Origin of the sequence: Microcystis sp., assembly GCF_048564745.1 — a bacterium.
Lineage (GTDB): Bacteria > Cyanobacteriota > Cyanobacteriia > Cyanobacteriales > Microcystaceae > Microcystis > Microcystis ichthyoblabe_A.
Window position 1 is genome coordinate 1 of sequence record NZ_JBLZRT010000130.1, and the last position, 52,669, is coordinate 52,669.

Below are 52,669 nucleotides of genomic sequence, written 5' to 3' on the forward strand. Positions count from 1 at the left end.
TAGACCTCTTGCATAAATCCGAAAACAAACGATAGAAACAATAATGGGAGGGACTTTCAGTTAATTATTTATTAGTAGTTGATAATCTTCAAAAATGTTGCTGTACAAGGATCGACTTAAGACTTTTGCAAGAGGTCTAATGGTTCCCATGACGCAATTCTTGTTTACGGAGCAGTAGTTTTGCTTTGACCAATTCGAGATGATTGGCAGGTAGTTCCTCACTTAATTCTGCCAGCAATTGTTGAGCCTCGGTTAGCTTTGAATCTTGTATGGCATCTAACAGATCGTTCAATTCAGTATCAATTTTCTCATTACGAATGCTGGTATTCATGACATCTAATAAGACAGTATTAGCATCTTGCCCATATTGAGATGGTAACTGTCGCAATTCGCCATTAGCTAAAGTGTAGATCAAAACATTTTTACAATCACTGATCACTAGAGGTGAATGGGTTGTCAGCACAAACTGACAATTTGGGAAAGTTTCGGTCAGGCGCTCGCAGAGGCGACGTTGCCAAGAGGGATGTAGATGCAAATCGACTTCATCAATCAAAACGATACCATCACCTGCTAAAGGATTTTCTAAGGCAGGGTTCAGCATGGCTAGACGGCGGGCAATATCACCCACAAGAGCCATTAGGGATTTTTCGCCTTGTGAAAGTTGAGCTAGGTTGAGGGTTTCACCATTTTTGTCCACTGCCATGTAGAGACGAGGTTTACGACGGACTCTAAGGTTATCCAGATGGGGCATAAATCGGCTAATGGCGGTGCGAACTGCTGTTAATTGCCGATCTTTAGCTGAGGCATTGCGTTCGTTTAACAATTGCCATAAGTCTTGATTGGTTTCAGCTAGTGGTCTTAGTTGGTTGAGAACGTCTTCAGGAATTCCTGATTCATTTTCGGTATCTTCCCGTTCTCGGAACCATTCAAAAAAGCGACGAAAGTCAACGCCCTGACTTAAGGAGTTATCATAACCGTCCAATTGCAAAAAGGTATGCTTAGTCCTAATTTTTAGTGGAATATCGAGTACGACACGCTCGACAGGATAAAAGGCAATTAGAGGTAGGCTAGTTTTGTCATCATGGGTGAGGGCATCACGATAACGATTGACCAAGCGCGTACAGTCATTAAGGTTGCTATTATATTGGGCTTTACGTCCTTTTCTACTTTTTGCAAGAATCCATCTGAAATAATGGTCAATATCGCTTTGATCAGGATTGTTTAATGAGTTGGAGGAATCCCAGACTTCGATTTCAATGCTGCCAGCATTAGCAGTATTAAATATGGCATCTTCAGAAATAGGGTTACCACTCCCTTTTTCTGTAAGTAAACGAGCAGTAAACCAACTAAGAGAAGTTGCTAATGCTTTTAGTATAGCAGTTTTACCAGCCCCGTTATTACCAACAAAAACGGTAATTTTGCTTGGGTTTTGCTCTGTAGGCGCCAAGGAAATTTCCAGCTTTTCAAATAGCCCGATGTTATTTAAGATGACCCGTTGAATTTCCATATCGGGGAGAGTGGTGAGGGATATGCTGACTGCTGATAGACTAGATATAAAACCGTAAAACAGTTAGGAAATAGTGAAAATATCTGGCTTCCTAATCGCTAAATAAAACTATAAGTTAAACTCGATCGCGATGACGTCGATCAGCGATAAAAGACTCCACCAATTTAACATCTTCGACACTACCGATCACTAAAGGTGTGCGGTAGTGTAATTTATCGGGAACGATATCTAAAAGATTTGTCACCCCATCACTAGCTTTACCTCCTGCCTGTTCAATTAAAAAAGCAAGGGGAGCAGTTTCATAAATTAACCGCAATTTTCCCTGGGGATTTTTAACAGTACCCGGATAGAGAAAAACGCCTCCCTGCATTAAAATTCGATGGATATCTCCCACTAATGCCCCACTGTAACGGGCCGTGTAACCATCATGACGGTGGACATAACGGGTATAGTCGCGAATTGCCTCATCCCACTGCCAAAAATTGCCCTCATTGGTACTATAAATCGGACCGTGATCGGGGATAATAATATTCTCTTGGGCGAGGATAAATTCCCCTAAACTGGGGTCAAGGACAAAGGCATGAACACCGCGACCGATCGAGTAAACTAAAATAGTTGAAGGTCCGTAGAGAATATAACCGGCGGCGATTTGTTGACGACCATTTTGCAGTAAATCCCGCGCCTCTCCGTCTAAATCATTGCCTTCCTGTTGACGGATGGCAAAAATCGAACCCACATTTAGGTTAATATCCACATTGGAAGAACCATCGATCGGGTCGTAGAGTAGGGTATAGCGACCGATGGGACAGTTTTCTGGGATATAATAGGGTTTATCCATTTCCTCGGAAGCAAGACGGCAAACTAAACCACTTTGCTTAAAAACCGAGATAAATACTTCATTGGCAAAAACGTCCATTTTCTTGACCGATTCCCCTTGGACGTTGGTTTCTCCAGTAAAACCTAGCACATCCGCCATTAATCCCGCTTTACTGAGACGACGGGCAATTAATTTTCCCGCTAGGGCAATCCGACTCATAATTGCGCTTAAATCCTGCGCGTCGGGGGAAAAACTTTGTAGTTGTTGCAGGACGTGACGGGACAGGGTGGTACAATCTCGATCGAGGCTATGTTCGGGGATAGAAAAGGGAATATTGCTAACCATAACTGTAATTGCCAGTAATAAAGTAAAAAAGGAAAACCCGTCTAGTCTCAATTGTGACTATGATTTGATCCTAGCCAAGATTTTCCCTATTGTTGGCCAATTTTTAGATCAGTTTTAGAGTTGGCTAATTTTCCCCTCATTGATCATTAAATTTTGGTCAATAAGTAGCTGGTTATAATTAAATTGAAGATGGATCCCCCCTTAATCCCCCCTTGATAAGGGGGGTGCCAATCCCCCCTTGATAAGGGGGGTGCCAATCCCCCCTTGATAAGGGGGGTGTCTGACAGTTTTTAACACCTAACTACTTACTTGCCCTCTCAATTTAAGTCGATGGGGATACACCGGGCAAGCGTTTATATTTCAAGTAATAGGCAAAAACTGTTATTAAAACAATAACTATTGTGCCGATACCTAAATAGTTAGGAACCCAAAAAGCCGCCCCAATGGTGTTAATTTCTCCCGGTTTTAAATGCCAAATTAACTGATCATCAACTTTTTCTACCGGGGGATTTAATCCTGAGTCATCTTCAATATTTTGACCAGCGAAGGGAGTCTTTAAAGCGAAGTCGATATCGACTAAGGAACCGGGGCTAATGATAATATTTCCCTGTTCGGAAAGCACACCTAAAGCCCGCAAATCAACGGTTAATTTTAAGTTTTTCTGGTTCAAAAAGAACCAATCTTGTTCTGTCACTGCCAGTTTTGAATCTAGTTGCAGTAATTTGATATCGTCGTTATTAGGGGAATTTTTGATTTTAAAGGAAGAACTAGGATCAAAAAATTGATTGAATTTTTCCTCTAATTCCTGACTATTACTAAAGGGAATAGTGACAATTATTTCTCGTTCAGAAATATGAGCGGTTTTCCCCTTAAGTAATTTTGCCCTCTGTTCGATACTGTTTAACCATTTAGTGGCTTCGGTTTGACTGAGACTGGTTAAGCGTTGTCCGAGGGTGATATGTTGAATAATTTCCCCGTGGTGTTGGTGGGGAAAATTAATGCCCACATCGTAACGGACACAGCCGGTTAAAAAGAGAAAAATACCGCATAAAAAGGGCAGAATAAAGCGGGTTTTCCCGATTTTTTCGGTGGTTGGTTGATTCATAATTAATCTTCTTCTAAGTCGTCATAACTTGCTGAACTGCCACCGCTAACCGTAACTAGATCGATTTGCTGACGATAATAGTCTACATCTTTTACTTCCACTTCTACCTCATCACCGAGACGATAGGCAACGCGATTTTTCCGTCCTACCAAACAGCTATGACGAGCGCGATATTCGTACCAGTCATCCTTGAGAGAAGAAACATGAACCAATCCTTCCACTAATAAATCGGAAATTTCCACGAAGAAACCATAGGATTGTACACCGGTAATTAAGCCGCGAAAAACTTGACCCATTCTTTCTTTCATTTTCTCGGCTTTTTTCAATCCTTCTAGGTCTTTTTCCGCATCTTCAGCAATTTTTGAGCGATCATTGAGATGGGAAACAATTAGGTGGCTTTCTTCTTCTAACTCCTCCTGAATTTGACTTGGGAGAATATTCCAATTAATCTGCCCATGACAGCTATTACTGCCCAAATTAACCCCAACTTTGACGATTTTGCTGCGGCGATCTTTCCCCTCGGTTAATAGGATTTTTAACACCCGTTGTACCCAAAGATCGGCATATCTTTGTAGGGGTGAGAGACAGTGGGTATAATTGCTAGGATAGGCCAAACCAAAATGGGGTAGAGGATGGCTGCTATATCTAACTAATTTGAGAGTTTCTTGCAGGAGATAATTGAGGACTTTCACCGATGAGGAAGCGGAAAAAGTGCGGGTGAGATTTTGATAGTCATTGGGTTTAATCTCTTCCTCGGCAGTTAAATTTAATTCTGCCCCTAAATTATTGGCTAATTTGAGTAAATCCTCCAATTCATCCCAATCCGGTTCCGATTGTCCGCAGTAGATACAGGGCAATTTTAAGGCCTGTAAATGTTCGGCGACAACTTTGCCAGCTAAAATTGCCACTTCTGTCAGTAAAGAGCGGGCCGGTAAATTATTAGAAGCGAGAACAGTCCCCCCCCGTCCCTCGTCTTTGTAGGGAGAGATTTTGTCTAATTGAATATCAAAACTACCCCGCTGCAGACGTTGGGATTTTAGGGTGGGGCAAACGCTGAAAAATAAATCTTTCAGGGTTTCAACGGTATCGGTGGGGGCAGCTTCACTATCTTCTTCACTGAGCAGATCGCGCACCTGTTGATAGGTAAAATGTTGATCCACTTGGATGAGGCTGCGGGTGATTTCGTACTCCAATAGATCGCCCTTGTCATCGAGGGTGACGAGGATAGAAATAGCGGGGCGCTGTTCTTGCGGTGACAGGGAACAACGACTGGTGACGGCAGCCGGGACTAATGGCAACACTTTTTCGCCTAAATAGACGGCATTTCCCCGTTTTTTAGCAACTTTATCCAATAATCCCCCCCGTTCAATGTAACGGGTGACATCGCTGATATGAATGGCGACTCGCCAGCTATTTTGGTTGATTTTCTCTAAAGAAAAGGCATTTTCAATGATTGGGGGATAATCCAGGGGGGCGTCATCTTCGATGGTAAAGGTGAAGAGTTGGGTTAAATCTCGCAGTTGTTCTTTTTCGCCACTATCGAAGAAATCCGCCAAATTATCGGCAATTTCGAGGGCTTCAGGCGTAAAATTATGGGGTAGATCGTGTTTACAGGAGACGATATCTGTATCGGCAGCGGACTCGGCCGTGGAACCGAGAATCCGAGTAACTTTACCGATGGGAGGCATTTCCCCTAGGGGATAACGAAGGACGGAAACATGAACGAGGTGATCGATGTTTTCTTGGAGGTTTTGACCATTTTCGAGGAGATTAAGGGTAAATTTCAGGCGATCATCGAGGGGAACCGCCACAAACTGCTCATTTTCCTGTTTTACTTGCGCTAGAAGTGAAGGATTAGCCCGTTCGAGAATTAATCTCACCTCTCCCTCCGGGGAACGACGACGGGTTCCCTCGCGGATGATTTTGACCAAAACTCGATCGCCATTCCAAGCGTTACTTAGATGGTTTTTTGAGACGTAGATGTCGTCAGCATCTTCGATATCTTGGATAGCAAAGCAAAATTCTTTACTGGAACAGCGCAGCTTTGCTTCTACGACATTTTCCTCGATCACACGACGATAGCGCCCGCGTTCTTTGACAACCATTCCCAGACGTTCTAAAGCATCGAGAATCACTTGCAATTTTTCGCAGCTTTCGGGATCGTCTTCGCAGCCTAGTTTTTTTTCGAGAAGTTTACCCGTAGCTAATTTGTCATCACTAAGATGAGAGAGGAGTGTGGCGATCGAGAAGTCCATCTAACAATAATCCTTACTTACAAGACACTGACGGAATGGTGGACAATTAAGTTTAAATACTTATATAATGAGAAGATTGATTTAAACCATTAACTCCAGAGATTATCTCTATCGGGGTAATTGCGATCGCTGGTGGTGACAGTGAAGGTAAACTGAGCAAGCATCGAACACCCGAACCTACCTTGAGAATTATCGAATCCTTCCTTAGGATAAGCCAATAGCGAACACTGACAAACTCTTCGGCGATCGCTAGTCTTTCTGGCAGAAGTTCCAGCCTAGTAGAATCTTGTTACTGTGGGCAAGGCTAATCCTAGGACTGAAAATTTTATCTAACCTTTAATCTTAGCAAGAACTTGCTACATTTTTCCATAATTACGATAGAGTATTCTAGTATAAGTACAAAAGAACTCGAAAAAGTCACCATGTTGCAAAAGTTACGCCAACGTTACCCCCAAGTTGCCCTGATTAGCGAGTTAGTTCAAATCGATCACGGCAAGTATATTGTGAAAGCGATCGTCGAAATTGAGGGAAAAACGGTCGTTACAGGTTTAGCTGCGGCAGATACGGTGGAAATCGCCGAAGATAGAGCCAGAGAACGAGCTTTACTGCTTTTAGAGGCTGAAAACACCCCCGATCTCCAGCTTGTGGAAAAAGTCAGCCCCAATAATATTTCTCTACCGGAAGATTTACCTAAACCCGTCGCTAGTGCCAAAAAATCGACCAAAACGGCTAAATTCACTGAAATACCTCGTCCTGAAGCTAAAATTGAACCGGAATTAACCCAAGTTAAGGATATTCCCCCAGCTAAAATTGAACCGGAATTACCCCAAGTTAAGGATATTCCTTTACCAGAACCAGAGCCTTTATTATTAGAAATGGAAACCGATAATTACTCCTTATTAACAGAATTGCCAAAAGAAGCGAGTTTAACTGAAGAAGAACCACCAGCATCAGAACCAGTTGTTGTTATTCCCGAAGAAATCGATTATTCAGTGCTTAAAACTAAAATTGATGTGGAGATGAAACGATTAGCTTGGACCACAGAAAAAGGTCGGGAATACCTGATTTCTACCTATGGCAAAAAGTCCCGTTTACTCCTAACTAATGAGGAGTTATTAGAATTCTATAACTACTTATCTAGTATCAGTGCCTAATCACTAAATCTGCTGCATAAATCAAAAATCTTTAGTTAAGTGAGGAGTCTCCGAGCCAGTATCATCCGAGTCAGGAGAAGAAGAAAGAAATAGATTATTTCCTGGCAGTAGAAAAGCGATCTTTTTCTGAAAAAATCCTTAAATTAAGGACTTTAAGAGCAAGTCTGCGATTAAAAAAACACTTTTGCGGGAGATATAATAAAAAAGGAAGCTATTAACTGCCAGTCTTTTTTTCCCTATCTCACTGATAACTGATAACTGATAACTGATAACTGAATTAGTTTCTCACCGCTTCTGTTTCCGCTTCTTTGGGAACAACCACTGGCACTCCGCTGACCGTTTCAATTTGATAAATAACGCGACTTAATTGGGAAGGACAACAGAGAGGATCCGTATCTTTATAGCGATTAAAAACCACAATAATTCGATCGCTATTTTGTAAAACAATTCTCTGAGATGCCCCATCAGCGCGAGAATCCATCGGTCGCGGGGAAAGAGTACCAGCGAATTTACCATCGACAAAAACAAAGTCTTGATAACCCATCGGTCGGCACATTCCATCCACTCCACTCATGGCCGAAATAACGCTAGTTTTCCCATAGGTTTGCACGGCCCCGTACAGTAACCATCCTGCTTTATTAAGCGCTTGATCATTGGCAGTAATTGCCGGACGCACCTGTTCACGACACTGGTTATCGATCACGGTTTTAACGGGAGATTTTGGTATAGGTGACTTGGCTTTATTCCAATTAGTTAACGGTCGATCGAACCAAGCTCGCGGAGTCTCTTTTTCTGGGGTTTGGCTAATAACTTCTAATAGTTTCCATGTTTCGGAACTTTGATTATTAGCTGGATTAGAGACGGTTTCAATGCTAACTTTAATTTGATATAAAAACCCCGGTTTATAATCAAATCCCTCGATAGTATTAGGGAACAATATCCAGTTTTCCTCTGGTTTTTCTCGCATCTGTAAACAGTCTTTGCTTTGGCCTTGAGTACAGGGTTGTTTCCTAGAATTGATATAAATTGTCCTTTCCGTGCGCGTGGTGGTTGGTGCGGGGGTAAAAGTGAGTATTCCTAAACCTTCGGGAGTACGATAAAATAATTGTAAATCGCCTTTAGCCGTCACTTGGAATTGTTCCACTCCTTGCAAGGCAGCAAGATATTGATTTTCCTGTTTCATCTGCGGTTCCGGACAAGCTTTTTTCGTAGTAGCGATCGCTTGATTGATCTGAAGCGTGTCATTATTGACTTGATAGCCAGTATTATACTGGTTGCATCCGGCCGAACCACTGAGGATATTTTTCTGGAAAGCGGCAGTAATTTCCGTTTCTTTCACCAAACTTCCGGCTGTCCACCCCCTTAGTTTCCATCGAGTCCCCTCCAAAGGGGAAGTATTAGCGATCGCCGCTTTCCCTGCTAAAGCACAACTTAGGGCAATTGTCAAGAAAATTCCCGTTTTTTTGGCGTTCAAAATTGCTATTCTCCTCGTCAAAGCAACAATTCTATTATGGCTTGGGGCGGTTGCCCGGCGGCCCAGGATAAAGGGTAGAAAAAGACTTTTCCCCATTTCTCGACTCCTTCCCTTGCCTTGATTCTATCAGAGGCAAAAGCCGATAGTTGCCCCCCGATTGCAGAGGTTTTATCGTCCTCCAATGGCCACAAGTTGACCCCAGTTCACCTTAAGCAGTACAATAAAAACCTTGAGTGACCCCTTAAACAAAAAAAAACATCATGGCACAAGGACAAGGATTCGGATTCGGTCTCGGTAAGATTAAAGAACTACAAGACGCTTTCCAAAAAGCGCAACAGGTGCAACAAGGGGCGAAAGTTCTGCAAGAAGAACTGGAAACTATGGAAATTCCTGGCCAGAGTGAAAATGGCTTGGTGACAGTCTATCTCAGTGGCAACCAAGAACCCCGGGGGATTGAAATCGACCCTTCTCTCCTCTCCCAAGATCTGGAGATTGTGGCTGGGTCTATTCTAGAAGCCATGAAAGCCGCCTATGATGCCTCCACGGAAACCATGCGCAGCAAAATGGAAGAACTGACCATGGGTTTAAATATCTCCAGTATGTAATCGCTTTTGACCGCAATGGTAAGATGGAAAGTTGGACTAACAAACAAGGAGGTTCAACTTTGCTGACTTTGGGTGTCAATATCGACCATGTGGCCACAATTCGCCAAGCGCGTCGAACCGTGGAACCGGATCCCGTGGCGGCGGCAGTTTTGGCTGAAATCGGCGGTGCTGATGGCATTACCGTCCACTTGCGCGAGGATCGTCGTCATATCCAAGATCGCGATGTGCGGATTCTCCGGCAAACGGTGCGGACTCATCTGAATCTGGAAATGGCCCCGACGGAGGAAATGATCGCCATTGCTCTCGATCTTAAACCCGATTATGTCACCCTTGTCCCCGAAAAGCGCGAGGAAGTGACCACGGAAGGGGGGATCGATATGCTGGGCAATTTTGACCGTTTTTGTCGGGTTGTAGAGCGCCTACAAGCGGCTAATATCCCCGTTAGTTGGTTTATTGATGCCGATTTTGCCCAAATTCAAGCGGCCGCTAACACGGGGGCGAAATTTATCGAACTCCACACCGGTCAATACGCCGACGCACAACAGGAGAGCGATCGTCAAGCGGAGTTAACAATTCTTAAAGAAGGTTGTGAATACGCTTCCTCTCTCGGTTTGCGGGTGAATGCCGGCCACGGTTTGACCTATTGGAATGTTTATGATGTCGCCTGTTTGCCCAATATGGAAGAATTGAACATTGGTCACACAATTATCAGTCGTGCGGTTTTAGTCGGGTTGGAACGGGCTGTTAGGGAAATGAAATTGGCTATGCGTGGGCAATTGTAAAGGCTATCAGCTATCAGCTAATCTCCCGACTCAGGAACAATTACACTAAAAAATTAAAGGAAAGATGATGACAACTTATTATTATTTGGTAGCCAGTCAAAAGTTTTTAGAAGAAGAAGCGATCGAAAAGGAAGTTTTGAAGGAAAGAATCAGGAATTATCAAGAAAAAGGTCAAGAAATTGATTTTTGGTTAATTGCCAATCCAGCTTTTTTAGATACCCCCGCTTTTGCCGATATCAAAAAGAAAACTCCCCAACCAGCAGCGGCAATTGTTTCTCTCAACCAACAGTTTATTACTTGGCTGAAATTGCGTCTAGAATACGTTATTACCGGACAGTTTGAAGCTCCTTCCGATAGTATTCCCGAACCGTTAAAATAACTCTTTTGGACTGTGGTAAATAAGTGGTTCTAATTAAATAGAAGATAGATTTTGGGCTCGATCCCCCCTGCCCCCCTTGATAAGGGGGGTGCCGATAGGCGGGGGGATCCCCCTTAATAAGGGGGGTATCTAACGATTTTTAACACCTACCTACTTAGCTTGCTGTAACAAGGGAAAATTGCTAGTTTTTGTCTGTGGCAAAAAATACAGACGAGGCAATCATCACCAGCTAACTTTGCCTTGCAGCTTGTTAATTTTTCTCTTACCGATTCCCGATACTCGATCCAAATCTTCTAGGGAAGTAAAGGGTTTTTGTTGCCGGGCTGCGATAATTTTTTCGGCTAATTTGCCACTGATACCGGGTAAACTATCTAATTCTTCTTTGGTGGCGGTGTTTAAATTAATTAAGCGATCGCTTTTAATTGTTACAGATTGGGGGCAGTTTTTCCTATCCCGTTCGATCCGATTTTTAATAGTTTCCGGCAGTCCTAATTTAGCGGTACGGTAAAGATATTGAAATTCTCGATCGAAATGAGCGGCAACGGTGGGATTATTGATAATAACTAAAGCTTCATCGTTTTGGTGGTTAGCAGCTGCTGACCAATTATGAGAACCAGTGATCACAATTTTATCATCGATTAAACCGAATTTATGGTGTAACTTATCTCCCCGGGCTAGATCGGGAACTCCTACGGTATTAATTGGGTTTTGCCAAGGCTGATTATCTGGTTCATAACGACATTTATTACTGAGAGCAACTCCTAATAAATCTAATCCTTCGCTATAGTATCGGAAGGCAAAACTAGGATCAATTAAAGCTTTAATTTCTATCCCTTTTTGATGTCGTCTGGCGAGAATATTAGCTAGAGGCTGTTCCGTAAAGACAAACAGGGCTAAATCCACGGATTTTTCAGCTTTATTTAAAGTTTCACCGATCAGACCATTGCTAGTAATTGCCCAGGGATAAGCGGTAGAATCGGGGGAAAATTTGACCGTTAGACTACTATTATCGATAGTAATTGTTTGCGGTTTTCTGTGGGGTTTATCTAAGCCAAATCTAGGTTGATCTTTCCTTCCCCACATCAGATTAAATTCTTTTTGAAAAACTCTAGCTAGTGGGGGATTAGTAATGACTAATAGGTGATTGGCATTCCCAACAGTTTTGGGATTAGAAAAGTCTCCATGAATATCACTTAAGGTATAGTTAGCTGAACTGATTAAAGTAGTGTGATTATCAATAACCATGAATTTATGGTGCATTAAACCGCTACCTTTTGAGCGATCTGCCCTATCATCAATTACGGGAATACCCGCTTTTTTGAGGATAGTAATTGCATCTCTTTGGGCGATTTCCTCTGTACTTAATTTACCATCTCGATTTATATCAACTAAATCAACAAGGTTTTGATAACGTTCCTGTTCTCGTTCGCTTGATTGTTCTTGGTTTTTGGCTAAAGTATGAATAGGTTTATTGTAAATATTTTCGAGGATAACCCTAACTTTAATTCCCTGCTGCTGACGAGCAACTAAAGCTTGAGCGATGGCGGGTAAACGTAACTCTTGCACAGCTAGATCGATCGAACTTTTGGCCGAGTTGATATTATCAATAATAACCTGTTCTAAATTATCCCCCGGGCGATTAATTTGGCGATAGGGATCGGTATAATTTGACCCCTGGGCCTGATTATAATTAAAATAGACTTGAATATATTGATCTTGGGGCAAGGGTTGCGGACGATTTTGGATAGCATTCAAAGAATGACAGCCACCCAAAAGAAAAACTGTCCCTAACAAAAATCCTAACTGTCCCATAGTCCGAATTTTTTTTAATCTCCATTTATCTATTGCCATTTTTGCCCACATAATTATCATTCCCCTAGGATTCAGGAGTGAGGAGGTAATTTTTACCTAAGCAGGTTCTCGGAAATCGGTATGTACTAAATTGATTATAATCAATCATGATTCTAGATTCAAGACTAGGGCCTTGTCCTTGATTGCTTAAATTACTGAGCAAAGATGTGACATCTAGTTAGGGAATTTTGTTATCATGTGGGGAATAATAGCACTGTTCTTCTAGATCTGGGTTTTACCATGACTGAACTTTTACCCCAATGCAGTAATCTGGCTGGTAATGTTAACAGTATAATTGAACTATTGAAAGGCGAATCGTCTCTCCGCAATCAACAGGATACCAGCAAGATAGAAATTGCCCTACAAAAAGCCATTTCTCCCAAATTTGAAATCGTTTTCGCCGGTGCTTTTAGTGCCGGGAAATCAATGTTAATCAATGCACTTTTAGAGCGAGAATTGCTGTATAGTGCCGAAGGACACGCAACGGGTACAGAATGTTATATTGAGTACGCAGAAGCTGATGAGGAAAGAGTGGTTTTAACCTTTCTCAGCGAAGTAGAAATTCGTACTTTAGTCGATAGCGTCTGTCAAAATCTGCAATTAACTAATCCCAGTAACATTAATTCCCCCGAATACTGTAGTCAGTTAAACCAATACTGTCAAAAAATTATCGAACAGGAAGGGGGAGAAGGCAAATCCGAGCGAGCTAAACAAGCTCAGGGTTTAAAATTATTAATTGAAGGATTTACTCAAAATCGTGAGCGGATCCATACCCTGCATAATGCCACCTATTCCATGGAACAATTTCACTTTTCTAATTTAGCAGAAGCGGCAAGTTTTGCCCGTCGTGGTAGCAATAGCGCGGTCTTAAAACGTCTAGAATATTACTGTCATCATCCTCTCCTTAAAGATGGTAACGTTTTGGTAGATTTGCCCGGTATTGATGCCCCAGTCAAAAAAGATGCCGAATTAGCCTATCGTAAAATAGAGCATCCTGATACTTCAGCAGTGGTTTGTGTTTTAAAGGCTGCTTCTGCGGGAGAATTAGCCACAGAAGAAACGGAATTACTCGAAAAAGTTCGCTCTAATGCTGGTATTCGTGATCGAGTTTTTTATATTTTTAACCGCATTGATGAAACCTGGTACTCAGCCCAACTAAAACAGCGTTTAGAGAACCTAATTCAAACGCAATTTCGTGATACTTCCCGCATTTACAAAACCAGCGGACTTTTAGGGTTTTATGGGTATCAGGTGAAAAATCAAACCAATATTAATCAGCGTTATGGTTTAGATTCTATCTTTACCGAAAGTGTTAAAAATTTAGGAGGAGAAGAAGAAACACCGCAATTTGTCAGCGAGTTTAATAACTATTGTGCCAACTCCGGTAAATTACTGGCAACTCCCTTTAAAGTTTCCATCCACGGTTATGAAACTCCTAATAAAAATTACTTCCGAGTTTTAAGTGAGTGGGGAACTCCTTTACTAGAGCAGTTAATTGCTGATAGCGGTATCGAAGAATTTCGCACGGCAATTACTCGTTATCTCACGGAGGAAAAGCGTCCGCAATTGTTTGCTAATTTAGCCGATGATTTACAATCTCTCTGCATTACTCTCAAAAATCATTATCAAGGGATTTATAGTGATTTAGAGAGTCAACCACGAGAAATTGAGGCGATGAAAGCTCTGGAGTTAAATCACCTCAATCAAGAGTTAAAGGAAGTGGGAGAGAAATTAACTAAACATATCGATGGTTATGTCAATGCTATCGTGGTTAATAGCGATGAAAACTTTGAGGAAGACTTTAAGAAACTGAAAGCGAGAATGGTATCAAGATTGGATGAGTTATTAAATACTTTTTCTGTTAAAAATGCTTACTCGCAAGCGACTTTAACTCATCCTCGCAATGCTACAGCACCTTTATTAGCAGTATTGGTAGAAGCTTTTTATTATCTGTCTAACCAGCTAGAAGATGTGTTAATTGAGGAGTCAACCAGTTTAATTAGTCGCTTTTGTCAGCGTCTTTTAGATGCGGTAAGACAAGGTGATTATTATCGGCAAATCTATCGTTTATTAGGCAATGATGGCCACCTAGAAAGTCAGCTAAAACAGCTAGAATGGCAGTTAATTCATGCCTTAGTTTCCCAGGCGAGAACAGAGTGCGATCGCTATGTAAGAGAAAATCACAATTTTTACAACGAAGGCACTTTTTCGATCTTTCAATTTCGGGAAACTGTGCAACAAACTGCTCAAGGTTATGACTGTGAAAGTATTCTTGCTGCCGAACCTGCTATCCGTCAATTACTTAAGTTAGATTTTGAGCCAAAAGTATCAGCAACAATTCATAAAAACTTCCGCCAAACTGTTAATAATACTCTGAAAAATCAATTGATACCAATGGCAAAAAAACAAGCGGATACTATTCTACAACAGTTCAATCAAGCTCGTTCTTATCTAGAACAAACTTTAGAACAGGAAGCGGCGGAAAAAATTGCTAATAATGCCCGCAAACAGGAAGAAATTCACCAAAAAATTGAGGATTATAACCAAGCGATAAATTCTCTCAATACTTGTTTAACTGCTATGGGTTTACAGAAAAATCATTTACCTGTAATTGGTGAACAAGAATTAGAGATTGTCCCAGAAGTTGTTAATTACTCCAGCGATTAATATGGGGAGTGGGAAGGTGAGAAGTGAGGGGAAACAATCCATCTGTTAAAAACCGATTTGCTGTCAAAGCAAAAAATTAATTAAAATTAAAACTCATCGGGGGATAAGCGATCGAAGTCTTGTTATTCTTAAACTGGTAGGTTTTGGGATTTTTCTAGGCCCGCAGCTTAACCCGATCAACCGATAACCGATAGAGGGGTGCAGAATGGGAGAATGGTTAGATTTTACCGATGAAGTGGTCACTGTTAATGGCAAAGGTGAGGAAATTAAACGGGAAAAAGTCACTAATCGAGGTTATAAATATTTTTTAAGCAAAAAAACCTTTTTAGAAATGATTTCTATCCCTAGCGGTCAATACCTCATCGGTGCGCCCAAAAGCGAGTTAGGCTGGAAATTGAGTCAAAGTCCCCAATCTCTGGTTAATATTCAGGCTTTTTGCCTGAGTCGCTACCCAATTACCCAACGACAATGGCGCGAGGTGGCAAAATTAGAACCGGTAAATATTGAACTTAATCCCTATCCGGCCCATTTTGAAGGTTATGATCGCCCCGTAGAACAAATTAACTGGTGGGAAGCGGTGGAATTTTGCGATCGCCTATCCCGTCTCACCGGACTCAATTATCGTTTACCCGCAGAAAAAGAATGGGAATACGCTTGTCGGGGGGGTACATCAACCCCCTTCCACTTTGGCCCGACAATTTCCACTGATTTAGCCAACTATTCCGGGGTGGACTGGGATTATGGCGGCAAAGTGTGCAGTTCTGGTCGTTATGGGGAAGGTCGCCTAGGATGCGATCGCAGGGAAACCACACCAGTGGGAATGTTTGCCGTCGCTAACCCTTTCGGACTCTACGATTTGCACGGAAATGTCAGAGAATGGTGTGCAGATTACTGGCGCGATAACTACGAAGCAGCCACAATAGAAGATAGGGACAGACGAGTTTTACGCGGGGGTTCCTGGAATGACGGTCCCAACAAATGTCGCTCGGCCTACCGGGTCAAATTTCTGGCTACTGCTGGACTCTATGATATCGGTTTTCGTGTCGTTAGCGATAATTCTCCTTAAATCTGAAAACCGATCACTGATTACCGGTGACAGGGAGGTGAAAAAATTGAAAATAGAACTACCCCAGCAAATAATCAGCGAATTTTGTCAGAAATGGCAGATATCTGAAATGTGTTTATTCGGATCGGTTTTGCGGGAAGATTTTCGTCCAGATAGCGATATTGATATACTGGTCAGTTTTCAAGATAGTGTTTCTTGGGGACTTCTGGAGTTTTCGAGGATGAAACGGGAATTAGAGAATTTATTGGGACGGAAAGTTGATTTGCTAACGAAAAAATCGATCGAGTGACTGGGGTGATAACAGAAATCTGTTAAAAAATTAGATCAGTTTTTTTCTGTTTACTATTTACTTTTTACTTGATTAATGCTTGTCATCCTCTCCGCTATTGTTCCAGTGGGTTTTATCATCCTCATCGGTGTGATAGCAGGAAAAATTCTCACTGTGGAAGTGCATTCCCTTTCCCAAATCACGGTGTATATTCTTGCCCCCGCTTTGGTGATTGATGGACTCTATCACACCACTTTATCCGGCAGCAATATCGGTTTAATTCTCCTAGGCTTTGCCCTTATTTCACTGGTAATGGTGATTGTCGTCGAAATTATCGCCTCTTGTCTCAGTCTCGATGCCGATACCCGCAAAAGCCTCATGGCTGCCGCCGTGATGCCCAATAACGGTAATATGGGTTTACCGGTGGCTAGTTTCGCCCTGGGTGCGGCTGGACTGGAAAGAGCGATAATCTATATGATTGGCTCTAGTATTCTGTTATTTGGTATTAGTCCCGCTTATTTGCGAGGAAAAAGCTTTCTTTCAGGATTTCGCTTAGTTTTTCGCTTGCCCTTAATCTGGTCAATTTTTATCGGCATTGGCTTTCAAACTTTCCCTTTTCATCTTCCCCTGCAATTAGATAAAAGTATTAGCTATCTGGGACAAGCGGCAATTCCCTTGGCTTTAATTATCCTAGGTATTCAATTATCTCAGCAAAAATTAGCGATCGGTAAATTAGAATTATTAGGGTCCTGTTTGCGTCTTTTAGTCGCTCCTCTTTTGGCATTTGCGATCGGCAGTAGTTTAGGATTAACCGGTATGGATCTAAAAATTCTCATCCTACAAAGTGCCATGCCCACCGCCGTTAATACCGTCATTTTAGTCACAGAATTCGGTGGTTCAGCCGCTTTAATGGCCCGCACAGTTGTGGTCACTACCCTTGCCAGTTTTCTGACTATTCCTTTCTTTCTTTGGTTATTAAAAGTCTATTTATAGCAGTTATCTTAAGGGTGAGGTGCGAAGTTTTCGTTTTGGGGAGCCAGTATTCAGTTATCAGTATTCAGGGGGTGCATCTCATTTTGGTAAATCTACTAATTTGGGATTTTTAAGGGGAAACTTTCTCCTAAAATTGGGCATTACTTTCGGTTTTATCACTCAATCCAAGCTTTTGGGGGGTTCTACCCCCCAAACCCCCCGTTGGGGGCGTGGCGCGGCCACTGAGCCTGTCGAAGTGCCGCCCCCAAACCCCCCGCGCATTAGGTTAACTGTGGGATGCTTACACGCGATTGTTCATATTTTTGTACTAATTTAAGAGTCACTGATAATTGCTGATTGTTGGTATTTCTGCAAGTGTGGGATGCACCCTTATTCAGGAGATTATTTTATTTATTCTCCCCACACCCCACACCCCACACCCCACTTCCCCACTTCCCCACTTCCCCACTTCCCCACTTCCCCAATTCCCACACCCCACACCCCACACCCTACACCCCACTTCCCCAATTCATAATTCATAATTTAACCTTTGACTCACCCCGGCAATAGCAGCCAAGAGAAACCAAACAATAGTATTAATCTTGACATCGGAGAGGGTTACATCGACGAGATTAAATAAAACGCAAGCACCAAAGGCTACCAGATAGGTAAAGATAATTAACTCACCCCCAGCTTTTTGTTGCCGTAAAAAGATAAATAAACGCAACCCTTGGGCATAAATCCAACCCACCCAAACAGACAATAAAATTAAGCCGATAATTCCCGTTTCTGCCATTAACATCAAATATAAATTATGGGGATGACCTAACCATAATCCCTGACTGTTTTCGTAGAGAGGTGTAAAACTGCGTAATCCCCAACCGAATAGGGGTCTTTCTTGGGTCATTTCTAGAGTAAAACGCCATTGAGTTGCTCTGAGCGTAGCTAGAGGACGATTGGGGAACATTTCATCGGATAATCGCGCCCAAATCGCCCTAGGAACCAAGAAACGGAAACTATCCCTGAAAGGATTGGGTCCCCAAGAAGCAAGAGAAATCACCCCTCCCAAGAGGACAAAACCGGCGACTAAGGCATTCCAACCCAGATAAAGGGCGAAAATTAGGCAACCTAAAAAGGCTAAGGCCCAAGCATTGCGAGAATTGCTTAAAAATAGCCCTACACTATCGATAAATATGGTTAAAGTTAAAAACCCGATTTTGAGATTTAAATTCCGATTTCTTTGTCTGTGCCACTGCCGCCAAGTTAGAATTAATAAACCGAGGGCTAAAATCAGAGTTATCAGTAAATAAGCCCCCAAAAGATTAGCATACATAAAAACCGAAGACATTCGCCCCAAAGGTTCACCCCCCACCCCGTAGGGCCAGGTAAAAATCCCTTTTAATGCTTCCGGTTTTTGCCAACCGAGAAAAATCTGTCCCCATCCCATCACCACTACCCAAACTGAGGGGATAACCATCACCCAAGCTAGTTGACGCAATTGAGAGGGTTTTTTAATTAATTGCCGAATATTGCTAAAAAAGAAGAAAAAGGGCAGGAAATTTCCTAAACCAATCCAAGCATCCCCCGGAGTTGGGGAAAGACTGGCACTAATCATCAACCAAAGAGTGACGATACCGAGACCTTGATTGAGACGTGACTGGATAATTGCCCGAAAATTGCCAGTAAAAACCCTAATTAAGACGATAATAATGCCGATACCCGCTAACTCCGGCAGGATCAGGGCGATAAAAACTGAAAAAAGTATTAAATTCCACTCCCACCCTTGACAAAAAATCTTTTTCATGCTAGGCAGGTTGCCAACAATCCTCACGAGTCAGACGAATTTGGGCAAGGGCAAAAATAGTCGGGATAATCCGGCCGTAATCGGTGGCGATCGCTTTCCAACCGAGGTCAGCAATAAACCAACCCCATAAAGCCGGTCCCACCAAACTTAACACGGTTCTGACCGCTCCGTACCGGGCCGCCGCCCTAGTCATGCCCTGTTTAGCCGTTTGTAGGGCGATTTGATTAACAATTGCCCCACCCTGGACTAGGGCAGTTTTTGCCCCTTGATAGCGGGCAAAATGGAGAGCGAACTGCCCGGCGATATGTTTAAGCAGAATCGGTTTCAGGATAGAATTAACGGCGATGACGCTGCCGCCTTTGAGGACTATATCGAGGGGATTGTGTTGTAGGTGAACGGGTAAGGGTTGGGGAGTGTGGGAATCCGCGAGCGCCTTTTGAATTTGAATCGAGAGGGATTTTTGTTCCGATGGGGGGAGACGTTTCCAAGCTTTGTTAACGAGGTGAAGATAGATTTCCGCTTCAATTTCCGTTGTCGGCATTTTTTGGGAGTAGGGAACCTTGAGGAAATGACAGACACGGACGAGAATTTGACGATAACTAACTTTTTCGGTTTGACCTTTTAATACTGTCACACCATCGGCAGCTAAATAACGAAAACGATCCTCGACGCTATCTAACCAACTATCCCAATCTTGACTTTGAACGGCGATTGCGTCCGGCGCTCGTAGATAATCGAGAGGGTTAAAACGACGGCAAAAGAGGATGTTAGTGATTTGCTGTAGTTCCTCCTCGGTGGCTAACTCCAAAGCTGTGCGTAGTTCGTCCAATGTGGTTTGTCCTCCTCAGCCCCAATAATCAACTTAGTTTCGCTAGTGCTGATTACTACTAATATTAACTCAAGGGTTCACAGGATTAGGAAGGCTAGTGACAAATTTTTCGATTAAGGTTGGGATCATTGGTGCGGGTTTAGCCGGGTTAACCTGCGCTCGTCAGTTGTGCGATCGAGGTTATACTGTTAAGCTATTTGATAAGTCTAGAGGCATTGGTGGTCGTTTAGCCACGCGACGGGTTAATCGAGCTAATCAAGTGATTGCCGTAGATCATGGCTTGCCTTTTTTGACTATTCAGGGCGAAAAAACGGCGGCTTTAATTGATAATCTGCTGAGAGAGAATATAGTTACTTCTTGGTTTGATTCTAGCTATGTTGCTCCTTCTGGCATCAACAGCGTGGCGAAATTTTTAGCTCAAGGTTTAGAAATTGAACGAGATTTTCTGGTTACTCGTCTGGAAAATCATCAAGAAAAATGGTTTTTAAACAATAACGGTCAAATTCGGGGGGAGTTTTCGGTGATTGTCCTGGCTATTCCCGCCCCGCAAGCGGCGTTATTATTAGAAAACTCTCTCATAACTACTATGCCAGAATTGCGATCAATCGTTTACGATCCCTGTTTAACGGTAATGGCGGGTTATGGCGCTTCTTTACCCGCAGTTGCTCCCTCTACCGCCATCGCTTGGTTAGGACTTGATAGCAGTAAACGGCAATCATCCCCTGATTATGTCTTTGTTGTGCATAGTACTGCCGATTTTGCGGTTAAATATCTCGATAGCGAGGATTTAGAAGCAGTTAAGCTAGATTTACTCGCTCGCGCTTCTTTGCCTCTCCCGGATTGGTCTCAGCTGCACCGTTGGCGTTATGCTTTAGTCCGTCAGGGTTTAGCCGTACCCTGTTTAAGTGTTAATAGTCCTTTACCTCTAGTTGCCTGTGGTGATTGGTGTCAAGGAGGAGATTTATCGAGAAATTCTTCCCTAGAAACGGCCTTAACTTCCGGGATAGCGGCGGCTAATCAAGTTGAGCAGCTACTCTCTTAAGAATCTAGAGACAGGTTTAAATTCTTAGGTTAAGCTTGGGTTAACAAAAGGTTAAATATATAATAATGTAGATATCCTATACTGGGGGGTTGGTCACAATGGAAAAATTCAATTCTAAAGATAACTTTCTCTACCCTAAAACCAGCTACAGGGGTTTATTCACGCCACAAAATTTAGTTTTTAACGCTAACTTGCAGGAATTCGCCCTGAGAGTCTCTTTTATCGCTGGTTTACACACTGGGGGAAAGCTTACCTCCACGGAAGCTTACGAGAAAATTAACCAGCTTTGGCAAGAGTTGAATACCAGTCGAAAATTCCTGTTAGCTAATCATTTTGAGGATGACGGAGATTGAGAGATGGGGGTTTTTCAGTGATCAGTAAACAGTAAACAGTATCTAAAGTGCCACAGTAACAAAAGTGGGTCAAGTAGTTCTTAGTTATCTCAGAGCTTTCTCGCCATAGTTGGCAGTATTCTGAGAGACTGGGACTGGGTAAGTGGCGACTAATTCCGGTTTAGTGGTCAGAATCGAATATTCACAAGACTGCGGATTGTCCATCCGCTCCTGAGCATTTCGGCAGATGACTTAAGGTGATTTTGAGAGCATCAACGACCGGATCATCGGTCACTTTCGTCTTCGAGATAAAAATGTTACCAAAAGACAATAAGAGGTAATTCTGCCGCTAAAATATGATAGCGAGTTGTCAAGAGAACAGTAAAAGAACTGCCAATTGGATCTAGATGCCCCAATATACTACTAAACAAGCAACGGAAAACCCTGTTGTGTCCGACCAGTCCGCCAAGAATCCCTTTTCACTATTTGGTCAATTTTGGGAAAGCCTAAAAATTGTGGCTCAACCCTATTGGTATCCAACGGAGTTAAATGGACGTGCCTTTGGAGATGTGATCATTTCTTGGGGAATGTCAGCTTTGATTCTTTTAAGTATCTTGGCAACGGTGGGGGTAGAAGCTTTTAGTAGCTACTGGAATCGTTATGTACTCGATATTATTATTGAAGATAGAGATCTTTCTAAATATCTAAATACGCTGTGGTTATCCAGTTTGTTGATTATAGGAACAACGGGATTATTTGCTTTTTCTCAATTTATTCGTCGCAAAGTGGCATTAGATTGGTATAAGTGGTTAACGAAACAAACCGTCAAAAAATATCTCAATTATCGCGCTTATTATAACATTGATTTTACCTCGAACTTAAAAAATCCCGATCAAAGATTATCTCAAGAAATTGAACCAATTACGACCATGACCCTAAGGTTGTTAATTACCTTCGTGGAAAAAGGGTTACAAATGATTACTTTTGCGATTATTCTTTGGACAATTTCTCGGCAAATTGCGGTTTATCTAATAATTTATACGCTCGCAGGAAATTTAATAGCAATTTATCTAACTCAAGAATTAAACAAAATTAATCAATCTGAACTTAATAACAAAGCTGATTATAATTATGCTTTAACCCATGTGCGTAACCACGCCGAATCCATTGCTTTTTTTCAGGGAGAAGAGCAGGAAGAAAAAATCATTGAAGGCCGTTTTGAACGGGTTATTCAAAGCTCGGAAAAACTGATCAATTGGGAACGGTTTAATAATCTTTTTAATCGAGGTTATCAGTCAGCGATTAGTGTATTTTCAATGTTTATTTTGACCCCGATGTTTATTAAAAACGAAATCGATTATGGAGAAATTAGTCAAGCGAGTTTATGCTGTTTCCTTTTTTCTAATGCCTTGGGACAATTAATTACTGAATGGGGAACATCGGGTAAAGTTTCCAGTTATATTGAACGGTTAGCTACCTTGACAGATGCCTTAAAAGTTGCCAGTGAAGAGCCGAAAAACTTAAGTCGTATTATCACCCTGGAAGATAATCGTCTAGCTTTTGAAAATTTTACCCTACAAACTCCCGATTATGAAAAGGTAATTGTGGAGAATTTATCGGTTTCTGTCCCTTTGGGAGAAAGCCTACTGATTATTGGCCCCAGTGGTCGAGGAAAAAGTTCCTTGTTACGAGCAATCGCCGGTTTATGGAAAGCAGGTAGTGGTCGTTTAGTGCGTCCTCCTTTAGCTAAAATGTTATTTTTACCCCAACGTCCTTATATTATCCTTGGCACTTTACGCCAGCAATTACTTTATCCCCATACCAATGATCAGGTGAGCGATGAAGAATTAGAAAACATCTTAAAAAAAGTCAACCTGCAACATTTATTAACTGACAAAAATAGCTTAGATAAAGAAGTAAACTGGGAACAAATTTTATCTCTGGGAGAACAGCAAAGACTAGCTTTTGCTCGACTATTAATCACTAAACCCACTTTTACTATCTTAGATGAAGCAACCAGCGCTTTAGATTTGGCCAATGAAGCCAGCTTATATCAGCAATTACAGGAAAGTGAAACCACTTTTATTAGTGTTGGTCATCGGGAAAGTTTATTTAATTATCATCGATGGGTCTTAGAGTTAACAGAAAATTCCCATTGGCAGCTGTCAACTGTAGAAGATTATCAGCGCAAAAAAGTGAATAACCTAGTGATGATGTCAAAAAAATCAGAAAATTTTTCGGCGGTAAAAATAGAGACTTTGTCTGAGGTTAAAACTGAGCATGATGCGGAAATTGCCGGAGTTTCTGAAATAGCCGAAGGTTTGTCCCATCAACAAATGCAGTCCCTAACTGATTATTCTTTAAGTAGCGTTCGTAATCGAGCCAGTTTAGGTAAAATTATTACTGCCAAAGATGGTTTTAATTATCGTTACGATAAAGACCCAAAAACCTTAAAATGGGTGAGAATATAGCTAATGGGGTGACAAACAGATTGAAAGTGAGACAGGGTATGAGGTGTGGTGGGTAGGGTGTAGGGGGTAGGGAAAATTTTTCAGACTTCCCCCTCTCAGGAGAACTAGAGAATGAGGTTTTTGCTGGGTAATACCAATTCTCCAAAGTCTGACTACAGAAGTTTAATCCCCCTAAATCCCCCTTAAAAAGGGTGACTTAAATTCGATGTGTAGTTTTCATTTAGAGAAATGGTATAAGTTGATTAACAAGCTACTAACTGATAACTGATAACTGATAACTGATATAGTAGTTTTATCAAATGAAAGCACTGGAAAAACTGGTGACGGAACGATTATATTTAGTCCCCTTCAAGCTTGAACTTCTCAAGGCCGCAATTATAGGTATCGATGAATTAGCAACAATTTTGTGGGTAAAAGTTGCAGCTGACTGGGCCGAACAAGAGTTGATTCAAGCTTTACCTGATATTGCGAATATTTTGCTGCAATTCCCCTTACAAAATGAGTGGGGGTGGGGGAGTTTAATTATTCATCAAACAGAAAATACTCTTATTGGTCATGTGATGATCAAAATTATTCCTGATGCCACAGGTTTACCCACAGATGCTGTAGAAATTGGCTATCAAGTAGCGCCGTTATATCGACGACAAGGCTACGCATCCGAGGCGACAAAAGCAATGATGGACTGGACACTTTTTCAACCTGGTATGCAAACAGTGACCGCTGGCTGCGCTCCCGATAATATAGCTTCAAAGCGAGTTTTAGAAAAAATCGGCATGGATCTGATAGAAGCACGAGAGAAAGTCTTGGTCTGGAAATTAAGTAGGGTTTGCTGAAAAAGTTTGTTGGTGGGGTTAGGAGTCAGTTATCAGTTATCAGTTATCAGTTCACTGAGAAAACTCCCCACTTCCCCACTTCCCACACCCTACACCCCACACCCTACACCCCACACCCCACACCCCACACCCTACACCCTCTTTCAAGTCAGTAGTCGGGGGGGAAATCGGGAGTCAGAGCCTCGTCGATGCGATAAAATACTCTGGCTCTGTAGTTGTTGGTTTATGAGTTAACTAGGATTTCAGCGATCGCCTGGGAGATAGGAAAATAAGGAGGATAAAGTTCTAGCCAAAAAAACTCGCCAACGGGATTAATTTCTAAAAAGATATAACGTTCATCTGGTGTGACAATCATATCAATTGCACCATAATTAAGACCGAAATATTTCACTAATTCTAGTAGTTGTTTTTCAATAGTTTTCGGTAAATCGTAGGGTTGCCATTGTTGATGGAGCGCTCTTCCCTCTTTTCGCCAATCGTAGATAGCACCGTCTAATTGTTGGGAATTAATCGCCGCCGTAAATATTTGTTCACCGACGATAGTGATGCGTAATTCCAAAGCTTTAGGAATGTTTTCCTGAAAAGTCATGGGACAAAATTGCAAACCTTCCAAATTATCTAGGTCTTCCTTAGTAACAGGACTGGTAAAAACAACCATTTCCTCTTGCTTGTCTCCATAAATAGCAAATTGAGAAAGCATTTTAGTCACAATTCCTGTCGCTTCAAACTCCTGAGCAAATTGCTTGACAGCTTCAGGATTATTAGAAGTTAAAGTCCCCGGAATTAATAAACCTAATTGTTGCGCCACTTGTAACTGCAATTGTTTATGATTGGCATGATCTACCTTAGCAATTGGATCAAGATGAAAACCAGATAAACTAGCAATCATTCCTCGAATACTTAACCGACATTCCTTAAGAGAAGCTTCGCGAAATTGACTATCCATCCCATTGGGTAATTTTAGTCCGTATCTCATGCGTCGATACCAAACAGAAGAAACTTCTTTTAGCTCTAATTTTTGTTCTCCATCGGTAATAATTCCGCCTTTTTGACCGCCTGAGTAAAGATCAACTTTCACCTCTGTAGGGAAGCGATCAGTATCAAAACGGAAGGCTTTTTTCCCCATCGTTTCTATGGCTTTGATTACCAGAGGAATACTTTCATTATCGTGGCTAAAAGTAACAATTAAAACGGTCATAAATCTCCTTGATGATTTGGGATTGAGAATCCTGATTAGATTTTGGATTGAGAATCTTGATAATCCTAAAATCCTCAAAATCCTGATTAGGTTTTGGTTTGATTTTTAGCATACTAAAAAATCAGCGATCGCATGAGAAATAGGTAAATCTAAATCCCGTTCTAACATTCCCCACTCACCACCCGGATTAACTTCTAAAAAAACGTATTCTCCCCCAGGAGTTAAGATAAAATCAAACGCCCCAAAATTCAACCCTAAATTAGCCATAAAAATCTGAAGTTGCTGCAATAGTGAATCGGGTAAAGTATGATGTTGCCAAGCACCCGGATCAATACCCGGTCTTCGCCAATCTACGGCAGAATTATTATACTGAGAAGATTCTAAAGCACCCACAAATGTCTGTCCATTAACCACGACAACTCTCAATTCTAATTGTTTGGGAATTTCCGCTTGAAAAACCATGGGACAATAGCGTAAAGATTCCGCTTCCTCAAGGTCTTCTGCTTTCACCCTACTGGTATAAAGAAAAAATTCCGGCGACTCCATACTGCGGGCGATCGCAGTTAACAATTTACTCACCATTCTTCCCTGAACCTGGGAAAAAAACTCCCGGGCAGCATCAGGATTATTGGTAACTAAGGTAGGGGGAATAATTAAGCCAACTTCTGAGGCCAAACGAAGTTGTAATAACTTATTTTTAGCCCTCTCAATTTGCGCTAAATTATCTAACCAACGCGCCGACCTTAAACTATCCCAAAAACTAGCCAAAGTCGTCTGGGATTCTCGCACACAAGCCTCCCGAAACTGAGGATCTAAATCCCCTGTTAGTTCAGGTTGCCAAATACGTCTTGTCCAAACAGATTGCACCTGTTCACTATCAATAGATTGATGTTTATAGGTTAATTGATAAAAACTTTTTTTACCATTAAATTGGGCTGTTAGTTGAACCTCTAAGGGAAATTTATCGGTATCTAAGCGAAAAGGTGTGGCTCCTTTTTTTTCTATCGCCTCAGCCACGCGGTCAATCGTGAAAAAATCGCCGCTATGGGTCAACAATAAAACAACTTTAGGCGATTCTTTCATATCAGTGGGAAATTCCTATATTTAAATTTCTTTTTGTCTCTCTTAACTGGCGACAAATTCTGGTTTAGTTGTCAGAATCGAATATTCGCAAGACTGGGGATTGTCCATCCGCTCCTGAGCATTGAGGATTTCTAACCCCACCACGTTCCCCCACTGGTCATAGTCGAGAATCACCCCCGGACTCTGCTCGTCGCTTTCTGTAATTGGCACATTACTTAAGGTGATTTTGAGAGCATCAACGACCGGATCATAGGTCACTTTCATGGCGTTCTCCTTAGTACAAACGCTTACGGGGGCGATAATTAGCCACGGATTCCACTAAACCCAAGGCGATAAAATTGGTTAATAAAGATGAACGTCCATAACTTAACCAAGGTAGAGGAATCCCTGTAATCGGGGCTAATCCCACGGTCATGCTAATATTAAGAATTGCCTGAAAAGCGATCATCGAGAGAACACCGATCGCTATTAAAGAACCGAAGTTTTCTTTAGCAGTATTAGCAATGACTAACAAACGCCAACAAACTAACCAGAAAGCTATTAAAACTAGAATACTGCCGACAAAACCGAATTCTTCCCCGACTACAGAGAAGATAAAATCGGTGTGTTGTTCGGGAATAAAATTTAATTGGGTTTGGGTGCCTTGGTGTAATCCCCGTCCCAATAATTCTCCCGATCCGATGGCAATGCGGGATTGAATTAATTGATAACCTCCCCCCAAAGGATTCTTTTCTGGGTGAAGAAATAGGGTTAAACGATCTTTTTGATATTCTTTTAATAAACCCCAAAAAACCTCGCCTAATTTACCCACTGCCAGATTAGTTGCCACCACGATGAAAGTAGATAAAAAACGGTAGGGAAGGGTAAACCAAGCAAGCACAGCGATGATAATTGCTAAAACAATCCAAGCAGGAAAAAGTAAATTAAACAGAAAAACCGATGCGAGGGGAGATAAGAGGATAATCATCCAAGGCAGTTTCGCATTAGCCCAGTAAATCATGCCTAGGGTAATTGCCCCAAAGACTAATCCCGTCCCCAAGTCCGGCTGCGCCATAATTAACACCCAGGGGATGGCAGTGACGACAAAGACACGAGCGATCGCAAAAAGATTATCGGCGGGACGATGATGTAGGAGGGCTGCTAGGGTGATAATTAAACCTACCTTGGCAAATTCCGACGGTTGCACGTTAAAACTGCCGATATTAATCCAACTTTGCGCCCCATTCGCCGTCACCCCTAGGACAATTACCGCAATTAGGGAGAGATTGGTGAGAAGATAGGTTAACCAGTGCCATTTCAGCAGACTTTCGTAACGACAACGGGCCAGAAATAAAGCGATCGCCACTCCCACGCATCCGAATAACCAGTGTTGCCACCAATCGAGAGCAGTGGTATGTCTTTCGGCACTACGAATCATTAAACCACCGAAAACGGTTAAACCCGTCACCAAAACGAACAAAAGCCAATCAATTTGGGCTATATCACGGAAAATGAAGCTAAACTGCTCACCAAAACCGCTTAGTTTCCTACTAACAAGGGACTGTCTTCTCACCATTTCTCTCCCCAAATTTACTAACTAACTAGGGTTTGCTCAATAAATCTAAAAACATTGTTCGATAAGACTTTTAGACCTTTTTGAAATCCAAAAGTACCGGACATTGGAGTGATTGGGGGGAAAATTTAGGGACTTTTTCCCTGAAAATGGGTAAAACCCTACACCCTACACCCTACACCCCACACCCTGCCCCCACCGAAAAACTTTTTGCCGCAAACCCTAACTATAGGCTGCCACGGATACTTTCGCCGCCACCTGACGAGCGATCGCTATTAGGGCTTTAGCTGAGGCCGATTCTGGTTGCCCCAAGACTACCGGTACACCAGTATCACCACCTTCTCGTAGGGCTATCTCCAGAGGTACACATCCCAGTAAAGGAATGCCCAATTCTTGCGAGGTTTTTTCCCCACCACCGGACCCAAATAGATCATAGGAGCGATCGGGCTGATCGGGGGGAATAAAATAACTCATATTTTCCACGATACCCAAAACCCGCGCCCCTAGCTGTTGGAACATTTTTAAACCCCGACGCGCATCAATTAAAGAAACCGTCTGGGGAGTGGTGACAATCACCGCACCCGCTAGGGGAACCGATTGAATTAAAGTTAATTGTGCATCCCCGGTACCGGGAGGCATATCGACGATTAAATAGTCTAAATCGCCCCAATTGACTTGATAGAGAAACTGACGGATAATGCCGTTTAACATCGGACCGCGCCAGATTACCGGTTGATCGGGGTTGATCAAAAAGCCCATGGAAACCATTTTGATGCCATGGTTGAAAGCGGGTTCCAATATCTCGCCATTTGCGCCCTGTACGGTCACTTGTGCGTCATTTAAGCCCAACATTGTCGGGGCGTTGGGGCCGTAGATGTCCGCGTCTAATAGCCCCACTTTTGCCCCTAAATGAGCCAAGGCGACGGCGATATTGACAGCCACGGTACTTTTTCCCACACCGCCCTTACCACTGGAAACGGCGATAATATTTTTAACCCCCTCCACGCCTTGGCGATCGGGTAAGGCTTTTTGTTGCGGGGTTTCGGCAGTTACCTCCACAGCGACACTTTCCACCCCGGGCAGCTGTTTAACGGCTTTTTGGCAGTCTTCCACGATAAATTCGCGCAAAGGACAGGCAGGAGTGGTCAAAACTAGGGTAAAGCTAACTTTTCCGCCATCGATCGCCACATTGCGGATCATGTTCAATTCCACTAGGCTTTTTTGCAGTTCCGGATCTTGAACGGGACGTAATACTTCTAAAATCGATGCGGTATCAAGGGGCATGGTTTCAGTGTCTCTAATCAAGTATTGTTCTTATGGTTATTTATCTTAACCTTGATGCCCGCACAGTTATCAGTGGGGAGTGGGGAGTTTTTTGCTGTGAACAGTGAACAGTAAGTAGTCGTGCAAAATTAATTTCCTAGTGAAGATAGGCAAGAGGCAAAAGGCAATAGGCAAGAGCGGGGTTAGATATGTGTAATTAATTTTGCTTAGGTACTTAATCAGTGAACTGAAAACTCACATCTGATAACTGATAACTGATAACTGATAACTGATAACTGATAACTGATAACCCCTATCCCCCTATATCTCTAGATCTCTAGATTACGGTAATAGGATCGCCGACTTTAATTGTACCTGTCTTTTCGGGGATGACATTTTCTCCGAACATGATGCCCCCGGGGAAACGGCGAAAAGTGCTTAAGGTTTTTAAAGGTTCTTGCTGGGGATTTCTCCTACCTGTTTCTTGATCGGTGGTGGTGATAATACAGCGACTACAGGGTTTAACTAGAGCATAATTTATCTCTCCAATTGTGATCTTTTGCCAACTACTTTCGCTAAAAGCTCGATCGCTACTAATAACAATATTAGGACGAAAACGATTCATCGGCACTGGTGCGACTAAACGCCGATTTAAGTCCTCTAAAGAAGCAGTATTAGTTAATAAAATTGGATAACCATCGGCAAAGCTGACGGGAGTATGATCATTCCCTGCATAGCGAGGATTCGCGGAACGTGGATAATCGGGAGATTGTCGCACTAAACGACAGGGAATGTCGAGAATTTTCTGGAACCATTCGGCGATTTCATCCCCTTGATCCATGGCTAGGGTTTGGGATTCCCAGATTTGAACCGCTCTTTTTTCTCCTGTGAAATTAGGCTGGAAAGTCAGGGAATCTTGAGATGTTTTCAGAGAAAAGTTATCTCCTGTAATCGTGACAGAAACCCTGGCTAATTGCGGATATTCCCTTTGAGTGATAAATTTACCCTCGGCATCCACTAACATCATTTCTCGATCCCAGAGTAAACCTTTAGGAGTCACTTCATCTTGGGATAATTGAATACCTCGACAGGATTTAATCGGGTAGATATAGAGATCAGTAACCTGCATTTTCTTTGATTAGTTCTACATATTTTTTCGCCACATCTTCCCAAGTCCAGAGATTAATTTTATTGGGGATATCTTCGGGTAACAAGCGAGGAATTGGATTAAGGATAAATTGTTCTAAACAGTTGGCTAAACTGTCCGCATCTCCCCTAGGATAGAATTGCACTCTTTCGGGACAATTATATAATTCTACCTGTTCTTGAAACACTTCTAAATCGGCAGCGATAACGGGAATACCTTGTAAAATGGCTTCCGCTATTGCTAATCCAAAACCTTCGTATTTTGAGGGAAATACCACACAGGAACAGGTTTGATAATAAAATTGCAAGGTTTCATAGTCTTGATAACCTAATCCCTTGATGTGACTCTCGAAAATTTCTTTATTTTCCCGATAAAGTCGGGTACATTCTTTGAGATAATCTTGATATTCTTGGGTTTTGGACTGTTGAGACAATTGCAGATTTCCATTAACTAGATTATCGGTTTCTTTGCCAATAAAAACTATTTGAAATTTTAAACCTTTTTTAGCTAGTTTAATGGCTGCTTTGAGCAAAGTTGTATGATCCTTGTAGATACCAAAAGAGGAGGGAAAATAAAAAGTAACTAGATCACTTTTGACTAAATTACTCTTGAGATTAGATTCATCGATAAATCCAGCTAAGGGTACAGATTTTAATTTACTAGCATAGGTAGCATTGGGAAAAACTTTTAAAACATCGTCTTTAGTTTTTTGGGAAATTGTGAACAGTAGATCAGCCCGATCTAACCATTCTTTTAACGCTTCATTGTAGGGTTCTTGATAGGATTCTGAGTAAGTTAAGGGAGCAAATTGCCAAAAGACATCATAAATAATGCCACTTAAAGTAACCTTGACATTGGGGGGAGAAATCCGATTAGTCATCCCATACAAACAATGATCAGCTTGGTAACGCTTGATAATCTGATTAATTCTTGCTTCGCTGCGTAAAAGTTCAATTCTACGAGAGAAAAGACGATGAATAGAAGTTAGTCCTAGTATTTTATAAAAATTCGCTAGAAGACCATAAAAATAGATTAATTTTGTTTCAAAACTCTGGGGATAAAAATCAAAATTCTCGTAGATGAGTTTATCGGAATCGGGCATTAAAGATCTAAAATATTCAATTTCCTTACGAGGGAGGACGATAATAATTTGTTCGACGTATTCTAATAAGCTAGGTATTAAAGAGATAATGACTCTTTCCACTCCTCCTTTGCTATAAAATAGGATCGGGATGACAATTTTCATAGATTTCCTTGCAGATAGATGGCAATAAAAAGATTGATTCTCGATTTGAACCTGTTATATTATAGGCTCGAATTGTTCTAATGAGTCGAGAAATCGAGTTAAATTCAAGGAAATAAGACTCTATCAACCATTGAAAAGGAGTCTCCGAGCCAGTAGTCAGCATTCAGGAAAAGAAAAAACGAATAGATTGTTTACTTAGACTAGAAAAATGACCTTTTTGCCTATATGTCCTTAAATTAGGGATTTTAGGATTAAGTGCGCCCTTGAGATCTCACTTATGCGGGATATCTATGAGCATTTCTTCTAAAACCCTGGCTACCCTTAGGATTAAGTCTTCGCGATCGGGGGCGGCGATGATTTGTAAACCTAAAGGTAGCTGGGATGGACGTTTAATCGGCAAAGAAAGGGCAGGTAAACCGATAAAAGAAAAAGGTTGGGTGAATCTGCCTAAATTGGGTCTAATTAATAGCTCTTGCCCGTCAATAATCATTTTTTCTACTCCTAATGGTGGCGCAATACAGGGAATCGTCGGGGTGAGGATAATATCGACTTCGCTGAAAATCTCTCGCAGACGATCACGATACCAACGGCGAAAACGTTGAGCCTGTAAATACCAGCTAGAGGGAATTAATGCCCCTGCCAAGAAGCGATCCCGGGTTGCGGGGTCAAAATCCTCTAATCTGGTCTGTAAACGCGGTAAATGCCAATTTGCGCCCTCGGAAGCGGTAATTATATAGGCGGCTGCCCTGGCGCGGGCGGTTTCGGGAATGGTGATTTTTTTGGTAACTCCTAAACGTTCGGCGATCGCTGTCACCGCCTCGATTACTTCCGGTTCGGCTCCCTGCTGAAAATAATCGTCGGCAAGGGCTATTTTTACCACCTCTAAGCCATTTAAGGGAGCTTTAAGGTTATTTTTGGCAAAAAGACTCCAAATAGCCGCCATATCCGCCACATTGCCGCTAAAAAATCCCAGATGATCCAAACTACTGACGAACAAAAATAGGCCCTGACGGGATACGCGCCCAAAGGTGGGTTTTAGCCCCACCACGCCACAGCAAGCGGCGGGAACCCTCACCGAACCATTAGTATCGGAACCGAGGGCGAGAGGCACTAAATTAGCGGCAACGGCAGCAGCGGAACCGCCGGAGGATCCCCCCGAGACGCGACTAGGATCGAGGGGGTTGGCAGTGGCTCCATAATGGGCATTTTCGGTGACAAAACCGTAGGCGTACTCATCCATATTGGTCGCCCCCACCAAAACTGCGCCAGCCGCTTCTAGGATTTGAATAGCGATCGCATCTTGTCCGGCGGCAGGGTGATCTCGATTGATTTTGGAACCAGCAAGGGTGACAATACCCTCGATATCAAAGAGATTTTTGACGGCGAAGGGGACTCCTGCTAAGACACCGACGGATTCCCCATTGGCGATCGCTTGATCGATTTTTTGGGCTTGAGCGAGCGCCCTAGGCTGTAAAATGTCGGTAAAGCAATTTAAATGGGGATTTTTCGCCTCTATCACTGCCAAAGTCTGGCTAATAACTTCTAAGGCGCTAGTTTGACGATTTTGGATCGATCGAGCTAAATTGATCGCACAAATAGTCATGGTTCAAAGCTGAGGGCGCTTTCCCCGTCATCCTCTAAGGGAAATTCTGTCACTAAACTGGCGATTTCTTGCAAGCGTTGCCAGTTTTCAACCACAGAATTTAAATAGCGATCAGGAATGGTTAAATCTAGGATTTTCGCCATGATTATAACGTATTCTTCGGAATTATTCATAGATTTCGTTCTGGCTGGGGTGAAGGGGATCAATCGACACCTAGTTAAGCTGTGAAAATTGCTAGGATATAAGAGAAAATCTCCTGTAAATACAATAGCTATCCCTAGGGAGGAAGTATAACTTGAATTTGTTCTTGACCACCGACTCCCCAGCATCATAACCTGAGATATGATCATATAACTGTATATTGAGATATTTGCCCCTCCTTCACCTCCAGATTAAATTAAACTTATATATGACCAAAAACAAGAGGTAATAAGTCTCCCCTTTCAAGAGAATGAAAATTAAAAGCTACTGAAGACTACTGGTAGTCACTGATAACTGATAACTGATAACTGATAACTGAAATGACCATCTTACAAGACGAAAAACTCCTCTTTACTCCCGCAATCCCCCACAGTGATGCCCTTAGAACTATTTTTGCCTTTCCTAATCAGTATTCCGTGGGTATAACCAGTTTAGGTTATCAAATTGTTTGGGCAACTTTAGCTCTGCGATCGGATATACAAGTTAGTCGTTTATTTACGGATTTTCAAGAATCTTTACCCCGTTATCCCGAATTAGTTGGCTTTTCCTTTTCCTGGGAATTAGACTATGTTAATATCCTCTCGCTGTTAGAATCTTTAGAAATTCCTTGTCACAGTCATCAACGCCAAGATCGGCAAGCGATAATTTTCGGAGGTGGGCCAGTTTTAACCGCTAATCCCGAACCTTTTGCTGCTTATTTTGATGTAATTTTATTGGGAGATGGTGAAAATTTAATTGCTGATTTTATTAATGCCTATCAAGAGGTGAGAAACGCTGATCGCCCGACAAAACTCCGTCATTTGGCCCAGGTTCCGGGGGTATATGTTCCTAGTTTATATACCATTAATTATGATAGTCCCGAAGGTGAAATTACGGCAATTCTACCCATAGATAATAATGTTCCTACCTTTGTTAGTAAACAAACCTATCGCAGTAGTACCCTTTCAGCTTCTACGGTGGTGACAAAACAAGCGGCATGGGAGAATATTTATATGGTAGAGGTGGTGCGAAGTTGTCCAGAAATGTGCCGTTTTTGTTTAGCTAGTTATCTAACTTTACCCTTTCGTACCGCTAGTTTAGAATCTCTAATTCCCGCCATTGAAAAAGGTTTAAAAGTGACCGATCGCCTGGGTTTATTAGGTGCTTCTGTCAGCCAACATCCTGAATTTGAAACCTTACTTGATTATCTTTTTCAACCAAAATTTGAGGGAGTCAGACTCTCGATCGCTTCAGTTAGAACTAATACCGTCACGGAAAAATTAGCCAGAATTTTATCCCAAAGAGACAGCAAATCAATTACTATTGCCGTAGAAAGTGGTTCGGATCGCTTGCGGGAAATTATCAACAAAAAGTTAGCCAATGATGAAATTATCCAGGCTGCCATTAATGCTAAAGCGGGCGGTTTAAAAGGGATAAAACTCTATGGTATGGTGGGAATACCGGGAGAAGAAGCCGAAGATATTGGGGCAACTGTGGAAATGTTAATAGCCTTAAAAAAAGCCGCTTCTGGACTGCGAATTTCTTTTGGTTGCAGCACATTTGTGCCTAAATCTCATACTCCTTTTCAGTGGTTTGGAGTTAATAAAATGGCCGAAAAAAGATTAAAATATCTAGATAAACAATTAGGTAAACAGGGCATAGAATTTCGCCCAGAGAGTTATAATTGGTCAGTGATTCAAGCCCTATTGTCTAGAGGCGATCGCCGCTTAACTTCCCTGTTAGAATTAACCCGTGGCTACGGTGATTCTTTAGGCAGTTATAAACGGGCTTTTAAGGAACTAAAAGGACAAATTCCCCCTCTAGATTATTACGTCCATCAACAATGGCGTTTAGAACAGGTTTTACCCTGGAGTCATTTACACGGTCCTTTATCCTCCAATGTTTTGGTAAAACATTTAGAAGATTCCCAAACAAAAAGGTAAAGTATCCCTAATAAGCTAAGACGCATTTAAACAATGTCTTGACTATCAAACCCCAAATGAGGTATTCTATCAAGGTAGATCGGATAGTGGTGCCATTCAGACTTGAATTAGCCCTATTAAAAACAAAAAAGAGCCACTTTTATTAACTATAAATCTCGATTAAACCATTAATTTAATCTTAGTTGATCAGCCCATGAGCCAGAAAAATGAGACCGTTACCCTGCTTTTAGCCCTGCTGATTACCCTAATATTTTTTGGGGCTGGTGGTTGGTGGTTATCCAATCGTTTTCAAGGAAAAAATAACCCAAACAATCTTTCTGAAATCGAGAAAATATCACCAGAGCAAAAATCGGTATCGGCACAAGCAAAATTTAGTCAAGGGGAAAACTTATTAATAGTTGAAGGGGCTTCTTCGGACAAACAAGATGCCATACAGGCAATCGGGAAAGGAGACTTTCAGCAAGCAGTTTACCTCCTAGAAAAATCCCTGCGAGCTAATCAAAATGATCCGGAAGCTCTCATCTACTTAAATAACGCCCGTATTGGTGAAGCTAAGTCCTATACTATCGCCGTTTCCGTGCCAATTGGGGGCAGTGTCAACACCTCCCTAGAAGTTTTACGAGGAGTTGCCCAATCTCAAAATCAAATCAATCAAGCTGGGGGAATTAATGGCACTCCTTTAAAAGTTCTCATTGCTGATGATGCTTATAATCCCGAAATTGCCGTTCAAATTGCCCAAAAATTAGCGGCTGACAACAGTATTTTAGGAGTAGTAGGACACACTAGCAGTGACACCTCTTTAGCGGCGGCTGCTATCTATCAAAAAGCAGGATTAGTAATGATTTCCCCCGTCAGTACCTCAGTTAAACTCTCCAATTTTGGTGACTATATTTTTCGTTCTGTTCCCAGTGATTTTGTGGCGGCACGGGCATTAGCCGAATCTAGCTTGCAAAAAAATCCTAACGTCAAGGCAGTGGTATTTTTTAACTCCCAAAGTAATTATAGTCAATCCCTAAAATCTGAATTTATCACCGCTTTAGGATTAGGAGGAGGTCAAGTGGTGAGTGAATTTGATCTATCTTCCCTGACTTTTTCCCCGTCTAAAAGCCTCCAACAAGCTCAACAGGAGGGAGTAAATCTAATCGCCCTTCTTGGGGATAGTGGTACCCTAGATAAGGCTTTGCAGGTGGTTCACATCAATGGTCAAAAATTACCGATTGTGGCGGGTGATGTCGTTTATAGCCCCAAAACTCTGGATGTAGGCGGAAAAAATGCCCTGGACATGGTTGTGGCTGTCGCTTGGCATTTGGCGGCTAATCCGAACAGTCCTTTTGTGAATAATTCCCGCCAATTGTGGCAAGGAGACGTAAATTGGCGCACTGCCACCGCCTATGACGCTACCCAGGCTTTAATCGCTGGCATTAAGGCAGAATCTAGCCGAGAGGGAGTTCAACAGGCGTTAAGAAGCAGTGATTTTTCTGTCCCTGGGGCGACTAATCCAGTGCGATTTTTACCATCTGGCGATCGCAATCAATCTGTGCAATTAGTGGTAGTTAAACGCGGTTCTCGTTCTAGTTTTGGGGTGGATTTTGTGCCAATTTCTCGATCAAATGACAACTAAATCAAGATGAATTATAAGTAAGTATTTATAATTAAATTGAAGATAAATCCCCCCTTAATCGCCCCTGCCCCCCTTAATCCCCCCTTGATAAGGGGGGTGTCTGACAACTTTTAACACCTACCTACTTATGTTAGAAACTCCCCCCAAATATTCTGTTCTTGGTTTACCAGTTCATCTCCTCGATAACTACAGTCGTTGGTTAATCGATCGCCTCTATCAAGGTTTTGGTTCCCACGTTGTCACTCTTAATGCAGAAATGGCAATGTTAGGAGAAAATGATGCTAAAGTAGCCCAAGTTATTCGGGAAGCAGATTTAGTTATTCCCGACGGCGCTGGGATTGTTATTTACTTAAAATTAAGGGGCAGAAAACAAACCCGCTGCCCCGGTATTGAATTATCAGAATCCTTAATTACTGAGTTAGGAATGCAGGGTGAGAGTTCTCCTATTGCTTTTTTTGGTGGTAAACCGGGGATTACAGAACAAGCGGCAAGTAATTGGCAAAAAAAGATACCTAATATCCGTATTCTGTCTAACCACGGTTATCTATCCTCCCAGGAAATGTCCGATTGGATTGAGGTGTTAAAAGATCAACAACCGCGGTTAATTTTAGTTGGTTTGGGAGTACCCCGACAAGAATATTGGATTAGGGAACATCGCAATCTCTGTCCCCAAGCTATCTGGGTAGGTGTGGGGGGTAGTTTTGATATCTGGTCCGGGACAAAAATCCGCGCCCCTCGCTTTTTCTGTGACAATAATTTAGAGTGGTTGTATCGACTCTATCAGGAACCTTGGCGCTGGAAAAGAATGTTAGCTTTACCTAAATTTTTCTGGCGCTCTCTTTTTTATTCCTAGTAATAGTTAGTATAAATTCTTTTCGATAAAGGCAATCACTCGCTCTAATCCTTCCCGTGTTTTCAAGTTGGTGAAGATAAAGGGTTTATCCCCGCGCATCTTTTTGGCATCTCTATCCATCACCCCTAAATCTGCCCCCACCATCGGGGCTAAATCTATTTTATTAATTACCAATAGATCCGATTTGGTGATACCAGGTCCACCTTTGCGAGGGATTTTATCTCCGGCTGCCACGTCAATCACATAGATGGTTAAATCTACTAATTCGGGGCTAAAGGTTGCCGCTAAATTGTCACCACCACTTTCCAGAAAAATTAACTTTAAGTTAGCAAATTTTCTCTCTAACTGTTCAATGGCAACTAAGTTAATTGAGGCATCCTCGCGAATAGCTGTATGGGGACATCCTCCCGTTTCTACTCCTAAAATTCTTTCCGGGTCTAAAGCTTGCGATCGCACTAAAAATTGGGCATCTTCTTGAGTATAAATGTCATTGGTGACTACGGCGATCGGATATTGATCCCGCAAATTTTTACACAGGGCATCGAGCAGGGCTGTTTTTCCTGAACCCACCGGACCGGCAATTCCCACGCGCAAGCAAGACATAGTTTTTTCGGGAAAAAGTAAAAAGGAAAGGGTTAAAAATTTTGGGGCTATCGGATAGAAAAAAGAGGGGTTCGCAGGGCGACACGGATTCCCATTATCATAAAAGGTTAACACAAATCTGAGAATTTGTCAAGCCCTTTTGCCAATAAATTTGGGGAAATTATCGGCAAAAAGATCACCAAAAGTCAGTGATTTGGTAGCCAAAATCCGTTAACATCTGCCTAAATAGGGGTAAACTTAAACCGATAACATTACTGTGGCATCCTTCTAATCTTTCCACGAATAGACCCCCCTTTCCTTCTAGGGCAAAACAGCCCGCACATTTGAGGGGTTCTTCGGTGTTAACGTAGGCAATAATTGTTTGATCGCTGATATTGGCAAAGTGAACTTTAGTAATCCCACAACGAGTCAAGGTTTGATGATTAACTCGATCGATTAAAGCATGACCTGTATAGAGTGTACCCACCTGACCGCGCATTTTTTGCCAACGCTCGATCGCTTCTGATTTATCCTTGGGTTTGCCATAGACTTCCCCCGCTACTTCTAAGACGGAATCGCAACCAAGAATTAATCCTAAATCAAATTGGGGGGCGATCGTTTGTGCTTTACATTGGGCTAAAGTTTGGACAAGATGGAGAGTATCATCAGCATTAATTGTCGATTCATCAAAGTTACTCACTCGCACAATTGGATCGATTCCTACCATTTGTAATAGTTTTTTGCGTGCAGGAGAAGCGGAAGCAAGAATCAAGGGAATGGACATAGTTTTTTCAGTAAAAAGAGATAGGAGATAGAAGACAGTTAGGTAGGGTGGGTTAGGCAATGACAAATTATTAGACTTAATTATCAATTTATCTATTTGCCGTAACCCACCATCAGTTATCAGTTTTTTAGCTATTTCTGCTAGGAATTGGCAGGATTTTCGGGGGGTAAATAACGATCTAAAATCTCAACCATGCGTGATTTTCTTTCTTCAATTTTGTCAAATCGATTGTAAAAATCTGACTGAACCTCATAAAAATCCGACATCGATCAAGTTAATTGTCCTAGCAGTTGATAAAGTCCCCGTCTGTCTTTTTCCCATTCTTTTTTAGACTGAGCAAGACTATTAGTTAACGCTTCGATCGATTTGGCGTTAGAATTAGCGATCGCTGTAGTTTCTTTTAATCCCTGATTGGTTTCCTGTAGTCCTAATTTAATCTCCTGTAATCCTAATCTAATCTCCTGTAATCCTGATTTAATCTCCCGTAGTTCTGTTAGGGTATTTTCAGCAAGAGATTCGAGTCTATCTAGTCTATTTTCTTCCGAGTTACTCATATTCAGTTATCAGTTATCAGTTATCAGTTATTAGATTTGAGTTTTAAGTGACAGTATTAAATAGAAGTTTCCTACTGTCTTTTCACTGTTTACTGATTAAGTAAGTATGTTATCTTTAATTGTAACTGGCTACCTAGTTGATCATAAGTGGTGCGTTACGACTAACGCACCCTACATTTTACTATTGCCTATTGCCTATTTCCCTAACTAACCGAGAAAGAATCAACGATAGTTTCAAAGAGTTCTTGAATTTGCGTCCAACGTTTTTGGGAAGTGGAAATATTAAAAGAATAGAGTTTATGATTATTAACCGTGACGCTGGCCAGATTATGACGTTCTTGGCCGTTGGCTAATTTAACTTGATATTCGAGGATATAATAATCTTGGCCGTCGATTTGATGGGATTCTGAGCGAATTAATTCTACTTCCTTATCGAGATTGGGGTTAAGACTGTTATTTTTCAGGAGACGATAGCCCACTTCCGAGGGTGTCCCTAAATCTGTTAAGGTTTTATTGTCGGGGATGGGATTGATAATAACGCTTAAATTTTCGCTCGTTTCGATCAGGTCATGAAAAACCACATCTACTCCTGCAACTTTTTTCACATCCACCTGCGTCCAACCCTTAGGATATAAAAATTGATAGCCTTGGCTGCCACTGGTGTATCCTTGCAGTCCAGCGATGGGAGTTGCACAACCGGTTAAGAGGAGGGTGGTAATTAGGAGGAAAGTCGCCAAAAGAGATTTAATCATGATATTTTGACCTGTAAGTAGGGCTGTTTAATTTTACCTTGAATTGTTTAGGTGAACGGATTATGAAAATTAAGAAAAAATTGACAATTATTATGGCTATAGCGACTTTTTTACTGACTATCTCTCCCCTAAGCGCTCAAACTACCCCTAACCCCGTGAAGGCTGTAGAATTTTATAATCGGGGGGTGGATCGTTTAACCGCAGGGGATTACTCAGGGGCGATCGCAGATTTTACTCAAGCTCTACAATTAGAGCCGAAGGATGCCGATGCTTATTATAATCGCGGCTATGCGGAATTAGTTCTCGGCCAGTACGAGCGAGCGATCGCAGATTATACCCAGGCCTTGACAATCAACCCCAATTATGTTAATGCTCTCGGTAATCGTTGTTATGTGCATTATCTGACGAAAAAATACGAGGCAGCGGTGGAAGATTGCACAAAAGCGATCGCTTTAAACGGAAATTTTGCTGATTTCTTTATTTATCGCGGTAATGCTAAGGATGACTTGGGAAGACACGCAGAAGCGATCGAGGATTACACAAAAGCTTTGAGTTTACAGGGAACTAGAGGACAGGATCGCATTTTCTATAATCGCGCCCTGTCCTATAACCGAGCCGGACAGCAGGAAATGGCTTTAAGGGACTATAACGAGAGTCTGAAAATTAATGCTAATTTTGCCGAAGCGTACCACAATCGGGGTTTAACCTATTATAAATTGGGAAACAGGGAAAAAGCGATCGCTGATTTAGAGGAAGCGGCTCGTCTGGCGTTATCTCAGGGTAAACAGGGGACTGCGGCTAAGTCTCAGTCAGCAGTGGCATTAATTCAGGGTCAAAAGCCTTAAAATAGGGAGTAGTTGTGATATTAGCGGTAAAGAGGAGTGAAAGGGGCTAAATCGCAACTACGAGGGACTAAATTTTAGCCAGCTTGAGATGCGTAAAAAGCGACGGCTAACAGTCCACCCACAAGTGTGATCGCAGCAACGCCCCAGACAAGATAATTACGTTGTTGCGATTTAGTGGGGGGATCCGCTTGATAAACTTTCGGTTCGGCGGCGAAATTATTTAAGCGTCCACCTTCTTCATTTGTATAAGGCATAATCAAAACCTCAAATATGACAATTTTTCAGGAAAAAAATCCTCTTATTACAATAGTACAACATATTAGTAACCTAGTCGGGGATGTGGGAAATTCCCACGGGGATAACAATTCTTAGTCTTGGGGTAACTGCCGGACTCTGCTACTTTTATTGGCGATCGCATTTCCAATGATTGAAACTACGAAAACAAGTTAAAAAAGGCTAATCATACTAAATCCGTTTTTAATACTATGATTAACTCCCAAGTTATGGATTGTTTTTCCCTGCTCCCTGATCCAGCGTTCCCCACTCTCCTATACCTTTTAAACAGAATTTAGTATTAGGTGTTGGGATAGGGGGAGGTGGTTGCGTTAATATTAGTTACTGTATCTAATAACGCCGGAAAAAAACTATAGATGAATTCTCCCTATGCAGATGTCTCTCCTAGTAATTGGTTATCTATCACCCAACGACTTGTGGAAAGACATCCCCTATCTACCGATGCAATTGTTGATGTTGTTTTAACATCTTGGCAATCAATTTTTAATTCTCAGTTAGGTACAAAAGGTTTTAGAATTGGTAGGGATATCTTCCCTAAACCTCAAATTATGGGTTTTCTACTTCATGAATTAATTCCTTTAGAACTAAAAGCAAAATATCCCAATTTCTGGAGAGGAGATATCAGTATATCTGATAAAGATATTGTCTATATACCTGATGACTTTTTTTCAATTGAAGTCAAAACCTCCTCTGATCCTAGACATATATATGGCAATAGAAGCTATGCTCAAAATTCTAATAACAGCAAAAAAGGTAAGTCTGGATACTATTTAGCAGTTAACTTTGAGAAGTTTTCTAATACTACTAATCCTCAGATTAAACTAATTCGTTTCGGTTGGATTGATTCTGGGGATTGGATTGGGCAAAAGGCAGCTACAGGTCAACAATCGCGTCTTTCCTCTGACGTAGAAAATTATAAATTGCTCCAATTGTATCGAAAAATCTAGAATAACGAGCCTTGAATATAAGTATTGCTTCTTTCTTTTTTAAATCTTTTAAATCTCTCTGCAGCTATCTCGCAATAGTCTGGTCGAATTTCAAAACCCACAAAAATTCTTCCTAATCCCAAGGCCGCTATTCCCGTGGAACAAGAACCAGCAAAGGGATCAAGAATTATTTCTACCGGATTAGATGAAGCTTGTATAATTCTCTCGACAATTGCTAAAGGAAATTGTGCGGGATGTCCGGTTCTTTCCTTAGAACTGCGCTTTTCTCCTGTAGTGACTTTAGGAACTTCCCACACATCAGAAGGATTTTTACCGAGGGGATTACAACGATATTTACCATTTTTCTTTTGATTGGGATACTTAACGTTAGGGTCACGAATATTATCTAAGTTAAAAGTATATTCTTGGCAATTTTTGAGATAAAAAAGCCATTTTTCATTGCGAGGACTAAGACGATTTTTTGTAGAAACACCTGCCCCATATTTCCAGACAATTTCTTGTAAAAGATAAAAGGGCGACTTATCCCAAAGAAGATAGGGAATCGGAACACATAATCCCTTTTCTGGTACTTCTAAATAACCAACATTTAGCCACAAAGCACCGTTATCTTGAGTAATCTGATAAATTTGCCGCAGCCAATTAGCACACCAATCAACATAGTCATTGATTGAAAGAACTCGTTCATATTCTTTGCCAATATTATAAGGTGGTGATGTAACAGTGAGGTCAATTTTTATGTCACTATGAGATAGTTTAGACAAAAAGTTTGTGGCATCTCCTTGATAAAGAATAAAGCCGTTGTCCGAGTAAAAAGGTTGACCAAGATGACTAACCAGAATTTCTTTAAGAAAATTAAATTTGTTGGCTCTATCTTTTTCTAACTCTGGAGAAAATGGCTGTAGTAAGGAGGAAGGAGCAATCTGAGTTGATTGATGATCAACAATTCCCTCTGCTAGATAAGAGTTTTGTTCCTTGCTGGCAATTGGACGAGACTCATCTTCCCTAGACGATAGTTTTTTTTGTTTCCGCTGGGACTCTACAACCATAATCTCAAAGGACAGGTAAGTATTTTGATAGTTTTAATTATGCCCTTATTTTACCAAAATATCACTGGAGTTGTGCTTAATTTAATAACTTTTGTAATCATTCTCCTTCCCTTACCCTGGATGGGGGGGGGTAAAACCCCACCAAGAGCTAAAGATTGAGTGATAAAGTAGCGAGTTTTCCTTGAAAAATCTCAACTGAGTAGATTGATAATTAGGAGATGCACCCGAAAATTATCCCTAAAATGGTGGTAAATAACCCATGGCATTTTTGACTCGATCGAGAGTTTGATTGGCCACCGCTTCTGCTTTGAGACGACCTTGCCGCAAAACTGTGGCTAAATAATCTTTATCCTCTCTAATTTGAGCGTATTTTTCCTGAATAGGTTTCAGAGATTCTATGGTAACTTCTGTTAACATCGGTTTAAATTGTCCCCAACCTAAATCGGCACATTCTCCCGCGACTACCTCTTTACTTTTTCCTGATAAAATGCTATAGAGAGTTAATAAATTATGGCATTCGGGCCGTTCCGGATCATCGAAAGTTAAACCCTTAACTAGATCGGTTTTACAGCGTTTAATTTTCTTGGCAATGACATCGGGACTATCGAGAATATTAATCCGACTCATCTCGGAAGGATCGGATTTAGACATTTTATTCCGGCCATCGGTTAAACTCATCACCCGCGCTCCTTCTTTGCGGATCATCGGATCGGGAAGTTTTAAAATTGGTTGTTTCGGTTGCCCAAAAAGATGATTAATTCTAACGGCTATATCGCGGGTTAATTCTAAATGTTGTTTTTGATCTTCTCCCACGGGTACTTTATCGGCATCGTAGAGTAGGATATCGGCAGCCATTAGTACGGGATAATCGAGTAACCCCGTGCCAACATTTTCCCCCTGTTTAATCGCTTTTTCTTTAAATTGAATCATATCAGTTAACCAATTTAAAGGGGTGATACAATTCAATAACCAAGTTAATTCTGTATGAGCTTTAACGTGGGATTGGACAAAGATCGTCGCGTATTCTAAATCAATTCCGCAGGCTAAATATAGAGCGGCAATTGCTAAAGTATCCTCCGCAAGAGTGGCGGGATTATGGGGAACGGTGATCGCGTGTAAATCGACCACACAAAAGAAATTATCGTAGTCTTTTTGTCCCTCCACCCAATTGCGGATCGCACCGAGATAATTGCCTAAATGTAAATTGCCAGTTGGTTGCACACCAGATAAGATTCTTTGTTTACCCATAACTCATGCGATCGATTTTTTCATGATTTTATTGTATCAGTTTTTGCCGCTAATTTCATCCTAAATCCAATTGGGAAAAATCATTCTCAGATAATAATCCCCCACTGACAGGGGAATGCCTAAATAAATTGGTAGCCAATGGATAAAAGCAAAAATTATCAAAATTATGAGTGAGCGCGAGCCATTTTTATAAATAGGACTGGAACTTTCTAAACCATCGGCTAAGAGCCAAGCTAGAGCAATCCAAGTGAAGCTATAGGCAGCCATATAATGATAGAGAAAGGTACAGCGACTAATTTTTAACCAGGGCAGCAGATTGGCAATATAGTTACAGATAAGATAGGCGGAAATTACTCGCTCTTTTCGGTTAAATAATCGACTAAAAACCACTAGAATCGCTCCCGTAGAAAACCACCATAAAAACGGATTTCCCATAGCGTGAACATCATAAATTTTATCACCTACTCTCTCAAAATAATAAGCCACTGGTCGCCCCATTACTAACCAACTATACCAGGGAGAACAATAGGGATGCACATCAGATTGATTACCCTTGATTCTCTGATGAAATGACCAAATTTCTTGATGTACTTGCCAAAAATTATATTGATGGTTGACGAGAAGATGCGGTATCCACAGCAAACTATAGGTAACAAGAGGAAAGACAATTAAGGCGATAAAAATGTCCTCTAATCTCAGGTTAGTTGCCTTTGTCCAAAGATGATCTTTTGACTGCTCTTGATTAAATAATTTTATTAACCAAGCAATACCGATAAAAATAAATATTCCCAGTAAAAATCCTAAGCCATTCCATTTAATATTTGCCGCTAAACCGAAAGAAACTCCCGATAATAATAACCAATTGAGTTTTTGATTTTTCTGGAGTGCTAATAAAAAAAATAATTGTCCAGACAAACCGAATAAAATCAAGTAAATATTATTGAGAGCATAGCGGGATTCCACCAGAAATAATCCGTCTAAACTAGCGAGTAAAGTTGTGATTAAAAATACAGTTTTTCTTCGAGTTAATTGATAAGCAATTGCGCCAATAATTAGGGGAATAAAAGAACCAGTCAAAGCATTTAACCAGCGATAACTAAAAGTTGAGCGCAGGGAACCTGTTAAATTATTAATGGTTTCAGGATCCGCAGGAAAATGGGAACCAATCCAGATACTAATAGCAATTAAATATTGACTTAACGGTGGATGAGACTGGAAAAATTCTTTACCGATTAGATATTCATTGCCGTATTTAGCATAATAAACTTCATCGAAAACAAGTGTATTAAATTGACTGAGATTCCAGAATCTTATTCCTAGAGAAAATAAAAATATCGCTAGGATAGATAGGTTAAATTTTACTTGAGAATTCATGGAAAAATAATAGTTATTATAACTGGGAATTTTCTGTTAAACGCGAGCGAAATTCTTTGACGGCAAGACGGGGATTAGGATGGTTAACATATTCGGCTAATAATTCTAAATTTAAATCTGGTAATAAAGCACTTTTAGGGATTAAAATATATTCGCCATTCTCTTGCAAAGAATAGATTTTTAACTGATTATCTTGCCAAAACCAAACCTCTTGAGTTCCCAATCTTTTATAAACTTCTAAAACTTTCAAGCTGCCACTGGTTAAGATTATTTCTATCGCCAAATCAGGAAACTCTTTTTCTGTAAATAAACAAAAACATTTGTCAGGTTCTTTCCCAGCTTCTTTTTCCTGTTTTCGCAAAGTGGTGGAACCTAATCCCCAGAAATCAATTTCAGCATATTCTAAATAAGCTTCTACTAATCTACCAATATCTTCTTTGCTAACTTCGTGACGACGACTAGGAGCCATAATTTCTACCATTCCATCTAAGTAAGTAATGCGATAACTGGAACTATCTTCTAAATGTTTTAAGAGGGTTTCGTACTGTTGCCAATTAACCCCAGAAATAAACATTCTTTGTTCAGGATCATTCGCTTTTAACTCGAAATCTTCTAATCCTTGTAATCGAATCGTAGTCATCATAAAATTAATTACCTCATCTATTTTACTTAATTACTCAGGAAGACTTATTTTGATTTCTTCTGGCGTTAATTTTAGCGCGTAAAATCCTCACTTTATAGGGATCAGCATCTTTTCGCCACAGGATCTGATGGCCTTTGATTGTAGCACAATGATCCTCTAAACATTTTTGCCAACCCTGTAAACGTTCGATCGCTTTTCTATCCTCTAACAATCCCCAATCCTTTTCTAATTTAGTTAAGCGAAGCAATTTATCATAGTTAGGATAATCCGGCGTTACTAAAAGCTCTTTTTCGTGTAGAATTGGCGGATTAGGACTATCCCGATAATCGCGAAAACTAAAATCAGCCGAACCTAAATATACATCCATGCTAGTAGCTAAAATCGGATGGATTTCTGTATCAAAATTGGGATAATAGAGATAGGAAATTTTGGGTTGACGAAAGGATAAACGAATAACATTAGCATTTTCTAACCGTCCGATAGTTTGACTAGCACAACCTTCATATAAGCGTAATAACATCGGTAATTTTTCCAGAATGTTAATATGAATAGTTAGGGAATAACGGGAAAGTTTGCCTAAAGAACTATTTTCACAAGTACGAGCGATCGCTGGCAAATTTCCCGCACTTATTAACACTTCTTCTGCTAAAGCGCAAGCATTGCGATAACTGCCAAATAAAGCTTTAAAATCGGCACGGGTAGCGGGGGATAATTCCCGTACTTTCGGACAGTGGCTAAATTGACTTAAAGCTAAATAAAGTAAAAGATCGGCGCGTCTTTTATCGGCAATTATCTCCCATTCTTCCCCTTCTGTTACTTGTAGAATTACTTGAAAAGCGCGTCTAAAAGTGCCAAATTCTGCCTTAATTTCTTCCTCTTGTAATAATTCTCCCGCAACGGGTAAACGTCCCTGCTGGGTGTAAAATTCCATCAGGGGAGTTAATAAATCTTCGTAATCTTCAAAGCGTTTGAGATGGGTTTTAATTTTAGGGGTAGTAGCGCGGGAACGACATCTGGATAAACGAAAAGTTTCCGCTTTTTCTTCCTCTCGAAAAACTAGATAAATTCCCAAAGTTATCGGAATAGAATCAACCCCTAAACTGCTATCAATATACTGTTTTAGTTCTTCCTGTTGATAGTATTTTTGAAAAGTATTACGACGGGTTATAATTCCATCTTCATAAGCCATTAAACCCCGTTCACTATCATCAATTAAAATCTGTGCTGAAATAATTAAAACTTGACGGGTTAATTGCCAAGCTTTTAATAGAGCGTCTTGTCGTTCTTCGGCGGATTCAATAACATTAATTACATAGCCTAAATTAACAATATCAGATTCAATTAAAGGACTATCGGGACGATAATAAGGATCCCAACCTTCACTTTGATAACCCTGTTCAGCTATGCGTTCTATATCACCCCCATAACCACAACCGTAATCAAAAAAAGTGGTTTCAGGAAGGAATAATCCCGCCGCTAATGCTAATCTTGTCGGACGAGAAAGGGTTTTGCGAACAAGAGCGGCTTTGTGGCGATCAATTATTATCGATTTTTCCCTTTGTCCCTCTAGATTACAAACTAAATAATCTCCTGCAAAATCAAGGTTATGCTTTCTTAAAAGCCGTTGCCATTCCTGTTTAGTACCGATGGGATAAGAACTATTTAAAAGTCCTAAAGCACTCTCGATTTTTGTGAGATGCTCGAATTCTTCATAAAGGGGATAGTCCCTAGTCACAAAAGTTTCTTTTCGGTGTAAAATGGGCGGATTATCGGCATTTTGATAATTCCATTCACTTAAGATTAATGTCCCCATATCTACCACTAAACTTTTAGTTAAAGCTGGGTGAGGTTCCCGATCAAAATCGGGATAAAAAAGATAGGATATTTTCGGTTTATCGGTGCTAAATTTAATTATTGTTGCCTCAGATAAATGCTGATTAATTCTTGCTTGTTGTTCGTAATTCTGGAGGATAGTATCCAGTTGATGTAATGCTTCTCGATGAACATAAAGCGCCCCCGGTAATAGTTTACCGATGGGACTAACTTGACACAGTTGCACGATTACGGCGAAATTCTCAGCCATGACAATTAATCTGTCTAATGACAAATTCTAGAGACAGAAAAAACTAAATAAATCTGGTTAAATGAACCCGATAGCGCTCTTTTTTTGTCACAGTAACCTCACCCACTTCTAGACGACCTTTTCCCCGAAAAGAAATCAAATCACCGGTTTTAACGTTATAACTAGATTGACTTATATCTTTCCAGTTAACTCGCACATCCCCGGCACTAATTGCCTCGGCCATTTTACTGCGAGAAATGCCAAAACCCGCCGAGGCAATCGCATCCAAACGTAAGGAAGCTTCCACGGTATTAATTTCTTTTTTTTGCGGTGGTCTAACTTTTAATTCCGTCAAAGGAATCAGGCTAGTTTTCACTGGAACCGAACGCACTTGTCGCAAATTAGCAGATAAAAAATCTGCCAATTCAGGCACTACAATCGCCTGCGCTCCTCGCTCACCTAAAACGATTATATCGCCGACTTTTTCCCGGACGATACCCGTCCCCAACATCGCCCCTAAAAAATCCCGGTGGTTAGCGGTATCAAAAAGAAAATTACCGGCAATATCAAGGGCAGATAGGGGAATATCTGTTACTGTCAAAGGTAGATCAACTCTAGCAATACCGAGGCGCTGTCTTTCTGCTTGGGGATAACCGCCCCATTTTTGCATTGACACATCAGTTAAACGCTGAAAAACTCGTTCCACTTCCGCTAAAACCGCAGGAGAAAGAAAGTCTGTAGTCGTCACTTCCCAAGTCTTAATCGCTTGTTCGGCTTTATCAATAACTTTCGCTATCTCCTCGCGGTTTTCGACACCCTTTAGTAATTCTTCTCTTGGTAACATTGTTTTGTGGTAATTAATCAAAAATTCTTAGGAAAAAATCAGATGACCGATAACTTATTCCCGATAACCGTTCACCTTTCTAGGGCGTATCCTTGCAGATTTTCGGGGTTAAATTGACGCAGGATAAGAGTCGCTTGATTTTTCAGGTTTTCCGAACCCTGCACGATAATAATATATTTTCCCGCACCGAGACGATTGCGATAAGGAAGTGCATCGCCACTGCCGGACGATAAACCCACGCCACCACCGACAAAAATACTGCCCATCGCCCCCCCCATCGCCCCGGCAATGCCGCCGACGATATGATTGCCCGGTTCTCCGGCCCAATCAAAGGTATGCAATCCCGTAATCAGGTTAAAAAGGTAGCCGCCGGCAAAACCGAAGGGAATTAACCAAAAAGCCATGAGAGTAGCCCGTTTTTTGGCCTGTTGGAAGGGATCGATCAAACCGAACTCATCAGCACTTTTATAGCCGCGACCGAGAATGGTCACTTGAGATTGGGGAATTCCCGCCTTTTCCAGGGCAACGGCAGCTTCTTCTGCTTGTATGCGATCAGCTAACACGGCAATGAGATAATTCATATTCTCCAACTTTTTAGGCTATCTTCATCTCCTATTGTAAGGATTTTGGGGACTGAAAAGCCGCTCGATCAAGAAAATATTCAAGGGGATGCGTTAGTCAATCTTGGATAGGATTGATTAATGTGGAATTATTAGCAATTCAAGAAATTGCTCTATCTTGGTTATTTTTGGCACTAATTTACTATAAAGAAAGATAGTTTAATTATTATTAACAGGAAGTTTTTTAGGACTATTACCATTGGGATTAGACTGTAAAGTTTGACTCACTCCTGTCATTATTTGAATGTTTTCATCGGCTACATCTGAGGTAAAAACTAAAAGAGAGATTAGATTTTTGGTAATAATATCTAGTCTTAAGTAATTCACTTGTACGCCAATTGAATTTATGAAAAAAAGAGAAATAAATAGCGCAGATCCAGCCTTCTCTTATAGATATAGACCAATTTAGATGCGCGGCAGCTTATTAGTTAAAACCGACTTGACTGCTGAAATAGGGAATTGATTCCCTGACCGAAGATTGACTTCTCTCTTGCGTTTAATTGTGGCGCTGGGATTCCTAACCGTTGTATGATGGAAAAATGCGAAGACTCACAATCACTCGACCCGACGACTGGCACCTTCATCTCCGGGATGGTGCGGCACTGAAAGCGGTTCTACCCCATACGGTGCGCCAGTTTGCCCGTGCTATTATCATGCCGAATTTAAAGCCCCCAGTGCGCTCGGTGGCCGATGCCGCCGCCTACCGCGATCGCATTCTGGCAGCAGTTCCAGAGGGTCAACAGTTCGAGCCATTGATGACCCTCTATCTCACCGATAATACCAGTCCCGAAGAAATTATGGCGGCGAAAGCCTCCCAGTTTGTCAAAGCGGTGAAATACTACCCGGCCGGTGCGACAACTAATTCCGACTTGGGGGTGACGGACCTTCGTAGGTGCGATGGCGTTTTGGCAGCGATGGAGCAGGTAGATATGCCGCTACTACTGCACGGAGAAGTTACCGATGGTGATATTGATGTGTTCGATCGAGAGAAAGTGTTCATTGAGAAGCACTTGCTCCCACTGATAACAAGATTTCCGAAACTGCGTGTCGTGTTTGAACACATTACCACTGCCGATGCGGTCAAGTTTGTTCTATCTGCTAACAACAACGTCGCCGCCACAATTACGCCCCAACATTTATTGTTTAGCCGAAACATTCTCTTTACCGGTGGCATTCGTCCCCATTTTTATTGCCTGCCGATTTTGAAACGAGAGGATCATCGTTTGGCACTTTTGCAAGCGGCCACATCGGGCAATCCCAAGTTTTTCCTAGGGACCGATAGTGCGCCCCATTCTCGCTACAGCAAAGAAAGTTCCTGTGGCTGCGCGGGTTGTTATTCGGCTCTGCACGCCCTAGAGTTGTACGCAGAAGCCTTTGAGAGCGTCGATGCGCTTGAGCAACTGGAAGGGTTCGCCAGCTTCCACGGGCCAGATTTTTATCAACTCCCCCGGAATACCGAACAAATCACCTTAACCAAAACCCCTTGGCGCATTCCCGATGAATTGCCATTTCCCGAATCTGGACTGGTGCCGTTACGAGCGGGTGAAGAGATAACCTGGCAATTAGGGGAATAGAAAACCGCCAGTCTTGATAAGATCTCTTGCATAAGTCTAGACAAAATAGGATAAAATAGTCCAAGAGTTAAGATTGAAAGATGACTTACGAACAAGTAAAAACTTTAAAGCCAACAGAGTTCAAACGCTTGTGTGGCGTGTATCCAGATACATTTAAGGATATGGTAACAGTCCTAAAGGCAGAAAAAGTTTGGCAAAAAAAGACAGGAAGACCTAGCAAATTGAGTACGGAAGACCAACTACTAATAACACT

Annotated in this window: 47 protein-coding genes and 1 pseudogene; 19 read left to right on the forward strand and 29 right to left on the reverse strand. The window is 41.5% G+C overall.

What is annotated here, in order from left to right; translation table 11 throughout:
- Nucleotides 1–136: 136 nt before the first annotated feature.
- The 4 genes from ACOCD9_RS14690 to ACOCD9_RS14705 form a co-directional block, all read right to left on the reverse strand.
- Entirely contained in the window at nt 137–1,507 is a 1,371-nt protein-coding gene (locus ACOCD9_RS14690) for an AAA family ATPase (RefSeq protein ID WP_287700537.1), read from the reverse strand.
- Between the two features lie 115 nt (nt 1,508–1,622).
- Complete coding sequence (gene fbp / locus ACOCD9_RS14695) at nt 1,623–2,669, reverse strand: class 1 fructose-bisphosphatase (RefSeq protein ID WP_002801107.1); 1,047 nt, start codon at nt 2,667–2,669, stop codon at nt 1,623–1,625.
- 322 nt (nt 2,670–2,991) lie between these two features.
- Nucleotides 2,992–3,774: a DUF3153 domain-containing protein gene (locus ACOCD9_RS14700; RefSeq protein ID WP_287700539.1), complete on the reverse strand. Its 783-nt coding sequence runs from the start codon at nt 3,772–3,774 to the stop codon at nt 2,992–2,994.
- Between the two features lie 2 nt (nt 3,775–3,776).
- Nucleotides 3,777–6,029, reverse strand: a complete 2,253-nt coding sequence (locus ACOCD9_RS14705) for a ribonuclease R family protein (RefSeq protein WP_287700541.1) — start codon at nt 6,027–6,029, stop codon at nt 3,777–3,779.
- A gap of 422 nt (nt 6,030–6,451) precedes the next feature.
- Between ACOCD9_RS14705 and ACOCD9_RS14710 the strand changes: the two genes are divergently transcribed.
- Nucleotides 6,452–7,183, forward strand: coding sequence for a hypothetical protein (locus ACOCD9_RS14710; RefSeq protein WP_419547858.1), 732 nt, complete (start codon nt 6,452–6,454; stop codon nt 7,181–7,183).
- Between the two features lie 277 nt (nt 7,184–7,460).
- Here the strand turns inward: ACOCD9_RS14710 and ACOCD9_RS14715 are convergent, their stop codons facing one another.
- Entirely contained in the window at nt 7,461–8,753 is a 1,293-nt protein-coding gene (locus ACOCD9_RS14715) for a DUF4377 domain-containing protein (protein WP_353737344.1), read from the reverse strand.
- 164 nt (nt 8,754–8,917) lie between these two features.
- On the opposite strand from ACOCD9_RS14715, the gene ACOCD9_RS14720 reads away from it, so the two are divergent.
- The 3 genes from ACOCD9_RS14720 to ACOCD9_RS14730 all read left to right on the forward strand — a co-directional run bounded on the left by ACOCD9_RS14720 (nt 8,918) and on the right by ACOCD9_RS14730 (nt 10,423).
- Entirely contained in the window at nt 8,918–9,262 is a 345-nt protein-coding gene (locus ACOCD9_RS14720; protein ID WP_002733791.1) for a YbaB/EbfC family nucleoid-associated protein, read from the forward strand.
- 59 nt (nt 9,263–9,321) lie between these two features.
- Entirely contained in the window at nt 9,322–10,044 is a 723-nt protein-coding gene (locus ACOCD9_RS14725; RefSeq protein ID WP_419547859.1) for a pyridoxine 5'-phosphate synthase, read from the forward strand.
- A gap of 67 nt (nt 10,045–10,111) precedes the next feature.
- The gene (locus ACOCD9_RS14730) at nt 10,112–10,423 is read left to right on the forward strand and encodes an MgPME-cyclase complex family protein (RefSeq protein WP_002797828.1); all 312 of its coding nucleotides are present in this window, start codon (nt 10,112–10,114) and stop codon (nt 10,421–10,423) included.
- 222 nt (nt 10,424–10,645) lie between these two features.
- On the opposite strand, the gene ACOCD9_RS14735 is transcribed toward ACOCD9_RS14730, so the two are convergent.
- Nucleotides 10,646–12,286, reverse strand: a complete 1,641-nt coding sequence (locus ACOCD9_RS14735) for a phospholipase D-like domain-containing protein (RefSeq protein WP_419547860.1) — start codon at nt 12,284–12,286, stop codon at nt 10,646–10,648.
- A gap of 228 nt (nt 12,287–12,514) precedes the next feature.
- Here ACOCD9_RS14735 and ACOCD9_RS14740 point away from each other — a divergent pair, with 228 nt between their 5' ends.
- The 5 genes from ACOCD9_RS14740 to ACOCD9_RS14760 all read left to right on the forward strand — a co-directional run bounded on the left by ACOCD9_RS14740 (nt 12,515) and on the right by ACOCD9_RS14760 (nt 17,584).
- The gene (locus tag ACOCD9_RS14740; protein ID WP_287700551.1) at nt 12,515–14,941 is read left to right on the forward strand and encodes a dynamin-like GTPase family protein; all 2,427 of its coding nucleotides are present in this window, start codon (nt 12,515–12,517) and stop codon (nt 14,939–14,941) included.
- Nucleotides 14,942–15,146: 205 nt separating this feature from the next.
- Nucleotides 15,147–16,007: a formylglycine-generating enzyme family protein gene (locus ACOCD9_RS14745; protein WP_287700553.1), complete on the forward strand. Its 861-nt coding sequence runs from the start codon at nt 15,147–15,149 to the stop codon at nt 16,005–16,007.
- 46 nt (nt 16,008–16,053) lie between these two features.
- Nucleotides 16,054–16,296: a nucleotidyltransferase family protein gene (locus ACOCD9_RS14750; protein WP_287700555.1), complete on the forward strand. Its 243-nt coding sequence runs from the start codon at nt 16,054–16,056 to the stop codon at nt 16,294–16,296.
- A gap of 75 nt (nt 16,297–16,371) precedes the next feature.
- Complete coding sequence (locus ACOCD9_RS14755) at nt 16,372–17,268, forward strand: AEC family transporter (RefSeq protein ID WP_419547861.1); 897 nt, start codon at nt 16,372–16,374, stop codon at nt 17,266–17,268.
- Between the two features lie 100 nt (nt 17,269–17,368).
- Nucleotides 17,369–17,584, forward strand: a complete 216-nt coding sequence (locus ACOCD9_RS14760) for a hypothetical protein (protein ID WP_419547871.1) — start codon at nt 17,369–17,371, stop codon at nt 17,582–17,584.
- A 192-nt stretch (nt 17,585–17,776) separates the two neighbouring features.
- Here the strand turns inward: ACOCD9_RS14760 and ACOCD9_RS14765 are convergent, their stop codons facing one another.
- Both ACOCD9_RS14765 and ACOCD9_RS14770 read right to left on the reverse strand, forming a co-directional pair.
- Complete coding sequence (locus tag ACOCD9_RS14765; RefSeq protein WP_419547862.1) at nt 17,777–19,051, reverse strand: O-antigen ligase family protein; 1,275 nt, start codon at nt 19,049–19,051, stop codon at nt 17,777–17,779.
- A 1-nt stretch (nt 19,052) separates the two neighbouring features.
- Nucleotides 19,053–19,880 carry a YaaW family protein gene (locus ACOCD9_RS14770; RefSeq protein ID WP_287700561.1) on the reverse strand — a complete coding sequence of 276 codons (828 nt, stop codon included), beginning with the start codon at nt 19,878–19,880 and terminating at the stop codon, nt 19,053–19,055.
- Nucleotides 19,881–19,977: 97 nt separating this feature from the next.
- Between ACOCD9_RS14770 and ACOCD9_RS14775 the strand changes: the two genes are divergently transcribed.
- The 4 genes from ACOCD9_RS14775 (at nt 19,978) to ACOCD9_RS14790 (ending at nt 24,558) form a co-directional block, all read left to right on the forward strand.
- Nucleotides 19,978–20,922 (forward strand): NAD(P)/FAD-dependent oxidoreductase, encoded by a 945-nt coding sequence (locus ACOCD9_RS14775; protein WP_419547863.1) that lies wholly within the window; start codon nt 19,978–19,980, stop codon nt 20,920–20,922.
- A 98-nt stretch (nt 20,923–21,020) separates the two neighbouring features.
- The gene (locus tag ACOCD9_RS14780; RefSeq protein WP_104395982.1) at nt 21,021–21,275 is read left to right on the forward strand and encodes a DUF7219 family protein; all 255 of its coding nucleotides are present in this window, start codon (nt 21,021–21,023) and stop codon (nt 21,273–21,275) included.
- A gap of 386 nt (nt 21,276–21,661) precedes the next feature.
- Nucleotides 21,662–23,725: an ABC transporter ATP-binding protein/permease gene (locus ACOCD9_RS14785; protein ID WP_287700565.1), complete on the forward strand. Its 2,064-nt coding sequence runs from the start codon at nt 21,662–21,664 to the stop codon at nt 23,723–23,725.
- A 299-nt stretch (nt 23,726–24,024) separates the two neighbouring features.
- Nucleotides 24,025–24,558, forward strand: coding sequence for a GNAT family N-acetyltransferase (locus ACOCD9_RS14790; protein ID WP_287700567.1), 534 nt, complete (start codon nt 24,025–24,027; stop codon nt 24,556–24,558).
- Between the two features lie 223 nt (nt 24,559–24,781).
- Here the strand turns inward: ACOCD9_RS14790 and ACOCD9_RS14795 are convergent, their stop codons facing one another.
- The 9 genes from ACOCD9_RS14795 to ACOCD9_RS14835 form a co-directional block, all read right to left on the reverse strand.
- Nucleotides 24,782–25,756, reverse strand: a complete 975-nt coding sequence (locus tag ACOCD9_RS14795; protein ID WP_419547864.1) for an MvdD family ATP-grasp ribosomal peptide maturase — start codon at nt 25,754–25,756, stop codon at nt 24,782–24,784.
- Between the two features lie 105 nt (nt 25,757–25,861).
- Entirely contained in the window at nt 25,862–26,839 is a 978-nt protein-coding gene (locus ACOCD9_RS14800) for an MvdC family ATP-grasp ribosomal peptide maturase (protein ID WP_419547865.1), read from the reverse strand.
- A gap of 42 nt (nt 26,840–26,881) precedes the next feature.
- The gene (locus ACOCD9_RS14805; RefSeq protein WP_069474626.1) at nt 26,882–27,103 is read right to left on the reverse strand and encodes a DUF2283 domain-containing protein; all 222 of its coding nucleotides are present in this window, start codon (nt 27,101–27,103) and stop codon (nt 26,882–26,884) included.
- 10 nt (nt 27,104–27,113) lie between these two features.
- A complete protein-coding gene (rodA, locus tag ACOCD9_RS14810) occupies nt 27,114–28,394 on the reverse strand; it encodes a rod shape-determining protein RodA (RefSeq protein ID WP_287700571.1) in 1,281 nt (426 codons plus the stop codon).
- 219 nt (nt 28,395–28,613) lie between these two features.
- Nucleotides 28,614–29,675, reverse strand: coding sequence for an Mrp/NBP35 family ATP-binding protein (locus tag ACOCD9_RS14815; RefSeq protein WP_002733003.1), 1,062 nt, complete (start codon nt 29,673–29,675; stop codon nt 28,614–28,616).
- Between the two features lie 316 nt (nt 29,676–29,991).
- Nucleotides 29,992–30,783, reverse strand: a complete 792-nt coding sequence (locus tag ACOCD9_RS14820; protein WP_287700572.1) for an MOSC domain-containing protein — start codon at nt 30,781–30,783, stop codon at nt 29,992–29,994.
- On the reverse strand, nt 30,770–32,047 hold the full coding sequence (locus ACOCD9_RS14825) for a glycosyltransferase (protein WP_419547866.1): 1,278 nt from the start codon (nt 32,045–32,047) through the stop codon (nt 30,770–30,772). Before ACOCD9_RS14825 ends, ACOCD9_RS14820 begins: the two co-directional genes overlap by 14 nt.
- A gap of 271 nt (nt 32,048–32,318) precedes the next feature.
- Complete coding sequence (locus ACOCD9_RS14830; RefSeq protein WP_419547867.1) at nt 32,319–33,650, reverse strand: AtzE family amidohydrolase; 1,332 nt, start codon at nt 33,648–33,650, stop codon at nt 32,319–32,321.
- Nucleotides 33,647–33,823 (reverse strand): DUF4089 domain-containing protein, encoded by a 177-nt coding sequence (locus ACOCD9_RS14835; protein WP_069474623.1) that lies wholly within the window; start codon nt 33,821–33,823, stop codon nt 33,647–33,649. The genes ACOCD9_RS14830 and ACOCD9_RS14835 overlap by 4 nt, the downstream gene beginning before the upstream one ends.
- 348 nt (nt 33,824–34,171) lie before the next feature.
- Between ACOCD9_RS14835 and ACOCD9_RS14840 the strand changes: the two genes are divergently transcribed.
- From ACOCD9_RS14840 to ACOCD9_RS14850, 3 genes are all read left to right on the forward strand, one after another.
- Nucleotides 34,172–35,773 (forward strand): B12-binding domain-containing radical SAM protein, encoded by a 1,602-nt coding sequence (locus tag ACOCD9_RS14840; protein WP_287700578.1) that lies wholly within the window; start codon nt 34,172–34,174, stop codon nt 35,771–35,773.
- 193 nt (nt 35,774–35,966) lie between these two features.
- The gene (locus ACOCD9_RS14845) at nt 35,967–37,394 is read left to right on the forward strand and encodes an ABC transporter substrate-binding protein (RefSeq protein WP_419547868.1); all 1,428 of its coding nucleotides are present in this window, start codon (nt 35,967–35,969) and stop codon (nt 37,392–37,394) included.
- Between the two features lie 127 nt (nt 37,395–37,521).
- Nucleotides 37,522–38,247 (forward strand): WecB/TagA/CpsF family glycosyltransferase, encoded by a 726-nt coding sequence (locus tag ACOCD9_RS14850; protein WP_287700581.1) that lies wholly within the window; start codon nt 37,522–37,524, stop codon nt 38,245–38,247.
- Nucleotides 38,248–38,253: 6 nt separating this feature from the next.
- Here the strand turns inward: ACOCD9_RS14850 and ureG are convergent, their stop codons facing one another.
- The 4 genes and pseudogenes from ureG to psbP all read right to left on the reverse strand — a co-directional run bounded on the left by ureG (nt 38,254) and on the right by psbP (nt 40,919).
- Nucleotides 38,254–38,850 (reverse strand): urease accessory protein UreG, encoded by a 597-nt coding sequence (gene ureG / locus ACOCD9_RS14855; protein WP_287657052.1) that lies wholly within the window; start codon nt 38,848–38,850, stop codon nt 38,254–38,256.
- Between the two features lie 175 nt (nt 38,851–39,025).
- Nucleotides 39,026–39,613 (reverse strand): Maf family protein, encoded by a 588-nt coding sequence (locus ACOCD9_RS14860; protein WP_287700583.1) that lies wholly within the window; start codon nt 39,611–39,613, stop codon nt 39,026–39,028.
- Between the two features lie 140 nt (nt 39,614–39,753).
- Nucleotides 39,754–40,167: pseudogene (locus ACOCD9_RS14865) on the reverse strand (hypothetical protein).
- 203 nt (nt 40,168–40,370) lie between these two features.
- The gene (gene psbP / locus ACOCD9_RS14870; RefSeq protein WP_287700585.1) at nt 40,371–40,919 is read right to left on the reverse strand and encodes a photosystem II reaction center PsbP; all 549 of its coding nucleotides are present in this window, start codon (nt 40,917–40,919) and stop codon (nt 40,371–40,373) included.
- A gap of 62 nt (nt 40,920–40,981) precedes the next feature.
- On the opposite strand from psbP, the gene ACOCD9_RS14875 reads away from it, so the two are divergent.
- Entirely contained in the window at nt 40,982–41,764 is a 783-nt protein-coding gene (locus ACOCD9_RS14875) for a tetratricopeptide repeat protein (protein ID WP_287700587.1), read from the forward strand.
- Between the two features lie 74 nt (nt 41,765–41,838).
- Here ACOCD9_RS14875 and psb34 read toward each other — a convergent pair whose 3' ends face one another.
- Nucleotides 41,839–42,018, reverse strand: a complete 180-nt coding sequence (gene psb34, locus ACOCD9_RS14880; protein ID WP_287700589.1) for a photosystem II assembly protein Psb34 — start codon at nt 42,016–42,018, stop codon at nt 41,839–41,841.
- A 396-nt stretch (nt 42,019–42,414) separates the two neighbouring features.
- Here psb34 and ACOCD9_RS14885 point away from each other — a divergent pair, with 396 nt between their 5' ends.
- The gene (locus ACOCD9_RS14885; protein WP_287700591.1) at nt 42,415–43,005 is read left to right on the forward strand and encodes a ScaI family restriction endonuclease; all 591 of its coding nucleotides are present in this window, start codon (nt 42,415–42,417) and stop codon (nt 43,003–43,005) included.
- On the opposite strand, the gene ACOCD9_RS14890 is transcribed toward ACOCD9_RS14885, so the two are convergent.
- From ACOCD9_RS14890 to ACOCD9_RS14920, 7 genes are all read right to left on the reverse strand, one after another.
- Nucleotides 43,002–44,051, reverse strand: a complete 1,050-nt coding sequence (locus tag ACOCD9_RS14890) for a DNA-methyltransferase (protein WP_002796690.1) — start codon at nt 44,049–44,051, stop codon at nt 43,002–43,004. The two genes, ACOCD9_RS14885 and ACOCD9_RS14890, sit on opposite strands and share 4 nt — an antisense overlap.
- A gap of 237 nt (nt 44,052–44,288) precedes the next feature.
- Nucleotides 44,289–45,299, reverse strand: a complete 1,011-nt coding sequence (gene trpS / locus ACOCD9_RS14895; RefSeq protein ID WP_149978872.1) for a tryptophan--tRNA ligase — start codon at nt 45,297–45,299, stop codon at nt 44,289–44,291.
- A gap of 60 nt (nt 45,300–45,359) precedes the next feature.
- Complete coding sequence (locus ACOCD9_RS14900; protein WP_419547869.1) at nt 45,360–46,673, reverse strand: dolichyl-phosphate-mannose--protein mannosyltransferase; 1,314 nt, start codon at nt 46,671–46,673, stop codon at nt 45,360–45,362.
- Between the two features lie 16 nt (nt 46,674–46,689).
- Complete coding sequence (locus ACOCD9_RS14905) at nt 46,690–47,316, reverse strand: Uma2 family endonuclease (protein WP_149974348.1); 627 nt, start codon at nt 47,314–47,316, stop codon at nt 46,690–46,692.
- Nucleotides 47,317–47,350: 34 nt separating this feature from the next.
- A complete protein-coding gene (locus ACOCD9_RS14910; protein ID WP_419547870.1) occupies nt 47,351–49,399 on the reverse strand; it encodes a DNA phosphorothioation-associated putative methyltransferase in 2,049 nt (682 codons plus the stop codon).
- A 43-nt stretch (nt 49,400–49,442) separates the two neighbouring features.
- Nucleotides 49,443–50,222: a photosystem II S4 domain protein gene (locus ACOCD9_RS14915; protein ID WP_004158156.1), complete on the reverse strand. Its 780-nt coding sequence runs from the start codon at nt 50,220–50,222 to the stop codon at nt 49,443–49,445.
- 71 nt (nt 50,223–50,293) lie between these two features.
- On the reverse strand, nt 50,294–50,803 hold the full coding sequence (locus tag ACOCD9_RS14920) for a hypothetical protein (RefSeq protein WP_002740417.1): 510 nt from the start codon (nt 50,801–50,803) through the stop codon (nt 50,294–50,296).
- 578 nt (nt 50,804–51,381) lie between these two features.
- Here ACOCD9_RS14920 and pyrC point away from each other — a divergent pair.
- Nucleotides 51,382–52,416 (forward strand): dihydroorotase, encoded by a 1,035-nt coding sequence (gene pyrC / locus ACOCD9_RS14925; RefSeq protein WP_287700601.1) that lies wholly within the window; start codon nt 51,382–51,384, stop codon nt 52,414–52,416.
- The last annotated feature ends 253 nt before the right edge of the window (nt 52,417–52,669 follow it).

What these genes read in the sequence shown, in the direction of transcription:
- ACOCD9_RS14830 (WP_419547867.1), bottom strand. Translation starts at nt 33,650, where the DNA reads ATGACTATTTGTGCGATCAATTTAGCTCGATCGATCCAAAATCGTCAA.
- ACOCD9_RS14915 (WP_004158156.1), bottom strand. Translation starts at nt 50,222, where the DNA reads ATGTTACCAAGAGAAGAATTACTAAAGGGTGTCGAAAACCGCGAGGAG.
- ACOCD9_RS14785 (WP_287700565.1), top strand. Translation starts at nt 21,662, where the DNA reads ATGCCCCAATATACTACTAAACAAGCAACGGAAAACCCTGTTGTGTCC.
- ACOCD9_RS14885 (WP_287700591.1), top strand. Translation starts at nt 42,415, where the DNA reads ATGAATTCTCCCTATGCAGATGTCTCTCCTAGTAATTGGTTATCTATC.
- ACOCD9_RS14800 (WP_419547865.1), bottom strand. Translation starts at nt 26,839, where the DNA reads ATGAAAGAATCGCCTAAAGTTGTTTTATTGTTGACCCATAGCGGCGAT.
- ACOCD9_RS14890 (WP_002796690.1), bottom strand. Translation starts at nt 44,051, where the DNA reads ATGGTTGTAGAGTCCCAGCGGAAACAAAAAAAACTATCGTCTAGGGAA.
- ureG (WP_287657052.1), bottom strand. Translation starts at nt 38,850, where the DNA reads ATGTCTTGCTTGCGCGTGGGAATTGCCGGTCCGGTGGGTTCAGGAAAA.
- ACOCD9_RS14900 (WP_419547869.1), bottom strand. Translation starts at nt 46,673, where the DNA reads ATGAATTCTCAAGTAAAATTTAACCTATCTATCCTAGCGATATTTTTA.
- psbP (WP_287700585.1), bottom strand. Translation starts at nt 40,919, where the DNA reads ATGATTAAATCTCTTTTGGCGACTTTCCTCCTAATTACCACCCTCCTC.
- ACOCD9_RS14795 (WP_419547864.1), bottom strand. Translation starts at nt 25,756, where the DNA reads ATGACCGTTTTAATTGTTACTTTTAGCCACGATAATGAAAGTATTCCT.
- ACOCD9_RS14820 (WP_287700572.1), bottom strand. Translation starts at nt 30,783, where the DNA reads ATGCAGGTTACTGATCTCTATATCTACCCGATTAAATCCTGTCGAGGT.
- ACOCD9_RS14780 (WP_104395982.1), top strand. Translation starts at nt 21,021, where the DNA reads ATGGAAAAATTCAATTCTAAAGATAACTTTCTCTACCCTAAAACCAGC.
- ACOCD9_RS14710 (WP_419547858.1), top strand. Translation starts at nt 6,452, where the DNA reads ATGTTGCAAAAGTTACGCCAACGTTACCCCCAAGTTGCCCTGATTAGC.
- ACOCD9_RS14815 (WP_002733003.1), bottom strand. Translation starts at nt 29,675, where the DNA reads ATGCCCCTTGATACCGCATCGATTTTAGAAGTATTACGTCCCGTTCAA.
- ACOCD9_RS14860 (WP_287700583.1), bottom strand. Translation starts at nt 39,613, where the DNA reads ATGTCCATTCCCTTGATTCTTGCTTCCGCTTCTCCTGCACGCAAAAAA.
- ACOCD9_RS14700 (WP_287700539.1), bottom strand. Translation starts at nt 3,774, where the DNA reads ATGAATCAACCAACCACCGAAAAAATCGGGAAAACCCGCTTTATTCTG.
- psb34 (WP_287700589.1), bottom strand. Translation starts at nt 42,018, where the DNA reads ATGCCTTATACAAATGAAGAAGGTGGACGCTTAAATAATTTCGCCGCC.
- ACOCD9_RS14910 (WP_419547870.1), bottom strand. Translation starts at nt 49,399, where the DNA reads ATGGCTGAGAATTTCGCCGTAATCGTGCAACTGTGTCAAGTTAGTCCC.
- fbp (WP_002801107.1), bottom strand. Translation starts at nt 2,669, where the DNA reads ATGGTTAGCAATATTCCCTTTTCTATCCCCGAACATAGCCTCGATCGA.
- ACOCD9_RS14740 (WP_287700551.1), top strand. Translation starts at nt 12,515, where the DNA reads ATGACTGAACTTTTACCCCAATGCAGTAATCTGGCTGGTAATGTTAAC.
- ACOCD9_RS14735 (WP_419547860.1), bottom strand. Translation starts at nt 12,286, where the DNA reads ATGTGGGCAAAAATGGCAATAGATAAATGGAGATTAAAAAAAATTCGG.
- ACOCD9_RS14720 (WP_002733791.1), top strand. Translation starts at nt 8,918, where the DNA reads ATGGCACAAGGACAAGGATTCGGATTCGGTCTCGGTAAGATTAAAGAA.
- ACOCD9_RS14715 (WP_353737344.1), bottom strand. Translation starts at nt 8,753, where the DNA reads ATGGGGAAAAGTCTTTTTCTACCCTTTATCCTGGGCCGCCGGGCAACC.
- ACOCD9_RS14755 (WP_419547861.1), top strand. Translation starts at nt 16,372, where the DNA reads ATGCTTGTCATCCTCTCCGCTATTGTTCCAGTGGGTTTTATCATCCTC.
- ACOCD9_RS14825 (WP_419547866.1), bottom strand. Translation starts at nt 32,047, where the DNA reads ATGAAAATTGTCATCCCGATCCTATTTTATAGCAAAGGAGGAGTGGAA.
- ACOCD9_RS14705 (WP_287700541.1), bottom strand. Translation starts at nt 6,029, where the DNA reads ATGGACTTCTCGATCGCCACACTCCTCTCTCATCTTAGTGATGACAAA.
- ACOCD9_RS14745 (WP_287700553.1), top strand. Translation starts at nt 15,147, where the DNA reads ATGGGAGAATGGTTAGATTTTACCGATGAAGTGGTCACTGTTAATGGC.
- ACOCD9_RS14730 (WP_002797828.1), top strand. Translation starts at nt 10,112, where the DNA reads ATGACAACTTATTATTATTTGGTAGCCAGTCAAAAGTTTTTAGAAGAA.
- ACOCD9_RS14765 (WP_419547862.1), bottom strand. Translation starts at nt 19,051, where the DNA reads ATGAAAAAGATTTTTTGTCAAGGGTGGGAGTGGAATTTAATACTTTTT.
- ACOCD9_RS14905 (WP_149974348.1), bottom strand. Translation starts at nt 47,316, where the DNA reads ATGATGACTACGATTCGATTACAAGGATTAGAAGATTTCGAGTTAAAA.
- trpS (WP_149978872.1), bottom strand. Translation starts at nt 45,299, where the DNA reads ATGGGTAAACAAAGAATCTTATCTGGTGTGCAACCAACTGGCAATTTA.
- ACOCD9_RS14875 (WP_287700587.1), top strand. Translation starts at nt 40,982, where the DNA reads ATGAAAATTAAGAAAAAATTGACAATTATTATGGCTATAGCGACTTTT.
- ACOCD9_RS14690 (WP_287700537.1), bottom strand. Translation starts at nt 1,507, where the DNA reads ATGGAAATTCAACGGGTCATCTTAAATAACATCGGGCTATTTGAAAAG.
- pyrC (WP_287700601.1), top strand. Translation starts at nt 51,382, where the DNA reads ATGCGAAGACTCACAATCACTCGACCCGACGACTGGCACCTTCATCTC.
- ACOCD9_RS14840 (WP_287700578.1), top strand. Translation starts at nt 34,172, where the DNA reads ATGACCATCTTACAAGACGAAAAACTCCTCTTTACTCCCGCAATCCCC.
- ACOCD9_RS14790 (WP_287700567.1), top strand. Translation starts at nt 24,025, where the DNA reads ATGAAAGCACTGGAAAAACTGGTGACGGAACGATTATATTTAGTCCCC.
- ACOCD9_RS14805 (WP_069474626.1), bottom strand. Translation starts at nt 27,103, where the DNA reads ATGAAAGTGACCTATGATCCGGTCGTTGATGCTCTCAAAATCACCTTA.
- ACOCD9_RS14850 (WP_287700581.1), top strand. Translation starts at nt 37,522, where the DNA reads ATGTTAGAAACTCCCCCCAAATATTCTGTTCTTGGTTTACCAGTTCAT.
- ACOCD9_RS14845 (WP_419547868.1), top strand. Translation starts at nt 35,967, where the DNA reads ATGAGCCAGAAAAATGAGACCGTTACCCTGCTTTTAGCCCTGCTGATT.
- ACOCD9_RS14920 (WP_002740417.1), bottom strand. Translation starts at nt 50,803, where the DNA reads ATGAATTATCTCATTGCCGTGTTAGCTGATCGCATACAAGCAGAAGAA.
- ACOCD9_RS14835 (WP_069474623.1), bottom strand. Translation starts at nt 33,823, where the DNA reads ATGAATAATTCCGAAGAATACGTTATAATCATGGCGAAAATCCTAGAT.
- rodA (WP_287700571.1), bottom strand. Translation starts at nt 28,394, where the DNA reads ATGGTGAGAAGACAGTCCCTTGTTAGTAGGAAACTAAGCGGTTTTGGT.